At 41.2% G+C, this 48,395-nt stretch carries 59 protein-coding genes and 2 other annotated features; all 59 genes read right to left on the bottom strand.

Annotation, left to right across the window (positions count from 1 at the left end; translation table 11 throughout):
- Positions 1 to 210 precede the first annotated feature (210 nt).
- Entirely contained in the window at positions 211 to 600 is a 390-nt protein-coding gene (rpsK, locus tag JOC77_RS18450; protein WP_026693346.1) for a 30S ribosomal protein S11, read from the bottom strand.
- A gap of 22 nt (positions 601 to 622) precedes the next feature.
- Positions 623 to 988 (bottom strand): 30S ribosomal protein S13, encoded by a 366-nt coding sequence (rpsM, locus tag JOC77_RS18445; protein ID WP_101640233.1) that lies wholly within the window; start codon positions 986 to 988, stop codon positions 623 to 625.
- A 23-nt stretch (positions 989 to 1,011) separates the two neighbouring features.
- The gene (rpmJ, locus tag JOC77_RS18440; protein ID WP_003156543.1) at positions 1,012 to 1,125 is read right to left on the bottom strand and encodes a 50S ribosomal protein L36; all 114 of its coding nucleotides are present in this window, start codon (positions 1,123 to 1,125) and stop codon (positions 1,012 to 1,014) included.
- A 37-nt stretch (positions 1,126 to 1,162) separates the two neighbouring features.
- Positions 1,163 to 1,381, bottom strand: coding sequence for a translation initiation factor IF-1 (gene infA, locus JOC77_RS18435; RefSeq protein ID WP_026693344.1), 219 nt, complete (start codon positions 1,379 to 1,381; stop codon positions 1,163 to 1,165).
- Between the two features lie 100 nt (positions 1,382 to 1,481).
- Positions 1,482 to 2,228 (bottom strand): type I methionyl aminopeptidase, encoded by a 747-nt coding sequence (map, locus tag JOC77_RS18430; protein WP_204546647.1) that lies wholly within the window; start codon positions 2,226 to 2,228, stop codon positions 1,482 to 1,484.
- Positions 2,228 to 2,878, bottom strand: coding sequence for an adenylate kinase (locus JOC77_RS18425; RefSeq protein ID WP_204546644.1), 651 nt, complete (start codon positions 2,876 to 2,878; stop codon positions 2,228 to 2,230). Before JOC77_RS18425 ends, map begins: the two co-directional genes overlap by 1 nt.
- Positions 2,879 to 2,936: 58 nt before the next feature.
- A complete protein-coding gene (secY, locus tag JOC77_RS18420; protein ID WP_204546641.1) occupies positions 2,937 to 4,229 on the bottom strand; it encodes a preprotein translocase subunit SecY in 1,293 nt (430 codons plus the stop codon).
- Positions 4,229 to 4,669: a 50S ribosomal protein L15 gene (gene rplO, locus JOC77_RS18415; RefSeq protein WP_204546639.1), complete on the bottom strand. Its 441-nt coding sequence runs from the start codon at positions 4,667 to 4,669 to the stop codon at positions 4,229 to 4,231. Before rplO ends, secY begins: the two co-directional genes overlap by 1 nt.
- Before the next feature lie 33 nt (positions 4,670 to 4,702).
- The gene (gene rpmD, locus JOC77_RS18410) at positions 4,703 to 4,885 is read right to left on the bottom strand and encodes a 50S ribosomal protein L30 (protein ID WP_101640228.1); all 183 of its coding nucleotides are present in this window, start codon (positions 4,883 to 4,885) and stop codon (positions 4,703 to 4,705) included.
- A gap of 13 nt (positions 4,886 to 4,898) precedes the next feature.
- Positions 4,899 to 5,399 carry a 30S ribosomal protein S5 gene (gene rpsE, locus JOC77_RS18405; protein WP_204546636.1) on the bottom strand — a complete coding sequence of 167 codons (501 nt, stop codon included), beginning with the start codon at positions 5,397 to 5,399 and terminating at the stop codon, positions 4,899 to 4,901.
- Between the two features lie 23 nt (positions 5,400 to 5,422).
- The gene (rplR, locus tag JOC77_RS18400) at positions 5,423 to 5,785 is read right to left on the bottom strand and encodes a 50S ribosomal protein L18 (protein WP_204546628.1); all 363 of its coding nucleotides are present in this window, start codon (positions 5,783 to 5,785) and stop codon (positions 5,423 to 5,425) included.
- A 32-nt stretch (positions 5,786 to 5,817) separates the two neighbouring features.
- A complete protein-coding gene (gene rplF / locus JOC77_RS18395) occupies positions 5,818 to 6,357 on the bottom strand; it encodes a 50S ribosomal protein L6 (RefSeq protein ID WP_204546626.1) in 540 nt (179 codons plus the stop codon).
- Positions 6,358 to 6,387: 30 nt separating this feature from the next.
- Positions 6,388 to 6,786 (bottom strand): 30S ribosomal protein S8, encoded by a 399-nt coding sequence (rpsH, locus tag JOC77_RS18390; protein WP_101640224.1) that lies wholly within the window; start codon positions 6,784 to 6,786, stop codon positions 6,388 to 6,390.
- A 31-nt stretch (positions 6,787 to 6,817) separates the two neighbouring features.
- Positions 6,818 to 7,003, bottom strand: a complete 186-nt coding sequence (locus JOC77_RS18385; protein WP_026693334.1) for a type Z 30S ribosomal protein S14 — start codon at positions 7,001 to 7,003, stop codon at positions 6,818 to 6,820.
- Positions 7,004 to 7,032: 29 nt separating this feature from the next.
- Positions 7,033 to 7,572, bottom strand: coding sequence for a 50S ribosomal protein L5 (gene rplE, locus JOC77_RS18380; RefSeq protein ID WP_204546624.1), 540 nt, complete (start codon positions 7,570 to 7,572; stop codon positions 7,033 to 7,035).
- 26 nt (positions 7,573 to 7,598) lie between these two features.
- On the bottom strand, positions 7,599 to 7,910 hold the full coding sequence (rplX, locus tag JOC77_RS18375; protein WP_204546622.1) for a 50S ribosomal protein L24: 312 nt from the start codon (positions 7,908 to 7,910) through the stop codon (positions 7,599 to 7,601).
- Between the two features lie 40 nt (positions 7,911 to 7,950).
- Positions 7,951 to 8,319 carry a 50S ribosomal protein L14 gene (rplN, locus tag JOC77_RS18370; RefSeq protein ID WP_026693331.1) on the bottom strand — a complete coding sequence of 123 codons (369 nt, stop codon included), beginning with the start codon at positions 8,317 to 8,319 and terminating at the stop codon, positions 7,951 to 7,953.
- Between the two features lie 45 nt (positions 8,320 to 8,364).
- Positions 8,365 to 8,628, bottom strand: coding sequence for a 30S ribosomal protein S17 (gene rpsQ / locus JOC77_RS18365; RefSeq protein ID WP_204546620.1), 264 nt, complete (start codon positions 8,626 to 8,628; stop codon positions 8,365 to 8,367).
- Positions 8,629 to 8,649: 21 nt separating this feature from the next.
- A complete protein-coding gene (rpmC, locus tag JOC77_RS18360) occupies positions 8,650 to 8,850 on the bottom strand; it encodes a 50S ribosomal protein L29 (protein ID WP_101640219.1) in 201 nt (66 codons plus the stop codon).
- Positions 8,840 to 9,274 carry a 50S ribosomal protein L16 gene (rplP, locus tag JOC77_RS18355; protein WP_101640218.1) on the bottom strand — a complete coding sequence of 145 codons (435 nt, stop codon included), beginning with the start codon at positions 9,272 to 9,274 and terminating at the stop codon, positions 8,840 to 8,842. The genes rpmC and rplP overlap by 11 nt, the downstream gene beginning before the upstream one ends.
- 2 nt (positions 9,275 to 9,276) lie before the next feature.
- A complete protein-coding gene (gene rpsC, locus JOC77_RS18350) occupies positions 9,277 to 9,933 on the bottom strand; it encodes a 30S ribosomal protein S3 (protein ID WP_204546613.1) in 657 nt (218 codons plus the stop codon).
- 3 nt (positions 9,934 to 9,936) lie between these two features.
- Positions 9,937 to 10,278 (bottom strand): 50S ribosomal protein L22, encoded by a 342-nt coding sequence (gene rplV, locus JOC77_RS18345; protein WP_204546611.1) that lies wholly within the window; start codon positions 10,276 to 10,278, stop codon positions 9,937 to 9,939.
- Positions 10,279 to 10,295: 17 nt separating this feature from the next.
- Entirely contained in the window at positions 10,296 to 10,574 is a 279-nt protein-coding gene (gene rpsS, locus JOC77_RS18340; RefSeq protein ID WP_101640215.1) for a 30S ribosomal protein S19, read from the bottom strand.
- Positions 10,575 to 10,631: 57 nt separating this feature from the next.
- Entirely contained in the window at positions 10,632 to 11,462 is an 831-nt protein-coding gene (gene rplB / locus JOC77_RS18335) for a 50S ribosomal protein L2 (RefSeq protein ID WP_204546608.1), read from the bottom strand.
- A 25-nt stretch (positions 11,463 to 11,487) separates the two neighbouring features.
- Positions 11,488 to 11,772, bottom strand: a complete 285-nt coding sequence (rplW, locus tag JOC77_RS18330; RefSeq protein ID WP_204546606.1) for a 50S ribosomal protein L23 — start codon at positions 11,770 to 11,772, stop codon at positions 11,488 to 11,490.
- Positions 11,772 to 12,395: a 50S ribosomal protein L4 gene (rplD, locus tag JOC77_RS18325; RefSeq protein ID WP_204546605.1), complete on the bottom strand. Its 624-nt coding sequence runs from the start codon at positions 12,393 to 12,395 to the stop codon at positions 11,772 to 11,774. The genes rplW and rplD overlap by 1 nt, the downstream gene beginning before the upstream one ends.
- 26 nt (positions 12,396 to 12,421) lie before the next feature.
- Entirely contained in the window at positions 12,422 to 13,051 is a 630-nt protein-coding gene (gene rplC / locus JOC77_RS18320; RefSeq protein WP_204546602.1) for a 50S ribosomal protein L3, read from the bottom strand.
- Between the two features lie 34 nt (positions 13,052 to 13,085).
- On the bottom strand, positions 13,086 to 13,394 hold the full coding sequence (rpsJ, locus tag JOC77_RS18315; RefSeq protein WP_204546600.1) for a 30S ribosomal protein S10: 309 nt from the start codon (positions 13,392 to 13,394) through the stop codon (positions 13,086 to 13,088).
- Between the two features lie 683 nt (positions 13,395 to 14,077).
- Positions 14,078 to 15,265 (bottom strand): elongation factor Tu, encoded by a 1,188-nt coding sequence (gene tuf / locus JOC77_RS18310; RefSeq protein ID WP_204546598.1) that lies wholly within the window; start codon positions 15,263 to 15,265, stop codon positions 14,078 to 14,080.
- A gap of 118 nt (positions 15,266 to 15,383) precedes the next feature.
- Entirely contained in the window at positions 15,384 to 17,462 is a 2,079-nt protein-coding gene (gene fusA / locus JOC77_RS18305) for an elongation factor G (RefSeq protein WP_204546595.1), read from the bottom strand.
- Between the two features lie 45 nt (positions 17,463 to 17,507).
- Entirely contained in the window at positions 17,508 to 17,978 is a 471-nt protein-coding gene (rpsG, locus tag JOC77_RS18300) for a 30S ribosomal protein S7 (RefSeq protein ID WP_101640208.1), read from the bottom strand.
- Between the two features lie 47 nt (positions 17,979 to 18,025).
- A complete protein-coding gene (rpsL, locus tag JOC77_RS18295; protein ID WP_026693317.1) occupies positions 18,026 to 18,448 on the bottom strand; it encodes a 30S ribosomal protein S12 in 423 nt (140 codons plus the stop codon).
- Between the two features lie 102 nt (positions 18,449 to 18,550).
- On the bottom strand, positions 18,551 to 18,799 hold the full coding sequence (locus tag JOC77_RS18290; protein ID WP_204546593.1) for a 50S ribosomal protein L7ae-like protein: 249 nt from the start codon (positions 18,797 to 18,799) through the stop codon (positions 18,551 to 18,553).
- Positions 18,800 to 18,976: 177 nt separating this feature from the next.
- Complete coding sequence (rpoC, locus tag JOC77_RS18285) at positions 18,977 to 22,576, bottom strand: DNA-directed RNA polymerase subunit beta' (protein WP_204546590.1); 3,600 nt, start codon at positions 22,574 to 22,576, stop codon at positions 18,977 to 18,979.
- A 55-nt stretch (positions 22,577 to 22,631) separates the two neighbouring features.
- On the bottom strand, positions 22,632 to 26,195 hold the full coding sequence (rpoB, locus tag JOC77_RS18280; protein WP_204546587.1) for a DNA-directed RNA polymerase subunit beta: 3,564 nt from the start codon (positions 26,193 to 26,195) through the stop codon (positions 22,632 to 22,634).
- Between the two features lie 332 nt (positions 26,196 to 26,527).
- Positions 26,528 to 27,136: a class I SAM-dependent methyltransferase gene (locus tag JOC77_RS18275; protein WP_204546584.1), complete on the bottom strand. Its 609-nt coding sequence runs from the start codon at positions 27,134 to 27,136 to the stop codon at positions 26,528 to 26,530.
- Between the two features lie 233 nt (positions 27,137 to 27,369).
- Positions 27,370 to 27,735, bottom strand: coding sequence for a 50S ribosomal protein L7/L12 (rplL, locus tag JOC77_RS18270; protein WP_204546581.1), 366 nt, complete (start codon positions 27,733 to 27,735; stop codon positions 27,370 to 27,372).
- 68 nt (positions 27,736 to 27,803) lie between these two features.
- Complete coding sequence (gene rplJ, locus JOC77_RS18265) at positions 27,804 to 28,304, bottom strand: 50S ribosomal protein L10 (RefSeq protein WP_204546579.1); 501 nt, start codon at positions 28,302 to 28,304, stop codon at positions 27,804 to 27,806.
- Between the two features lie 39 nt (positions 28,305 to 28,343).
- Positions 28,344 to 28,485, bottom strand: a sequence feature (ribosomal protein L10 leader region).
- A 43-nt stretch (positions 28,486 to 28,528) separates the two neighbouring features.
- Positions 28,529 to 29,230 (bottom strand): 50S ribosomal protein L1, encoded by a 702-nt coding sequence (rplA, locus tag JOC77_RS18260; protein ID WP_204546577.1) that lies wholly within the window; start codon positions 29,228 to 29,230, stop codon positions 28,529 to 28,531.
- 117 nt (positions 29,231 to 29,347) lie between these two features.
- Entirely contained in the window at positions 29,348 to 29,773 is a 426-nt protein-coding gene (gene rplK, locus JOC77_RS18255; protein WP_142383695.1) for a 50S ribosomal protein L11, read from the bottom strand.
- 176 nt (positions 29,774 to 29,949) lie between these two features.
- On the bottom strand, positions 29,950 to 30,483 hold the full coding sequence (gene nusG / locus JOC77_RS18250; protein WP_204546574.1) for a transcription termination/antitermination protein NusG: 534 nt from the start codon (positions 30,481 to 30,483) through the stop codon (positions 29,950 to 29,952).
- A gap of 254 nt (positions 30,484 to 30,737) precedes the next feature.
- Positions 30,738 to 30,920: a preprotein translocase subunit SecE gene (gene secE / locus JOC77_RS18245; RefSeq protein WP_204546572.1), complete on the bottom strand. Its 183-nt coding sequence runs from the start codon at positions 30,918 to 30,920 to the stop codon at positions 30,738 to 30,740.
- Positions 30,921 to 30,974: 54 nt separating this feature from the next.
- On the bottom strand, positions 30,975 to 31,124 hold the full coding sequence (gene rpmG, locus JOC77_RS18240) for a 50S ribosomal protein L33 (protein WP_204546569.1): 150 nt from the start codon (positions 31,122 to 31,124) through the stop codon (positions 30,975 to 30,977).
- A gap of 595 nt (positions 31,125 to 31,719) precedes the next feature.
- Positions 31,720 to 32,370 (bottom strand): RNA polymerase sporulation sigma factor SigH, encoded by a 651-nt coding sequence (gene sigH, locus JOC77_RS18235; RefSeq protein WP_204546566.1) that lies wholly within the window; start codon positions 32,368 to 32,370, stop codon positions 31,720 to 31,722.
- 68 nt (positions 32,371 to 32,438) lie between these two features.
- On the bottom strand, positions 32,439 to 32,948 hold the full coding sequence (locus tag JOC77_RS18230; protein ID WP_204546563.1) for an NYN domain-containing protein: 510 nt from the start codon (positions 32,946 to 32,948) through the stop codon (positions 32,439 to 32,441).
- 4 nt (positions 32,949 to 32,952) lie between these two features.
- Positions 32,953 to 33,696, bottom strand: a complete 744-nt coding sequence (rlmB, locus tag JOC77_RS18225; RefSeq protein WP_204546560.1) for a 23S rRNA (guanosine(2251)-2'-O)-methyltransferase RlmB — start codon at positions 33,694 to 33,696, stop codon at positions 32,953 to 32,955.
- Positions 33,689 to 34,117 carry a Mini-ribonuclease 3 gene (locus JOC77_RS18220; RefSeq protein WP_204546649.1) on the bottom strand — a complete coding sequence of 143 codons (429 nt, stop codon included), beginning with the start codon at positions 34,115 to 34,117 and terminating at the stop codon, positions 33,689 to 33,691. Before JOC77_RS18220 ends, rlmB begins: the two co-directional genes overlap by 8 nt.
- 5 nt (positions 34,118 to 34,122) lie before the next feature.
- On the bottom strand, positions 34,123 to 35,520 hold the full coding sequence (gene cysS, locus JOC77_RS18215) for a cysteine--tRNA ligase (protein ID WP_204546558.1): 1,398 nt from the start codon (positions 35,518 to 35,520) through the stop codon (positions 34,123 to 34,125).
- The gene (cysE, locus tag JOC77_RS18210) at positions 35,501 to 36,169 is read right to left on the bottom strand and encodes a serine O-acetyltransferase (RefSeq protein ID WP_204546556.1); all 669 of its coding nucleotides are present in this window, start codon (positions 36,167 to 36,169) and stop codon (positions 35,501 to 35,503) included. Before cysE ends, cysS begins: the two co-directional genes overlap by 20 nt.
- A gap of 79 nt (positions 36,170 to 36,248) precedes the next feature.
- Positions 36,249 to 36,492: a binding site (T-box leader), on the bottom strand.
- A 41-nt stretch (positions 36,493 to 36,533) separates the two neighbouring features.
- Positions 36,534 to 37,991 (bottom strand): glutamate--tRNA ligase, encoded by a 1,458-nt coding sequence (gene gltX, locus JOC77_RS18205; protein ID WP_204546554.1) that lies wholly within the window; start codon positions 37,989 to 37,991, stop codon positions 36,534 to 36,536.
- Between the two features lie 36 nt (positions 37,992 to 38,027).
- A complete protein-coding gene (ispF, locus tag JOC77_RS18200; RefSeq protein ID WP_204546544.1) occupies positions 38,028 to 38,504 on the bottom strand; it encodes a 2-C-methyl-D-erythritol 2,4-cyclodiphosphate synthase in 477 nt (158 codons plus the stop codon).
- A 27-nt stretch (positions 38,505 to 38,531) separates the two neighbouring features.
- Positions 38,532 to 39,215 carry a 2-C-methyl-D-erythritol 4-phosphate cytidylyltransferase gene (gene ispD, locus JOC77_RS18195; RefSeq protein WP_204546541.1) on the bottom strand — a complete coding sequence of 228 codons (684 nt, stop codon included), beginning with the start codon at positions 39,213 to 39,215 and terminating at the stop codon, positions 38,532 to 38,534.
- 19 nt (positions 39,216 to 39,234) lie between these two features.
- Entirely contained in the window at positions 39,235 to 40,320 is a 1,086-nt protein-coding gene (locus JOC77_RS18190) for a PIN/TRAM domain-containing protein (RefSeq protein ID WP_204546539.1), read from the bottom strand.
- Between the two features lie 195 nt (positions 40,321 to 40,515).
- Positions 40,516 to 41,589 carry a DNA integrity scanning diadenylate cyclase DisA gene (gene disA, locus JOC77_RS18185; protein ID WP_204546537.1) on the bottom strand — a complete coding sequence of 358 codons (1,074 nt, stop codon included), beginning with the start codon at positions 41,587 to 41,589 and terminating at the stop codon, positions 40,516 to 40,518.
- 2 nt (positions 41,590 to 41,591) lie between these two features.
- The gene (radA, locus tag JOC77_RS18180) at positions 41,592 to 42,980 is read right to left on the bottom strand and encodes a DNA repair protein RadA (protein ID WP_204546526.1); all 1,389 of its coding nucleotides are present in this window, start codon (positions 42,978 to 42,980) and stop codon (positions 41,592 to 41,594) included.
- A 188-nt stretch (positions 42,981 to 43,168) separates the two neighbouring features.
- Positions 43,169 to 45,610, bottom strand: a complete 2,442-nt coding sequence (gene clpC / locus JOC77_RS18175) for an ATP-dependent protease ATP-binding subunit ClpC (RefSeq protein WP_204546510.1) — start codon at positions 45,608 to 45,610, stop codon at positions 43,169 to 43,171.
- A 17-nt stretch (positions 45,611 to 45,627) separates the two neighbouring features.
- Positions 45,628 to 46,701: a protein-arginine kinase McsB gene (locus JOC77_RS18170; protein WP_204546498.1), complete on the bottom strand. Its 1,074-nt coding sequence runs from the start codon at positions 46,699 to 46,701 to the stop codon at positions 45,628 to 45,630.
- The gene (locus JOC77_RS18165; protein WP_204546496.1) at positions 46,698 to 47,249 is read right to left on the bottom strand and encodes a protein-arginine kinase activator protein McsA; all 552 of its coding nucleotides are present in this window, start codon (positions 47,247 to 47,249) and stop codon (positions 46,698 to 46,700) included. The genes JOC77_RS18170 and JOC77_RS18165 overlap by 4 nt, the downstream gene beginning before the upstream one ends.
- 25 nt (positions 47,250 to 47,274) lie before the next feature.
- Entirely contained in the window at positions 47,275 to 47,736 is a 462-nt protein-coding gene (locus JOC77_RS18160; protein ID WP_204546494.1) for a CtsR family transcriptional regulator, read from the bottom strand.
- Positions 47,737 to 48,395 lie beyond the last annotated feature (659 nt).

The following is a 48,395-nucleotide window of genomic DNA, read 5'->3' as shown; positions in this document are numbered from 1 at the left end:
CAACCGTTTCGATTTTTGGTTTTTCTATTTCGATCATTTAAATAAACCCTCCTTCAAAACGTCGAAACCCCGGCTAGTTATAACGGCTAACCGAAATTCCCCATGTTAACATTCCCGATTGTGCGCAACAACTGAATTAATCTTCTGTATTAACGCAATGTTCCTATCATATCCCAGTATAGACAGGGATACAATTTCTATACAGAAAAATTAAACACGGCGACGTTTTGGTGGACGACATCCGTTATGAGGAACTGGAGTTACATCTTTAATTGCAGTAACTTCTAGACCAGCAGCTTGAAGTGCACGAATTGCAGCTTCACGACCTGCTCCAGGGCCTTTAACAGTTACTTCAAGAGTTTTCAAACCGTGTTCCATAGAAGTCTTAGCTGCAGTTTCAGCTGCCATTTGAGCCGCGAACGGAGTGGATTTACGGGATCCTTTGAACCCTAATGCACCCGCACTTGACCAAGAAATAGCGTTACCTTGGCTGTCAGTGATAGTTACGATTGTATTGTTAAAAGTTGAACGAATATGAGCAATACCAGTTTCAATATTCTTTTTTACACGACGTTTACGCGTATTCGTTTTACGTGCCATGAAATGTACCCTCCTTTACAGATTATTTTTTCTTGTTAGCTACAGTACGTTTAGGACCTTTACGTGTACGAGCATTATTTTTAGTGTTTTGTCCGCGAACAGGTAAGCCGCGACGGTGACGAAGACCACGGTAGCTGCCGATTTCCATTAAACGTTTAATGTTTAATGAGATTTCACGACGAAGATCTCCTTCTACTTTTAATCTGTCGATGATATCACGAATCTTGTTCAACTCATCTTCAGTTAAATCGCGTACACGAGTATCTTCAGAAACACCAGCTTCTGCAAGAATTTGTTGTGCTGTTGGTTTACCAATACCAAAAATATATGTTAATGAAATGACAATACGTTTGTCACGTGGAACATCTACTCCAGCAATACGTGCCATTGTATATGTGCACCTCCTTCAAATTAGCCTTGTTTTTGTTTATGCTTAGGGTTTTCGCAAATAACCATAACTTTACCTTTTCTGCGGATAACTTTACACTTTTCGCAGATCGGCTTTACAGATGGTCTGACTTTCATTGATTTAACCTCCTTATATAGATCGGAGAGAACCAGATTATTTGAATCGGTAAGTGATTCTGCCGCGAGTTAAATCATACGGTGAAAGCTCAACTGTTACTTTATCGCCTGGTAAAATGCGAATAAAGTGCATACGAATTTTACCGGAAACGTGAGCTAAAACAGTATGACCATTTTCTAATTCTACCTTAAACATAGCATTTGGCAAAGTTTCAGTTACTTTGCCCTCAATTTCAATTACATCATCTTTCGCCATTATAAATCTTCTCCCTTCATTTCAGCTATAGCCCGAATTTATGTGAACATTTATGCTTTGATTGGATCAGTCTGTCGTACCACCTGAGGGACCACGGACATTAAAGCTTGGTTAATACATCAAATCCTGTTTCTGTAATTGCGATCGTATGTTCAAAGTGAGCACACATCTTTTTATCCACCGTTACAACTGTCCAATCATCCGATTGGGTTTGAACATAACGGCTTCCTGCATTCACCATAGGTTCGATACATATAACCATACCAGGCTTTAAGCGAGGACCTTTATTTGGCGGACCATAATGGGGAATTTGCGGGTCCTCATGTAAGTCTTGACCGATTCCATGTCCAACATACTCTCGAACAATTGAGAATTTGTTTTCTTCAACATAGGTCTGAATAGCATGGGAGATGTTTGAAAGTCGCACGCCTGGCATTGCTTCTTTCAATCCTCTATATAATGACTCTTCGGTAACATCCAAGAGCCGCTGCGTTTCATCATCAATATTGCCTACTGGATAAGTCCAAGCTGAGTCGCCGTGATAGCCATTATATTTAGCACCAATATCAATGCTGATAATGTCGCCATCTTTAAGGACTCTATTTCCTGGTATACCATGAACCAGTTCTTCATTCACAGAAGCACATATACTTCCGCGAAAACCATTATAACCTTTAAATGAAGGAATTGCATCATGTTTGCGTATGAAATTTTCAGCTAGTTGATCCAATTCTTTCGTGGTGATACCTGGCTGAATGTGCGGTTTTAATTCTTGATGAGTTAAGGCAACGATCCTGCCAGCTTCGCGCATGATTTCCAGCTCGCGAGGGGTTTTACATATGATCATTATTGCAAACTCCCAAGCAGTACTTGGATATCTGCAAATACTTTGTCAATATCCTGCTGCCCGTTTATATTTCGAAGGTAGCCTTTGTCTTCATAGAAATTAAGAAGAGGCTCTGTCTGCTTCAAGTTAACTTCTAATCTAGTCTGAACAGTTTCTTGATTATCGTCAGCACGTTGGTAAAGCTCTCCGCCGCAGCGGTCGCATAAACCCTCTTTTGCAGGAGGATTAAATATTAAATGATACGTGGCTCCACAATCTTTACAGATCCGGCGGCCTGTTAAACGTTCCATTAATATATCTTTATCAACGTCAATATTGATAACAAAGTTGATTTGGCGGTCAAGCTCAGCAAGAATGTTTTCTAAAGCACTGGCCTGAGCAACAGTACGCGGAAAACCATCTAGTAGGAAACCTTTTGTGCAGTCATCTTTACTTAATCTTTCACGGACAATCCCGATGGTCACTTCATCTGGAACTAGTTCTCCTTTGTCCATGTACGATTTTGCTTGTAAACCAAGTTCCGTCTGGCCTTTAATAGCCGCGCGAAACATATCTCCTGTAGAAATATGAGGGATATCGTATTGTTCTACGATTCTTTCGGCTTGAGTACCTTTACCGGCGCCCGGAAGCCCCATTAATACTAGGTTCAACTTAGGTTCCCCCCTCAAAATCTATAATAGGTTTGGGGAACAGAGTTCCCAAAACCCTTTATTTAATAAAGCCTTTGTAATGACGTTTCACTAATTGGGCTTCCAGCTGTTTCATCGTTTCAAGGGCAACCCCGATCACGATTAGAAGACTGGTACCACCAATTTGTGCAGATTGCGGAAGATTGCCAATTGAGATAAAGATAACTGGCAAAATAGCAATTAAAGCTAAGAATATAGCACCAACGAAAGTTAGCCGGCCTAATACTCTTGATAGGTAGTCTTGAGTGTTCTGCCCTGGACGAATGCCAGGAACATATCCGCCTTGCTTTTTCAGATTATCTGCAACTTGTTCAGGGTTTACCTGAATAAACGCATAGAAATAAGCAAAAGCAACAATTAACCCCACATATACAGCTGCTCCGATAGGATGTGTATAAGTGAACGTCTTTTGGATCCAAAGAGTTGTATCATTTGTACCAAAAAACGATGCAATAGTAGGCGGTGTAATCAAAAATGATACGGCAAAGATTACAGGGATAACTCCCGCAGAATTCACCTTTAATGGTAAATGTGTTGATTGGCCGCCGATTGGGTTGCGTCCAGCCACACGTTTAGCATACTGAATTGGTATTTTACGCAATGCCTGCTGAATAAAAATAACTCCAACAATAATCGCGATCACAGCAAGCAGAATCAGAAGCACCGTAACAATTCGTAAGAACAGCTGGTCTCCCGCATTTTCTAGCTGCTGAGCATATATTTGGTTGACAGTTCCAGGAATTCCTGCAGCAATACCAGCAAAGATGATAATGGATATACCATTACCTACTCCTTTGGAAGTAATCAACTCTCCTAACCACAAAAGGAAAGCTGTACCTGCTGTTAAAACTGTGGCAATCAAAAGATATGTTCCAATGCCAGGATTTTGTATTAATAACCCGTTTGACATGTTGTTGAATCCGTATGACATTCCAATTGCCTGTATAAAACCCAGCACAATTGTTCCATAGCGGGTAAACTGAGCTAATTTACGTCTTCCAACTTCTCCTTGTTTAGACCATTCGGTAAACTTCGGAATAACATCCATCTGCAGCAGCTGAATGATGATGGAAGCCGTAATATAAGGCATAATCCCCATAGCAAAGATGGAAAATTGCTGCAGCGCACCACCGCCGAATGTGTTTAGAATTCCAAAAACATTCATTTGGTCCTGTGCTTTCAGAACATCTGCATTAACATTTGGAACTGGAATGAATGCCCCAATTCTAAAAACAATCAACATTAAAAGGGTGAAAAGGATTTTATTTCTTATGTCACCCACGCGCATAAAATTGGAGAATGTGCGGAACATTAAATCACCTCAGTTTTACCGCCAGCAGCTTCGATCGCTTCTTTAGCAGCAGAGGAGAATTTATGAGCTTTAACAGTAAGCTTTTTCTCAACGTTACCTTTTGCAAGAATTTTAATTCCTGCTTTTTCATTACTTACAACTCCTGTTTCGATAAGAAGTTCTGGAGTAACTTCAGTACCGTCTTCAAAGCGGTTTAATGTTTCAAGGTTTACTACTGCATAATCTTTTCGGTTAACGTTAGTGAATCCGCGTTTAGGCAGACGTCTGAAAAGTGGAGTTTGACCACCTTCAAAGCCTAGGCGAACACCACCACCTGAACGAGCGTTTTGACCTTTATGTCCTTTACCGGCTGTTTTACCGTTTCCAGAACCGATCCCGCGTCCTACGCGGTTGCGTTCTTTACGAGAACCTTCTGCAGGTTTTAACTCATGAAGTTTCATGTTGGCACCTCCTTGTTAAATGAGAAATATATTTTATTGTTCTTTTACAGTAACAAGATGAGCAACTTTGTTAATCATACCGCGAATCGCAGGGTTATCATCATGAACAACTGTTTGATGCATTTTGCGTAAGCCAAGCGTATTAACTGTTACGCGTTGATCTTCAGGGCGACCAATTAAGCTGCGAGTGAGGGTAATTGCTAATTTATTTGCCATTTGAATTCCCTCCTTATCCTAACAGTTCTTCTACTGATTTACCACGTAATTTAGCTACGTCTTCAGCACGTTTTAATTGCTTTAAGCCTTCCATAGTTGCACGCACCATGTTAATTGGTGTGTTAGATCCTAGGGATTTAGATAGAATATCACTGACACCAGCAAGTTCAAGTACAGCACGAACTGGTCCACCAGCGATAACACCAGTACCAGCAGAAGCTGGTTTTAAAAGAATATGGCCAGCACCGAAATGACCGTTAACTTGGTGTGGTACAGTAGTACCAACCATAGGTACAGTAATTAGGTTTTTCTTAGCATCTTCGATTGCTTTACGGATAGCATCTGGTACTTCTTGAGCTTTACCAGTTCCAAATCCAACATGTCCGTTTTTGTCACCAACCACTACTAAAGCAGTGAAGCGGAAACGACGACCACCTTTTACAACCTTCGCTACGCGGTTAACCGTAACAACGCGTTCTTCAAGTTCAAGTTTATTTGGATCAATGCGACGCATCTGATATGTCCCTCCTTTTTTGATTAAAATTCTAAGCCATTTTCACGAGCAGCATCAGCTAATGCTTTTACACGACCATGGAAAAGGTAACCCCCGCGGTCAAATACCACAGATTTAAAACCTTTTTCTACAGCACGTTTAGCAACTAATTCGCCAACTTTTTGAGCTGCTTCAAGGTTGCTTGTAGACTCTAGGCCTAAGTCTTTATCTAAAGTAGAAGCACTTGCAAGAGTTACGCCTGTTAGATCGTCAACTAATTGTGCATAAATATGTTTGTTTGAACGAAACACATTTAAACGAGGACGAGCTTCAGTACCAGAAAGCTTAGCACGTACACGTGCATGTCTTTTTCTGCGAGTTGCGTTTTTATCAAGCTTCGTAATCATTTAGGTCACTCCTTTCGTTTACCTATGCGGCATTACTTACCAGTTTTACCTTCTTTGCGGCGAACAAATTCACCTTCATAACGGATACCTTTACCTTTATAAGGCTCTGGTGGGCGTACATCACGGATGTTAGCTGCCAAAGCACCTACACGTTCTTTGCTAATACCTTTAACAGAAATCCTTGTATTAGCAGGAACTTCGATTTCGATTCCTTGTTCAGGTTCGAATTCAACTGGGTGAGAGTAACCAACGTTCAGCACAAGCTTATTGCCTTGTTTCTGAGCACGGTAACCTACCCCAATAAGTTCAAGGTTTTTTTCAAACCCTTTAGACACACCCTCAACCATGTTAGAGATAAGAGCTCGAGTTGTTCCGTGCAAAGCGCGGATCGTCTTTTCCTCTGAAGGTCGGGATACAGTTAGAACATTATCTTCTATATTAATTGTTAACTCTGGATTAAAAGCACGAGTTAATTCACCTTTTGGGCCTTTAACAGTTACATTGTTGCCTTCAGCAACTGTAATCGTTACGCCAGCAGGGATTTCAATTATTTTTTTACCTATGCGGGACATTTAGTGCACCTCCATTCGTGTAAAGATTTATTACCAAACGTATGCTAGAACTTCTCCGCCAATTTGCTTAGCGCGAGCATCTTTGTCAGTTATAACGCCTTGAGATGTAGAAACTAGAGCAATACCTAAACCATTAAGTACGCGTGGTACATCAGTTGATTTAGCATATACACGTAGACCAGGCTTGCTGATACGTTTTAATCCAGTGATTACACGCTCGTTGTTAGCACCGTATTTCAAGAAGATACGGATGATACCTTGTTTGTTGTCTTCAATAAATTCAACGTCACGTACGAAGCCTTCACGCTTTAAGATTTCAGCGATTTCTCTTTTAATCTTAGAAGCTGGAACTTCTAATTTCTCGTGACGAACCATATTCGCATTACGGATGCGAGTAAGCAAATCTGCAATTGGATCTGTCATGACCATTGTTTATTTACCTCCTTCCCAATATCAGGTATTACCAGCTAGCTTTTTTAACGCCAGGAATTTGTCCTTTATAAGCAAGTTCACGGAAACAAATACGGCATAGCTTAAATTTACGGTATACAGAGTGTGGACGCCCGCAGCGTTCGCAGCGAGTGTACTCTTGAACCTTGAATTTAGCGCCTGCTTTTTGCTTCAAGATCATTGATTTTTTAGCCACGTTTTCGCCTCCCTTATTTAGCGATTATCTTACTTTTGGAATGGCATTCCGAATTGAGTAAGTAGTTCACGAGCTTCTTCGTCCGTTTTGGCAGTCGTTACGATAACGATGTCCATTCCACGAACCTTGCTCACTTTATCATAGTCAATTTCAGGGAAGATTAATTGTTCTTTAACACCTAGAGTGTAGTTACCGCGGCCGTCGAATGCTTTCTTAGATACACCACGGAAGTCACGTACACGAGGTAAAGAAACAGAAATTAATTTGTCTAGGAATTCATACATACGCTCACCGCGAAGAGTTACTTTCGCACCGATCGGCATACCTTCACGAAGACGGAAGCCTGCGATGGATTTCTTAGCTTTAGTAACCAGTGGCTTTTGACCAGTGATTATTGCAAGCTCTTCTACAGCAGTGTCTAAAGATTTAGCGTTTGATACTGCATCACCAACACCCATGTTAATTACGATTTTGTCAATTTTTGGAGTTTCCATAACAGATTTATAGTTAAACTTGCTCACTAGAGCAGGAGTAATTTCTTGTTGGAATTTTTCCTTTAGGCGGTTCATTGATTGTACCTCCCTTCTTCTTTAACTTATTTATCTAAAGTTTCGCCAGATTTTTTAGCAACACGTACTTTTTTACCGTCAACTTCTTTTGTACCTACGCGAGTAGGTGTCCCTGTTTTAGGGTCAAGAAGCATGACATTTGATACGTGAATGGCAGCCTCTTGGTTAAAAATGCCGCCCTGAGGATTGGCTTGAGAAGGTTTTGAATGTTTTTTAACAATGTTCACACCTTCAACAAGCACACGGTCTTTCTTAGGAAAAGCTTCAAGGATCACACCTTGTTTCCCTTTGTCCTTGCCAGAGATGACTACGACTTTATCACCTTTTTTTACATGCATGAGATTCGCACCTCCTTGAAAGGCATTTTACGATTTATCATTATAGAACTTCTGGAGCAAGTGAAACGATCTTCATGAAATTGTTGTCGCGCAATTCGCGTGCAACAGGTCCAAAGATACGAGTACCACGTGGGCCTTTATCGTCACGGATAATTACACATGCGTTTTCATCAAAACGAATGTAAGAACCATCAGGACGACGCATACCGCTCTTAGTACGTACAACAACAGCTTTAACAACGTCACCTTTTTTAACAACGCCGCCTGGTGTTGCTTGTTTTACTGTACAAACGATAACATCACCGATATTAGCAGTCTTACGGCCAGAACCACCGAGGACTTTAATTGTAAGCACTTCACGTGCACCGGAGTTATCAGCAACTTTTAAACGTGATTCTTGTTGAATCATGTACGAAACCTCCCTTCGGAATTAACGTCGATCCGAACACATATATTATATAACAACAGCTTTTTCTACAACTTCTACAAGACGGAAGCGTTTAGTAGCAGAAAGTGGACGAGTTTCCATGATTCTTACGATATCGCCAGCTTTTGCTTCGTTTTGCTCATCATGAGCTTTAAACTTTTTAGAGTATTTCACGCGCTTGCCGTATAGAGAATGTTTTTTATAGGTTTCTACAAGAACAGTGACTGTTTTGTCCATTTTATCTGATACTACACGACCAGTATAGACTTTACGCTGATTGCGTTCACTCATTCCATAAACCTCCTCTCATTATCAATTGTTAGCAGAGATCTCTCTTTGACGTACAACGGTCTTCATACGAGCGATCGATTTGCGCACTTCACGGATGCGTGCAGGGTTTTCTAATTGGCCAGTTGCTAACTGGAAACGAAGGTTAAATAACTCTTCTTTTAAAGACTTTACTTTTTGTTCTATTTCGGCAGTGGTTAGGTCACGAATTTCATTAGCTTTCATTTGATTCACCACCAATTTCTTCTCGTTTTACAAACTTACATTTTACAGGAAGTTTGTGGGCTGCTAGACGAAGAGCTTCGCGCGCTACTTCTTCAGATACACCGGCAATTTCAAACATAACTTTACCAGGTTTCACAACAGCTACCCATCCTTCAGGAGCACCTTTACCGGAACCCATTCGGACTTCAAGAGGTTTAGCAGTGTAAGGCTTGCTTGGGAAAATCTTAATCCAAACTTTACCTCCACGTTTCATGTAACGAGTCATCGCAATACGAGCAGCTTCAATCTGGCGGTTTGTAATCCAAGAAGCATCTTGAGCTTGAAGACCAAATTCACCAAAATGAACTTCAGTACCGCCTTTTGCACGGCCTCTCATTTTACCGCGGTGTTCACGACGATATTTAACGCGTTTAGGCAATAACATGATTATTTTCCTCCTTCCTCGGATTTCTTCTTAGTAGGAAGAACCTCTCCACGATAGATCCATACTTTCACACCAAGCTTACCGTAAGTAGTGTCAGCTTCAGCAGCAGCATAGTCAATATCAGCACGAAGCGTGTGAAGTGGAACGGTACCTTCGCTATAGTGTTCAGAACGAGCGATATCAGCGCCGCCAAGACGACCGGATACCATCGTTTTGATACCTTGAGCGCCAGAACGCATTGTGCGTTGGATCGCTTGTTTTTGTGCACGACGGAAAGATACACGGTTTTCTAATTGACGAGCGATATTTTCAGCAACAAGCTTAGCATCAAGATCAGCTCTCTTGATTTCAATGATGTTGATGTGTACGCGCTTGCCAGTTAATTGGTTTAATGCTTTACGCAACGCTTCAACTTCAGTACCACCTTTACCAATAACCATACCAGGTTTAGCAGTGTGGACAGAAATGTTGACGCGGTTTGCAGCACGTTCGATTTCTACTTTTGATACAGAAGCATCATTTAAGCGATTCATGATATATTCACGAACTTTAATGTCTTCATGTAAAAGTTCTGCGTAGTCTTTATCAGCGTACCATTTTGATTCCCAATCACGGATAATCCCAATACGCAAACCGACTGGATTTACTTTTTGACCCACAGTTTATCCCTCCTTCTTTTCTGATAGAACGATAGTTATATGACTAGTACGTTTGTTGATTGCACTCGCACGACCCATTGCGCGAGGACGGAAACGTTTCAATGTTGGTCCTTCATTTACATATGCTTGTGAAATAACCAGATTATTAATGTCCATTTCGTAGTTATGTTCTGCATTTGCTACAGCAGATTTTAGAACTTTTTCTACGACAGGAGAAGCGGATTTTGGAGTGTGGCGAAGAATCGCTACCGCTTCACCGATTTGCTTGCCTCGGATTAAGTCGATTACTAAACGAACTTTACGAGGTGCAATACGGACTGTATTAGCAACAGCTTTAGCTTGCATGAGATGCCCTCCTCTCATTAACGTCTTGTTTTCTTATCATCATTACCATGGCCTTTATAGCTACGAGTTGGTGCGAATTCACCAAGCTTGTGGCCAACCATGTCTTCAGTTACATAGACCGGTACGTGTTTACGACCATCGTAAACCGCGATTGTGTGTCCAATGAATTGCGGGAAGATTGTTGAACGGCGAGACCAAGTTTTGATTACTTGCTTTTTCTCAGCGTCATTCATTTTTTCAACCTTGTTAATTAAATGATCATCAACAAAAGGTCCTTTTTTCAAACTGCGACCCATGTGTGTGCCTCCCTTCGTGATTGCACTACGGTCCGCATGAACCGTAGATCAATCCCGTTATTTTTTACGACGACGTACGATGAATTTATCAGTCTTGTTCTTTTTCTTACGAGTTTTAAGACCAAGAGCAGGTTTGCCCCAAGGAGTCATTGGTGATTTACGTCCGATTGGAGAACGTCCTTCACCACCACCGTGTGGGTGATCTACTGGGTTCATTACAGAACCACGAACAGTTGGGCGTTTGCCTAACCAGCGAGAACGGCCAGCTTTACCGATATTAATAAGTTCGTGCTGCTCATTTCCTACCTGACCAATAGAAGCACGGCAAGTAGCTAGAACTAAGCGGACTTCACCAGAATTCAAACGAACTAATACGTAACGGCCTTCTTTACCAAGAACCTGAGCAGAAGTACCAGCAGAACGTACTAATTGTCCACCTTTACCTGGTTTTAATTCGATATTGTGAATAACTGTACCAACTGGAATGTTGATTAATGGAAGAGAGTTACCAACTTTAATGTCAGCTTCAGCACCTGACATGATCTCCATACCTACTTGAAGGTTTTTTGGAGCTAGGATGTAACGTTTTTCTCCATCCACGTAGTTAATTAGTGCAATGTTTGCGGAACGGTTTGGATCATACTCGATAGTAGCAACGCGTCCTGGTATACCATCTTTATCACGTTTGAAATCGATGATACGGTACTGACGCTTATGGCCGCCACCTTGATGACGAACAGTTAACTTACCTTGGTTGTTACGGCCACCTTTTCTGTGTAAAGGTGCAAGCAATGATTTTTCCGGAGTGCTAGTTGTGATTTCAGCAAAATCAGAAGTAGTCATGCCGCGACGACCATTGGAGGTAGGTTTGTACTTTTTAATCGCCATAATTATTCCCTCCTTCTCTTATATATTAAGCTTCGAAAAATTCGATTTCTTTGCTGTCAGCAGTCAAAGTTACGATTGCTTTACGGCGTTTGTTTGTATAGCCGGCATAACGGCCCATACGCTTGAATTTACCTTTGTAGTTCATAATGTTCACTTTTTCAACTTTTACGTCAAAGATTTCTTGAACAGCATCTTTAACCTGAGTTTTGTTAGCTTTAACATCAACTTCAAAAGTGTATTTTTTATCAGCCATCATATCTGATGAAGCTTCAGTGATTACGGGGCGCTTAATGATATCACGAGCATCCATTATGCAAGCACCTCCTCTACTTTTTCAACAGCAGCTTTAGTTAGGATTAGTTTGTTGTGTCCTACAACGTCTAAAACGTTTAGGCCGTCAGCTTCTACAACTGTTACTCCAGGAATGTTACGAGCAGAAAGTGCTACGTTTTCGTTCAGGCTGTCTGTAACAATAAGAGCTTTCGTATCAACAGAAAGACCTTCAAGGACTGCTGTAAATTCTTTTGTTTTTGGTGCATCAAACGCTAGGTTTTCCAGCACTAAGATGTTCTCTTCTTGCAATTTAGCAGAAAGAGCAGATTTAATAGCTAAACGACGCATTTTCTTAGGCATTTTGTAGCTGTATGATCTTGGTGTTGGACCAAAAACAATACCACCACCACGCCATTGTGGAGAACGGATAGATCCTTGACGAGCACGTCCAGTACCTTTTTGTTTCCATGGTTTGCGTCCGCCGCCGCGTACTTCTGAACGACCTTTTACTTTATGATTTCCTTGGCGTAAGGAAGCTCTTTGCATAACAATCGCTTCAAATAATACAGCGTTATTTGGCTCAATACCAAATATAGATTCATTAAGCTCGATATCTCCAGCTTGAGATCCATCTTGTTTGTAAAGTGTTACTTTAGGCATTCCAATGCTCCTCCTTTCCTAAAAAATTACTTTGCTTTTACCGCACTTTTAATTTTTAATAGAGCTTTTCTAGCTCCAGGTACATTACCTTTAATTAATAGCAAGTTGCGATCAGCATCAACTCTTACGATTTGCAGGTTTTGAACAGTAATTTGCTCTCCACCCATACGTCCAGGCAATAACTTACCTTTGAATACGCGGTTTGGAGCAACAGGTCCCATTGAACCAGGGCGACGGTGATAACGAGATCCGTGAGCCATAGGTCCTCTTGATTGTCCGTGGCGTTTAATAGCACCTTGGAAACCTTTACCTTTTGAAATTCCTGTTACATCTACCATATCGCCTTCTGCGAAAATATTAACTTGGACTTCCTGACCAACCTCATATTCACCGAGGTTAACTTCGCGGAATTCGCGAACGAAGCGCTTAGGAGCAGTTTTCGCTTTTTCAGCATGTCCTTTTTCCGGCTTGTTAGAAAGTTTTTCACGTTTCGTTTCAAAACCTACTTGGATAGCTTCGTAGCCGTCAGCCTCAACTGATTTTACTTGAAGCACTACGTTTGGAGCAGCTTCAACTACAGTTACAGGGATAAGCTCACCGTTTTCAGCGAATACTTGCGTCATACCGATTTTTCTACCTAAGATTCCTTTGGTCATTAGTCACACCTCCTGTAAATTTATCATTTTATATTTAAAGTTTGATTTCAATATCAACGCCGGATGGCAGATCTAAACGCATCAATGAATCAACTGTTTGTGGAGTTGGATTAACGATGTCGATTAGACGTTTGTGTGTACGCATCTCGAATTGCTCACGAGAATCTTTGTACTTATGAACCGCACGAAGGATTGTATAAACAGATCTTTCGGTAGGTAATGGAATCGGACCAGATACAGCCGCACCAGAACGCTTTGCAGTTTCAACGATTTTTTCAGCAGATGAATCAAGGATTCTGTGATCATATGCTTTTAAACGGATACGAATTTTTTGTTTTGCCATTACTTTTCCCTCCTTTTCGCCTATTTTTAAAATAGACAGTTCTCAGTGAAAATTTCCCACACACTCGCCATGGCAAAGCGGCCGGGTGTGTCAGCAACCTCTCACATCATCGCGGTCAAAGACCAACATTGTCTATTATACATATAACCCAGTGAATAAGCAATACTTTTATAAAAAACTTTTTCTGTGGGTTGCACACTTTTTCTATTATACATAGATCATTATGCTTTTACAAGATGCTAGGAGAATTTTTATACATGTGTTTTATAAATATTTTATTAAATGATTAAAAGATTACCATTGGAAAGAAAAGGACTTGCTAGAATGATGGGTTTGAGAGTCAGTCAGCTAAATGGGGATCATGGAGTATGAGAGTTATTTGGTATTGACTCTTATTCCCTACGATCACGGATGAGTTGGTAAACTAATATGAAAAACTTTGTGATGCTGCACCAGCTTGCCAATCAGCGAAATGATACAATGAAAAAAATCCTCTAAGTATAATAGAAGGAGTTTTGTTATATTAAATTTTAAATGCATGGCTGACTATGTAATAACTGGATAATTCTTCGATTTTTTACATCGTTCTGATTTTAAAGCCTGGTGCATTAAACACAAAAAAGCAGAGGGCGTCCCCTCTGCTTTTTTGTTGGAAGGCGTCCCCTCCGGATATTTAACTAAAATTAAGCTTGGATTGTAGCAACTACGCCAGCGCCTACAGTACGTCCACCCTCACGGATAGAGAATTTAGTACCTTCTTCGATAGCAACTGAAGCGATAAGTTCAACAGTCATTTCGATGTTATCGCCAGGCATAACCATTTCTACACCTTCAGGAAGGTTACAGATACCAGTTACGTCAGTTGTACGGAAGTAGAACTGTGGACGGTAGTTAGTGAAGAATGGAGTATGACGTCCACCTTCTTCTTTAGAAAGAACATAAACTTCAGCTTTAAACTTTGTGTGTGGGTTGATAGTACCAGGCTTAGCTAATACTTGTCCACGTTGGATATCTTCACGAGCAACCCCACGTAGAAGTGCACCGATGTTGTCTCCAGCTTCAGCATAATCAAGAAGCTTACGGAACATTTCAACACCTGTTACAGTAGTTGATTTTGGTTCTTCAGCAAGACCAACGATCTCGATAACGTCACCAACTTTAACTTGTCCACGTTCTACACGTCCAGTTGCAACTGTTCCACGGCCAGTGATAGAGAATACATCCTCTACAGGCATCATGAATGGCTTTTCAGTGTCACGAGCTGGAGTTGGGATATACTCATCAACTGCAGCCATAAGTTCATTGATCTTTTCTTCCCATTCTGCTTCGCCTTCAAGAGCTTTAAGAGCAGAACCTTTGATTACAGGAATATCGTCACCAGGGAATTCGTATTCAGAAAGAAGATCACGAATTTCCATTTCAACTAATTCAAGAAGTTCTTCGTCGTCAACCATGTCACACTTGTTCATGAATACAACAAGGTAAGGTACACCTACTTGACGAGAAAGAAGGATGTGCTCACGAGTTTGTGGCATTGGGCCGTCAGCAGCAGAAACTACTAAGATACCGCCGTCCATTTGTGCAGCACCAGTGATCATGTTTTTAACATAGTCAGCGTGACCTGGGCAGTCAACGTGTGCATAGTGACGAGTTTCTGTTTCATACTCAACGTGTGCAGTAGAGATTGTGATACCACGTTCTCTTTCTTCTGGAGCACCGTCGATTTGATCGTATGCACGAGCTTCAGCTCCACCAACTTTTGCAAGTACAGAAGTGATAGCAGCTGTTAAAGTAGTTTTACCATGGTCAACGTGACCGATTGTACCGATGTTAACGTGTGGCTTAGAGCGATCGAATTTAGCTTTTCCCATTAGGATTTGCCTCCCTAAAATTATATTTTTTTTGATTAAGTATAGTGCTATGAAAGCAGGATTGTCCACTTTCATAGCTTACATAAGTAGTTATACTTTAATGAATGGTGAAAATCAATTATTCACCTTTATTTTTTTTGATAATTTCTTCAGAGATGGATTTTGGAACTTCTTCGTAGTGATCGAAGTGCATAGAGAATGTTCCACGACCTTGCGTATTAGAACGCAGGGAAGTAGCATATCCAAACATTTCAGAAAGTGGAACGAACGCTTTAACAACTTGTGCATTACCGCGAGCTTCCATACCTTCTACACGACCACGGCGAGATGTAACATCACCCATGATATCTCCAAGATACTCATCAGGAATAACAACTTCAACTTTCATAACTGGTTCAAGGATGACTGGCTTACACTTAGAAGCAGCATTTTTAAGAGCTAATGAAGCAGCTACTTTGAATGCCATTTCAGAGGAGTCAACATCATGGTAAGAACCATCAAAAAGTTTTGCTTTAACGTCAACCAGCGGGAAGCCAGCAAGTACACCTCTATCAAGAGAGTCTTCAAGACCAGCTTGAACAGCAGGGATGTATTCACGTGGAACTACTCCACCTACGATAGCATTTTCAAACTCAAATCCTTTTCCTTCTTCATTTGGAGAGAATTCAATCCAAACATGTCCGAATTGTCCGCGTCCACCTGATTGACGGGCGAATTTACCCTCAACTCTAGCTGATTCACGGAAAGTTTCACGATAAGCAACCTGTGGAGCACCAACATTAGCTTCCACTTTAAATTCACGGCGCATACGGTCAACAAGGATATCCAAGTGAAGCTCACCCATACCGGCAATGATGATCTGGCCAGTTTCCTGATCAGTGTGTGCACGGAATGTAGGATCTTCCTCTTGTAGTTTTTGAAGAGCTGTAGTCATTTTATCTTGGTCAGCTTTTGACTTAGGCTCAATAGATAGAGAGATAACCGGCTCAGGGAATACCATTGATTCCAAGATTACAAGGCTTTTCTCATCACAAAGAGTATCACCAGTAGTAGTATCTTTAAGACCTACAGCTGCCGCGATATCTCCAGCGTATACTTGAGAGATCTCTTCACGGGAGTTAGCATGCATCTGCAGGATACGTCCTACACGTTCACGCTTACCTTTAGTAGAGTTCTGTACATAAGAACCAGAGTTCAAAGTACCAGAGTACACACGGAAGAATGTTAATTTACCAACATAAGGGTCTGTCATAACTTTGAACGCAAGAGCAGAGAACGGCTCTTTGTCGTCAGAGTGTCGGATAACCTCTTCATCAGTATCAGGTAGTGTACCTTTGATAGCAGGTACATCAAGTGGTGATGGCAGGTAATCAATAACTGCATCAAGCATCAATTGAACACCTTTGTTTTTGAATGCAGATCCACAGATAACCGGATAGAATTCTACGTTAACAGTACCTTTACGGATAGCAGCTTTAAGCTCTTCTTTTGTAAGATCTTCTCCGCCAAGGTATTTCTCCATTAACTCTTCATCTAGTTCAGCAACAGCCTCAACTAGTTTTTCACGGTATTCTAGAGCTAGATCCATATGTTCTGCAGGAATTTCACGAACTTCGATATCAGTACCAAGGTCATTGCCGTAGAATACAGCATTCATTTCTACTAAATCGATGATCGCTTCGAATTCGTCCTCTGCACCAATTGGAATTTGAATTGGATGAGCATTAGCCTGCAGACGGTCATGAATTGTTTTTACAGAGTACAAGAAATCCGCACCGATTTTATCCATTTTATTAACGAATACAACACGGGGTACTCCGTAAGTTGTTGCCTGGCGCCAAACTGTTTCAGTTTGGGGCTCAACACCTGACTGAGCATCAAGAACCGCCACTGCACCATCAAGTACACGCAGGGAACGTTCAACTTCAACTGTGAAGTCTACGTGTCCTGGAGTATCGATGATATTTACACGGTGGCCTTTCCACTGAGCAGTTGTGGCAGCGGAAGTGATTGTAATTCCACGCTCCTGCTCTTGTTCCATCCAGTCCATTTGAGAAGCACCTTCATGTGTTTCACCAATCTTATGGATACGACCAGTGTAATAAAGGACACGCTCAGTTGTTGTTGTTTTACCAGCATCAATATGAGCCATGATACCGATATTACGAGTGTTTTCTAAGGAGAACTCTCTTGCCATTGGGTCTTTCTCCTTCCTATTTTGAATATAATGTTAGTATGAATCTTACCAGCGGTAGTGAGCGAATGCTTTATTAGCTTCTGCCATTTTATGTGTATCTTCACGTTTCTTAACAGATGCACCTGTGCTGTTAGCTGCATCAAGAATTTCGTTAGCTAAACGCTCTTCCATCGTTTTTTCTCCACGAAGACGAGCATAGTTTACTAACCAGCGAAGACCTAAAGTTGTACGGCGGTCTGGACGCACCTCAATTGGTACTTGGTAGTTTGCACCACCTACACGACGTGCTTTAACTTCTAATACTGGCATGATGTTTTTAAGAGCAGCTTCGAATACTTCCATTGGCTCTTTGCCAGAACGTTCTTGAATGATATTGAATGCAGAGTAAAGTATTGTTTGAGACTTACCTCTCTGTCCGTCAACCATCATTTTGTTAATCAAACGACTAACTAATTTTGAATTATACAGCGGATCAGGTAATACGTCTCTTTTTGATACAGGGCCTTTACGAGGCATCTTGTTTCCTCCTTTCGGTAAAATACATATTTAAAGTTATTTTTTTATTATTTCTTTGGAGCTTTTGGACGCTTAGTACCGTATTTAGAACGGCCTTGCATACGGTTGTTAACACCAGCAGTATCTAATGCGCCACGAACGATGTGATAACGTACCCCCGGTAAATCCTTTACACGTCCTCCACGGATTAATACAACACTGTGTTCTTGCAGGTTGTGTCCGATACCAGGAATGTAAGCAGTTACCTCGATACCATTAGTCAAACGCACACGAGCGTATTTACGCAAAGCGGAGTTTGGCTTTTTAGGTGTCATTGTACCAACACGAGTACACACACCGCGTTTTTGTGGAGATGATACGTTAGTTTGTGCTTTTTTAAAGCTGTTGTAGCCTTTATTTAACGCAGGGGATTTTGATTTTTCTTCCTTAGTTTCGCGTCCCTTACGTATTAATTGATTAATAGTAGGCATTTATTTTTTCCTCCCTTCACATATTCATTTCTAGACCCACACATCCAGGTGAGTCGTAAATGGGCAAAAACAAAGTTTTTGTAGTTTTCTACAAAAACAGTTTTACTTTTTAATTGCAACAGCTACCGCTCCGACTTCAATTCCGCATGCTCTTCCAAGCTTCAGCATAGAATCCACATGAGATACTGAAACGTTATTTTCCTTAGATGCTTCTAGCACTTTTGCCTTCACTTTTGGGTCTGCATCAGCTGCTACAACTACTTCGGAGACTATTCCGTTCTTTAGAGCTTTCACTGTTTGTTTTGTTCCTACAATGACTGTCAACGCCTGTTGAACTTTTTCATAAGACATAAATCATATCCTCCGAAGCTACAGGTATTATAGGAGCACCTTTGCTATAGTAACATCATTAGGCGTTCACTGTCAACTATACTTTTAAAAAATATCAAGGAATTCTAGCTTTATTAAATTTACCATCTATAACTTTCTTAAAAAGAGGCCGGCGAGATGATCACCGGCCATTTCATATTAATCAACAGAAACGGTTTCCTGGCTGGAATCTTCGGTCAATATCGGAGATGCTTTTCTGTAGCGAAGCATACCTGTTCCTGCAGGAACGAGCTTACCGATGATAACATTTTCTTTAAGACCCAGTAATTCGTCACGTTTCCCTTTGATTGCAGCATCTGTAAGAACTCTTGTGGTTTCTTGGAATGATGCAGCAGACAAGAATGAATCTGTTTCAAGGGAAGCTTTTGTAATACCAAGCAATACAGGGCGCCCAGTGGCAGGTGTTTTTCCTTCAAGCAACGCTTTTTGGTTAGCATCTGTAAACTGGTGGATATCAAGAAGTGTTCCTGGAAGCACCTCTGATTCACCCGCGTCAAGCACACGGATTTTACGAAGCATTTGGCGTACCATTACTTCAATATGCTTATCTCCAATTTCTACCCCTTGCATACGGTAAACTCTTTGAACCTCTTTTAGCAAGTACTCTTGCACTGACAATACATCCTTAATTTTCAGAAGCTCTTTAGGATCAATAGAACCTTCTGTCAATTCCTGTCCGCGGACAACCTTCGTGTCTACAGCCACTTTAAGACGTGCAGTGTATGGAGCAGTGTATGAACGAGATTCAACCTCACCTTGAATCGTGATTTCCTGCTGTTTGTCTTTGACTTCTTTTATGCCAGTTACTGTACCATCAATTTCAGAGATTACAGCTTGACCTTTTGGATGTCTAGCTTCAAACAATTCCTGGATACGAGGAAGACCTTGAGTGATATCATCCCCGGCAACTCCGCCAGTATGGAATGTACGCATTGTTAACTGCGTACCTGGTTCTCCAATAGATTGGGCTGCTATGATACCAACAGCTTCTCCCACTTCCACCTGTTCACCTGTTGCAAGGTTGCGTCCGTAACATTTTTTACATACACCATGACGTGTATTACATGTGAAGGCAGAACGGATCCAAACCTTTTCGACTCCCACATCTTCAACGTACTTAGCAAGATCTTCTGTGATCAATTGATTTTCAGCAACGATAACTTCCTTAGTCTCAGGATGCTTTATCGCTTTACGTGCATAACGGCCTATTAAACGCTCTTCCAGATGCTCAATAGTTTCTGTGCCGTCTTTAAGTGCACCAATCAGAAGTCCTCGGTCTGTGCCACAATCATCATCTCTGACAATAACATCTTGAGCAACGTCAACTAGACGGCGGGTAAGGTAACCAGAGTCAGCAGTTTTAAGAGCTGTATCTGCAAGACCTTTACGGGCACCATGCGTCGAAATGAAGTACTCTAGAACGGTTAACCCTTCACGGAACGAAGATTTGATCGGCAATTCAATGATACGTCCAGCCGGGTTGGCCATCAGTCCACGCATACCAGCAAGCTGGGTGAAGTTAGATGCGTTACCACGGGCACCGGAGTCACTCATCATAAAGATTGGATTGCGTTTATTCAGGGACTGCATAAGCTTAGCCTGAATCGCATCCTTAGCACCGCTCCAGATAGAGATAACTCTGTCGTAACGTTCTTCATCGGTGATAAGACCGCGTCTGAACTGCTTCAACACATTGTCTACTTTAGATTGCGCTTCTTCAATGATTTGCTTTTTCTCAGCAAGAACGACGATATCTGCTACACCAACAGTAATACCAGCTCTTGTCGAATGTCTGAACCCAAGATCTTTCATGCGGTCAAGCATTTTTGATGTTTCAGTAATTTTGAAACGTGTAAATACTTCCGCAATGATATTTCCTAAGAATTTCTTAACAAACGGATCTACGCCCGGCTGTGATTTAATGATCTCTCTTACATCCTGTCCTTTTTCAACAAAATACTTTTCAGGAGTTTTTTCCTCAAGATTTGATTTTGTTGGTTCATTCAAGTACGGGAATGTGTCAGGAAGTATTTCATTAAAAATCAATTTCCCTACTGTTGTAAGCAGAAGCTTATTGTTTTGTTCTTCTGTAAACGTTAGATTTTTAAGTGATCCAGCATGAACAGCCACACGGGTATGTAAATGTACATATCCGTTTTGGTAAGCAATAATCGCCTCGTTTGTATCTTTAAAGATCATACCTTCGCCGTTTGCGCCTTCACGTTCCATAGTTAAGTAATAGTTACCTAATACCATGTCTTGAGAAGGAGTAACAACAGGTTTTCCATCTTTAGGATTCAAAATGTTTTGTGCTGCAAGCATAAGAAGGCGTGCTTCAGCTTGAGCTTCCGATGAAAGCGGTACGTGAACAGCCATTTGGTCACCATCGAAGTCGGCATTATATGCAGTACATACAAGCGGGTGAAGTCTAATTGCACGGCCTTCAACTAACGTAGGCTCAAATGCCTGGATGCCAAGTCTATGCAGAGTTGGTGCACGGTTCAACAGAACCGGGTGCTCCTTAATAACGGATTCAAGAACATCCCAGACCTCAGGCTGTAAGCGTTCAATTTTACGCTTGGCAGACTTAATGTTATGGGCTAATCCTTTTCCGACTAACTCTTTCATAACAAACGGCTTAAATAACTCGATTGCCATTTCTTTCGGAAGTCCGCACTGATACATTTTAAGGTTTGGACCTACAACGATTACCGAACGTCCAGAATAATCAACACGTTTACCCAGTAGATTTTGACGGAAACGACCTTGCTTCCCTTTAAGCATATGAGAAAGGGATTTAAGCGGACGGTTACCAGGACCTGTAACAGGTCTGCCGCGTCGGCCATTGTCAATTAAAGCATCAACTGCTTCTTGAAGCATACGCTTTTCGTTCTGAACGATAATGCTTGGAGCTCCAAGATCTAATAAACGCTTTAAGCGGTTATTACGATTGATTACTCTTCGGTATAAGTCATTTAAATCAGATGTTGCAAAGCGTCCGCCATCTAATTGAACCATCGGGCGAAGCTCTGGCGGAATTACAGGCAGAACATCTAGAATCATCCATGAAGGTTCGTTTCCAGAATTACGGAACGCTTCAAGAACCTCAAGTCTCTTGATTGCACGAGTCCGTCGTTGTCCCTGCGCCGTTTTAAGCTCTTCTTTTAAGAAGTCAACTTCTTTATCTAAATCAATATCAAGAAGAAGTTTTTTGATCGCTTCAGCTCCCATGCCAGCTTGGAACTTATTACCGAATTTTTCACGGTAAGCGCGGTATTCTTTTTCAGAAAGAAGCTGTTTCTTGTCCAGTGCAGTATCACCAGTCTCTGTAACTACATACGACGCAAAATAAATAACTTCTTCTAAAGCGCGGGGGGACATGTCAAGGACAAGTCCCATCCGGCTAGGAATACCTTTAAAATACCAGATGTGAGAAACCGGAGCAGCCAGCTCAATATGGCCCATGCGCTCACGGCGGACCTTCGCACGAGTTACTTCAACTCCGCATCGGTCACATACTACACCTTTATAACGAACTCTTTTGTATTTTCCGCAATGACATTCCCAGTCTTTTGTAGGACCAAAAATTCTTTCGCAGAACAAACCGTCTTTTTCAGGTTTAAGAGTACGATAGTTTATGGTTTCTGGTTTTTTTACTTCCCCAAATGACCAAGAACGGATCTTGTCAGGCGAAGCTAAACCAATTTTCATATACTCAAAATTATTAACATCTATCAAGGGGCCTACCTCCCTCTTAATCTCCGGGTTTTACCCTAATTGCTTTTCAGCTGTATTACTCTTTAGAGCCTACGATCTCTGATTCAGGTTCTTTTGGATCGGGATCGATTGTAAGCGAGTCGGCTTGATTTAGTTCTTCTTCATCATCCAGGTCGCGCATCTCAATCTCTTTATCATCACTTGATAGAATCTTAACATCCATACCTAAACTTTGAAGTTCTTTGATTAAAACTTTGAAAGATTCAGGTACTCCTGGTTCAGGAACATTTTCACCTTTTACAATTGCTTCGTACGTTTTCACACGGCCAACGACATCATCGGACTTAACTGTGAGAATTTCTTGAAGAGTGTATGCAGCACCATAAGCTTCAAGTGCCCAAACCTCCATCTCCCCAAAACGCTGTCCGCCGAATTGAGCTTTACCGCCCAGAGGCTGCTGAGTAACGAGTGAGTAAGGTCCTGTTGAACGGGCATGGAGTTTATCATCTACCATGTGTGCCAGTTTAATCATGTACATGATTCCGACAGATACTCTATTATCAAATGGTTCTCCTGAACGGCCATCATATAAAACAGTTTTGGCATCGTTCGCCATACCTGCTTCAGCAATGGTGCCCCATACATCTTCCTCACGTGCACCGTCAAATACCGGTGATGCAACATGAATCCCAAGATATCTAGCTGCCATTCCCAGATGAAGCTCTAATACCTGCCCGATATTCATACGTGATGGAACCCCTAGAGGGTTAAGCATGATATCTACCGGTGTACCATCAGGAAGATAAGGCATATCTTCTTCCGGCAATATGCGGGAGATAACCCCTTTATTACCATGTCGTCCGGCCATCTTGTCGCCTTCAGATATTTTACGTTTTTGTACAATGTAAGCACGCACAAGCTGGTTAACACCAGGAGGCAGCTCATCACCGTCTTCACGGTTGAATACTTTCACATCAAGCACGATTCCGCCTCCGCCATGTGGTACACGTAAAGATGTATCACGGACTTCACGGGCTTTCTCGCCAAATATCGCATGGAGCAGACGTTCCTCAGCTGTAAGTTCAGTTACACCCTTAGGAGTTACTTTACCTACAAGAAGGTCTCCGTCTTTCACTTCCGCACCCACTCGGATTATTCCGCGCTCATCTAGGTTACGCAGAGCATCTTCACCGACATTCGGGATATCTCTTGTGATTTCTTCAGGCCCGAGTTTAGTATCACGGGATTCTGACTCATATTCTTCAATATGAATAGATGTATATACGTCGTCTTTAACTAGACGTTCGCTCATAATAATCGCATCTTCGTAGTTATAGCCATCCCATGTCATGAATGCAACCATAACATTTCGTCCAAGAGCTAATTCACCCTTTTCCATGGATGGTCCGTCTGCAAGGATTTCACCTTTAACAACACGGTCACCTACACTGACAATAGGACGCTGATTATAGCAGGTTCCTTGGTTGGAACGGATGAATTTAAGCATTCTGTATTTATCCAGATCACCCTTAACTTCTTGTCCGTCCACGTCTTTAACTCTTCTTACCCACACTTCTCTAGATTCAACATGCTCGACAATACCTTCGTGTTTACAGATAACTGCAGCACCTGAGTCTTTTGCAGATACGTATTCCATACCTGTTCCGACAATTGGCGCTTCAGGCTGCATAAGAGGCACAGCTTGACGCTGCATGTTTGCACCCATCAGTGCACGGTTTGAGTCATCATTTTCTAAGAAAGGAATACATGCTGTTGCAGCAGATACTACTTGCTTTGGCGAAACGTCCATATAATCGACACGGTCGCGTTTGACTACTGTATTCTCGCCCCGGAAACGAGCAATGATGTCTTCCTCGATGAAAGCACCGCTGTCATCAAGAAGCACATTTGCTTGCGCTACCACATAGTTATCTTCTTCATCAGCTGTCATATAATCTATTCTGCTCGTGATTTTTCCTGTTTCAGGATCCACACGGCGATATGGTGTTTCAATAAAACCAAATCGATTTACTTTTGCAAAACTTGACAGTGAGTTAATTAACCCGATGTTTGGTCCCTCTGGAGTTTCAATCGGACACATACGGCCATAGTGGGAATAATGAACGTCACGCACTTCAAATCCTGCACGTTCACGAGTTAAACCACCGGGCCCTAATGCTGATAGACGGCGTTTGTGTGTAAGCTCAGCAAGAGGATTCGTCTGATCCATGAACTGAGATAACTGTGAACTGCCGAAAAACTCTTTAATGGAAGCTATAACAGGGCGGATATTAATTAACTGCTGAGGTGTAATGGTATTCGTGTCTTGAATAGACATTCTTTCACGAACCACTCGCTCCATACGAGATAGACCGATTCTAAATTGGTTTTGAAGCAATTCACCTACAGAACGAAGGCGGCGGTTACCAAGATGGTCAATATCATCTGTATCTCCAACTGAGTGAAGCAAGTTAAAGAAATAACTGATAGACGAAATGATGTCAGCAGGTGTGATATTCTTCACCTGTTCTTCTACATAGGCATTTCCAATTACATTGATAACTTTTTCGCCTTCTGCATCGTTTGGTGCATAGATCTTAATAAGCTGCATCAGAATATCTTCTTCTACTACACCATTAGAAGGGTTATAAGTTTTAAATTCAATTCCTTTTTCTAAGAAAGGAATGATACGGTCAAGATTTCTTCGGTCCAGAAGAGTTCCAGACTCTGCAATTATTTCGCCAGTTTCAGGGTCTGCCAATGTTTGAGCCAGACGCTGGTTGAACAAGCGGTTTTTGATATGAAGCTTCTTGTTGATCTTGTAGCGTCCAACATTTGCTAGATCATATCTTTTTGGATCAAAGAATCTTGATACCAATAAACTCTTTGCATTTTCAACTGTTGGCGGTTCGCCTGGGCGAAGACGCTCATAAATTTCAAGCAAAGCTTTTTCCGTGCTTTCGGTATTATCTTTTTCTAGCGTGTTACGAATATATTCGTTATCGCCAATAAGATCGATGATTTCTTGATCAGAGCCAAACCCTAGTGCACGCAATAGAACAGTAACCGGCAATTTTCTTGTGCGGTCAATTCTTACGTAAACTACATCCTTAGCATCTGTTTCATATTCAAGCCAAGCCCCGCGGTTTGGAATGACAGTAGCGCTATAGCCTCTTTTGCCATTCTTGTCTACCTTTCCGCTATAGTAAACACTTGGTGAACGCACTAACTGAGATACAATAACGCGTTCAGCACCATTGATAACAAAAGTGCCTGTCTCAGTCATTAGCGGGAAGTCACCCATGAACACATCCTGGTCCTTAACTTCACCTGTTTCCTTGTTTACTAGGCGTACTTTCACACGAAGCGGAGCAGAATAAGTAACGTCGCGCTCTTTTGATTCTTCGACGGAGTACTTAGGTTCTCCCAAGCTGTAATCAATAAATTCAAGCGATAGGTTACCTGTAAAGTCCTCGATAGGAGAAATATCCTGGAACATCTCTCTTAAGCCCTCATCAAGAAACCATTGGTAAGAAGAGGTTTGAATCTCGATAAGATTCGGTAATTCTAAAACCTCGCTAATTCTTGCATAAGTTCTGCGCTGGCGGTGTCGTCCATACTGAACTAGTTGACCTGTCAACTGATTCACCCCTCAAATCAAGCATAATAAGGTTATATCTTGTAAATCTACGCATTAAAGCGAAGATTTACCTGGGTAAATCCCGCAAGTATGCGAGAATATACCTGCCTATGTAGCTGTAAACTCACAGACAAAAAAAGAAAAAGGGTTTTCATCTTAAAAACCGCATTTTTCAAAAAAACAAACTATTATCAATATATTTTTCCCCACTGATGCGTTTTTTATACTATAATAATAAAGAGACTCTGCATAATAAGGGGAATTATATATATGCATTAAATAATATTATCATAGCCCTATTTACGAGTCAAATCTTTTGGGTGATTTTTTTATTATAATTTCTTTTTAGAGCACAGGATATAATAACCTTTTTTTCTCTCTATCAGTTCAACATCTCCAAACAGCTCTTCCATCTTTTCCATTGCCGATGGCGCCCCCTGCTTCTTCTGGATCACAACCCACAGCTCTCCTCCGTCAGCCAATTTAGCAAAACTTTGTTCAAAGATTTCATGAACCACTTGTTTGCCTGCACGAATTGGCGGATTAGTCAGTACGGATGCAAAACCGGACTCTTCGACTCCCGTAAGTTTATCGCTCTCATAGATCTTAACATTCTCAATATGGTTAATCTGTGCATTTTCTTTAGCAAGCTCTATCGCTCTAGCGTTCACATCCACCATATGAACAAGAATATCTTTCCTCTCGGACGCCAGCGAAAGACCAATAGGACCATACCCGCATCCTACATCTAAAAGATTCCCCTCGACTTCACTATTGGGTTTAAAGGTTTCAATAAGAAGCCTGGAGCCAAAATCCACTTCTTTCTTTGAAAAAACACCATTATCTGTTTTAAAACGAAACTCCCTGTTTCTTAACGTAAAAGACCAATGCTTCGGACTGCTTTCCGCATTTGGAGTCTTGGAATAATAATGATCACTCATGAATACCTCATCCTTTACTAAAGGGTCTTTTCTAAAAGTATGAACTTTAAATCTAGTACATAGTTTACTTTTTAGTCATGGTCCGCTTTGAATATCAAAAACCGTGAAAATCAAACCATGCCTGCCTGATCCGACGAGGATGCCATTCCGGCTTCACAATCTCAAATCTGTATTCAGTAAAAATATAGTCAAAAAAAGCCCGCTTTAAAAGCGAGCTTTCTTATTATGCAATATTACTTAACTTCAACGCCAGCTCCAACTTCTTCAAGCTTAGCTTTAACTTCTTCAGCTTCTTCTTTAGAAACGCCTTCTTTGATTGCTTTTGGAGTGTTGTCAACAAGTTCTTTTGCTTCTTTAAGACCAAGACCTGTGATTTCACGTACTGCTTTGATAACTTTGATTTTTTGGTCGCCAGCGCTAGCTAGAACAACGTCAAATTCAGTTTGTTCAGCAGCAGCTTCTCCACCAGCAGCTCCGCCGCCCATTGCTACAGGAGCAGCAGCAGTTACGCCGAATTCTTCTTCAATTGCTTTTACAAGATCGTTAAGTTCTAAAACAGTCATAGATTTAACTGCTTCAATGATTTGTTCTTTAGTCATTATTAGTTCCTCCTAGAATAGTTTTAATTTATATAGATCGAGCATGAATAGCTAATTGGAATATTAGCTTACGCGCCTTGTTCTTCTTTTTGTTCTGCAACAGCTTTTGCAGCAAGAGCAAGGTTGCGGATTGGCGCTTGAAGTACGCTAAGCAACATAGAAAGCAGTCCTTCTCGAGATGGAAGTTCAGCAAGAGCTTTAACTTCTTCAACTGTTGCAAGATTTCCTTCAATAACACCAGCTTTAATTTCAAGTGCATCGTGTTTTTTCGCGAAATCATTAAGAATTTTTGCAGGTGCAACAACATCTTCGTTACTGAACGCGATAGCGTTTGGACCAGTAAGAGATTCGTTTAAGCCAGCAAGTTCAACTGATTCAGCAGCACGGCGAGTTAAAGAGTTTTTGTAAACCTTGAACTCGATGCCAGCTTCACGCAGCTGCTTACGAAGTTCTGTGACTTCTGCAACTGTCAGGCCGCGGTAGTCAACAACGATAGTAGATTTGCTTGCTTGGAATTTACCAGCAATGTCGTCTACGATTAGTTTCTTTTGATCAATAGCACTGCTCATCTAGACACCTCCTGTAAGATTTGTTAAACACAATATATACCGGTCATGAAAAAGCCTCCAAATCTATGCAGACATGGAGGCAGTAAGTTCGTATAGTCAAAGACTAATATATCGAATTTACCTAGGCAGGAAATTAAGCCTTAAAAGCACCTGCTGTCTACGGTACAAATGTATTTTATTTTCAACAAGAAATATCATATTACATATTTCTTGGTTTGTCAACATTATTTTATAGCAGAGAAAGTAGAAGCATCAACTTTCACACCAGGACCCATTGTAGAAGTTACAGAAATATTTTTCATGTAAGTTCCTTTTGCAGCCGCAGGCTTAACTTTTAGTAAAGTATCAAAGATTGTTGTAAAGTTTTCAAGAAGCTTTGCATCTTCAAAAGAAACTTTTCCGATTGGCACGTGAATGTTACTTTGTCTGTCGACACGGTATTCAACTTTACCAGCTTTGATTTCTTTAACCGCTCTGTCTACATCAAATGTTACTGTACCAGTTTTAGGGTTTGGCATTAAACCTTTTGGCCCTAACACACGGCCAAGTTTACCAACTTCACCCATCATGTCTGGAGTAGCTACGATTACGTCAAAGTCAAACCAGCCCTGCTGAATTTTAGCGATGTAATCAGTATCTCCTACAAAGTCAGCTCCAGCAGCTTCTGCTTCTTTCGCTTTTTCACCTTTTGCAAATACTAAAACACGCTGAGTTTTACCAGTTCCGTTTGGAAGTACAACTGCTCCACGGATTTGCTGATCAGCTTTCTTAGGATCTACGCCTAGACGGAAAGCAACTTCAACAGTCGCATCAAATTTAGCTGTGCTTGTTTTTTTAACTAACTCAATAGCTTCAGCTACAGAATATGCTTTAGAACGATCTACAAGCTTCACAGCTTCTAGATACTTCTTGCCTTTTTTAGCCATTTTTATTTCCTCCTAATATGTGGTTTTAGCGGAATAACCTCCCACGAATAAAGGTTGCGAGCATTTTTAACAATACCGCAACCCCCAGAAAAACACGTTAACATTTACACACGGGAATTAGTCTTCAATAACGATACCCATGCTGCGAGCAGTACCTTCAACCATGCGCATTGCAGTTTCAACACTAGCAGCGTTTAGGTCAGGCATTTTAGATTCAGCAATCTCACGCACTGTATCACGCTTGACTGTTGCAACCTTTTTACGATTTGGTTCACCAGAACCAGACTCAATACCAGCTGCTTTTTTAAGAAGAACTGCAGCAGGCGGAGTTTTCGTAATAAATGTAAAGGAACGGTCTTCAAATACCGTAATCTCAACAGGGATGATCAGACCAGCTTGATCTGCTGTACGAGCGTTAAACTCTTTACAGAAACCCATGATGTTAACACCGGCTTGACCAAGAGCAGGACCAACTGGTGGTGCTGGGTTAGCTTTACCTGCAGGAATTTGCAGCTTTACTAATTTAATTACTTTTTTAGCCACGAGACACACCTCCTTATCGTCCGTGATGTGGTATTTGGGTATAAAACCCTCCCACTCATCTGGATTCTTTATATTATAAATAAAGAATTATCTAAATAGTTCAGGTCTCATGAATGAGACATACTGACCTTTGAAATATTACCACTTTTTTAAAATGATTTCAAGTTTATTTTAGTTTATATTTTTTCAACCTGGTCAAAATCCAGTTCTACCGGAGTATCACGGCCGAACATATTCACCAGAACCTTGATTTTTGATTTATCTTTATCGATCTCTTCAATAGAACCAACAAAGGTTGCAAAAGGTCCTTCTTTAACCTGTACTTTCTCTCCAAGAGTAAAGTCCACGTCCACTCTTTTCTCTTCCATCCCCATATGCTTAAGAATGTTCACTACTTCTTCCGGCAGAAGTGCAGTAGGCTTTGAACCAGAGCCTGCTGAACCGACAAATCCGGTTACTCCAGGTGTATTTCTCACTACATACCATGAATCATCTGTCATAATAATTTCAACTAGTACATATCCTGGAAAGACCTTTTTCTTAACGGTTTTTTTCTTGCCGTCCTTGATACTGGTTTCCTCTTCTTCAGGAACCACCACACGAAATATCTTGTCTTGCATTGCCATTGTCTCTACACGCTTCTCGAGATTAGCTTTTACTTTATTTTCATAGCCCGAATATGTGTGGACTACATACCAATTCTTTTCCATTGTTTAGGACGTTATGTCCTTCCCTCCCTACAGGAAATAATTTCGCATTTATGCAGGCGGCCAAAAGCAGCTCTTGATCCGCCTCGGGAAATGATAAGATCTAATGATTAAGGCCGGCCTGCTAAGAGCAGGAGATAACAATCATAGTTACCCGGAGCATTATGCTTAAAAAAAAACCAAATTAAAAAACCCGTTTCCGGGCTTTTTTTCAAAGACTATTAATTTATCACCATTATACCATTATTTGCGTTTAATTATTCAAGTATTAAACGAATTAACTTTGAAATGCCTAAGTCTACTACTGCAAAGAAAACGGCCATGAATACAATTGTAGTTAAAACTGTGATTGTATATGAAGTAAGCTCTTTTCTCTTTGGCCAGCTTACTTTTTTCATTTCACGAACAACGCCGCGAAAAAACTCAGTTATGCGCTGCATAAATGTAACCTCCACCCCGGGTAAAATGACTGGTGTCTATGTCTGTGAATACTTTTACTTGGTCTCTTTGTGTAGAGCATGCTTATTGCAGGTGCTGCAAAACTTATTAACCTCTAATCGTTCTTCATTGGAATTTTTATTACTTTCTGTGGCATAGTTTCTAGAGCCGCATTCAGTACAGGATAAAACCACTTTTTTTCTCATGAATAAGTACATCCTTTATAATTATACACTCTAAAAACTGTATCACGGCTCCCTTTTTATGTCAATACCATTCTAAAGCGGAAGAGCCTTGAACAGCCCCGATAAAGAAGGCTTGCTGATTGGCGAGCGACAGCGAAGACAGAAGCTTAGCCGCCCTTATGCGCAAGCCAAGCATAAGACGAGCCAGCCGTGAGAAGCGCCCTTCTTCACAAGGACTGATTGACTTATGATCCGAGGGACTAGGCTCTGCAGCTAGCAGAACACCTTATTAAAGCGGAAGAGCCTCGATCAAAGGATGAACGGCTAAAGGCGCCACGTCCTGTGGCAACGCCGTCCTGACCCACATCCTGGGGGCCTCCGATAAAGAAGGCTTGCTGATTGGCGAGCGACAGCGAAGACAGAAGCTTAGCCGCCCTTATGCGCAAGCCAAGATTAAGGCGAGCAGGCCATGAGAAGCAGTCTTTCTTCTCATGGACTGATTAGGCCTTACAGAGCTAGGCACTGCAGGTTAGATAAGGATGGTAAATTAGGAAAGTCCGAAGAATAAGAGGATAATGGATTATAAATTTAAAATAGAATATAGAGCACTGGGGGATCACAGAATAACTTCCCTGATTTCTAAATAACGCTCGAGCTTTCTTTTCACACGCTGAAGAGCATTGTCAATCAATTTAACATGCCGGTTAAGCTCTTCTGAAATTTCCTGGTAGGACTGCCCATCCAAATAAAGGGCTAATACGCGTCTTTCCAGATCACTTAGAAGTTCCGCCATTTTCGTTTCGATATCGTCGTATTCTTCCTGATTAATAATTAATTCTTCCGGATCCATGACCTTTGCACCCGAAATAACATCCATAAGGGTGCGGTCAGATTCCTCATCGTATATTGGCTTATCCAGCGATACATACGAGTTTAATGGAATGTGCTTTTGCCGGGTTGCAGTCTTGATCGCAGTTATGATTTGTCTTGTGATGCATAGTTCAGCGAATGCCTTAAATGAAGTCAGCTTGTCTTCTTTGAAATCACGTATAGCTTTAAAGAGGCCAATCATTCCTTCTTGAACAATATCTTCTTTATCCGCACCAATTAAAAAGTAGGTTCTAGCTTTAGCTCGTACAAAATTTCGATACTTATGGATAATATAATCCAGGGCTTCACTATCGCCTTTATGTACAAGCTCTACTAATAACTCATCTTCCATTTGCACAAAATCATGAATTTGCTTTACTTCGAAGTTGGCAATCACTTAAATCCCCCCGATCGCACACGTAGATAAAACCATTATACAGGAGGAAATTTTTGGACGTCAATAACTCAGAAGCTGCCTCTGCGCCATTTTTCAAAAATTTCTGCCACTTCACTGCTCAGCTGAATTTTTGAAGCTGGTTTTTTTCCGGATGTTTTAACTATCTTCTTTTCTATTTCTTTGTCAATGTGCTCTAATTCATTAAACAATTCCCTGGCTGATATTCTTAGCGCGCCTTGTCCAAAAATAGCCCATTGTTCTGTGGCATCGGAAGTTGCGACATGAATTTGCGTTTTTATGTTATTCAGTTCAATGGCTAGTTTTTCAATCCGTTCATCTGCGGTCTCATTTTCCCTGGTAAAGATCACTTCTACTTTATAATCTTTATACTTCTTCTCAGTTCCCTGCACGAAATGAGCATCAAAAACTACAATCACACGGAAGCCGCTGAAAGCCTGATACTCTGCCATTTTTTGTACCAGGCTGTCTCTTGCGGCGGGAAGGTCATGATTCCGTAATGACCGCAGCTGGGGCCAGGCACCAATCATGTTGTAGCCATCAACCAGAAGAATGTCCATAGCTTCAGTCTCCTAATGGCTGCCGCTTACGGTATACCTCATACATCAATAATCCGGCAGCTACAGAAGCGTTCAACGAAGTTACTTTTCCTGCCATCGGCAAATGGAAAAGAAAATCACATTTTTCCTTTATCAGCCGGCCCATTCCTTTTCCTTCGCTTCCAATAACAATGGCTAAAGGCATCTTTCCATCTATTTTGCGGTAGTCCTGATTTGCTTTTGCATCCGTTCCAGCAATCCAGACTCCCCGTTCCTTTAGCTCTTCTATGGCTCTGGACAGATTAGTTACCCGGACTACCGGAATGTATTCTATGGCTCCAGTGGACGCTTTGGCAACTGTTGCGGTAAGCCCGACTGCCCTCCGTTTTGGAATAATAATCCCATGAACCCCAGATGAATCAGCAGTTCTCATAATAGATCCTAAATTATGCGGGTCTTCTATTTCATCTAATATCAAGAAGAAGGGATCTTCATTCCTCTCCTCCGCTTTCTTAAATAAATCATCGATTTCTGCATAATCATAGGCAGCGACCTGAGCGATCACTCCTTGATGATTTCCATCAGACATCTGGTCAATTTTTTTCCTTGGTACAATTTGAAGCATGATATTAGCTTCCTTAGCCATGGCAATGATTGGCTGCATAGACCCTTTCTGAGCTCCTTCTGCAATCCAGATCTTATTAATTTCTCTATTGGAACGCAGCGCCTCCTGAACTGGATTTCTGCCGATAATGTACTCCTCACTCATTGACTTTTCCTCCTTTCTCAGATTCTAAATAAGAAATAGTTTGTCCAATAATTTCTTCCATTCTTGTTATTTCGTCATTTAAAAACAAGTAACCGATCAGGGCTTCAAAAGCTGTACTATACCTATAAGTCTGTACGTCTGTGTTTTTAGGTATTGTTCCAGACTTTGCATTTCTGCCTCTTTTAACTACGGATATTTCCTCTTGGGTTAATAACCCGCTCTCCATAAAATGATGAATGGCTTTGCTTTGAGCTTTTGCCGATACAAAACTGGTGGATTCTCTATGAAGCAGGTTCGGCCGGATCCCCCCCTTTTGAAGCAGATGATGCCGTATATAAGTTTCAAATACGGCATCACCCATATAAGCAAGAGCTAAGCTATTAAGCAAATTGACTTTTATATTATGTTCGTACTGCGGCATCATGTTTATCCTCGTTTCCATCGTGTTCCTTGTGCGGTGTCTTCTAGAATGATGTTCATTTCTTTCAGGCGGTCCCTTATTTGATCGGATAGAGCAAAATTCCGATCCTTACGAGCCTGGATACGCTCTTGAATTAACTCCTCTATCTCTTGATCTAACAGCTCTTGTTCTTCGAGAGCCAGACCAAGGATGCCAAATAGAGTTTTAAATTCCTGAATAAACGCTTCAATTACAGGAATGTCTGTATTTTTTTCAAGCAAGTAATAGTTCGCTTGTTTGGATAGCTCGAACAGTATAGAAATAGCATTTGCTGTATTAAAATCATCATCCATTTCTTTTTCAAAATCTTGATGGATAGAAGATATTTTTTGGAGCCATTCTTCACTGTTTTCTGTTAACCCGCTGCTAGAATCTAAGCGGTGTTTTAAATTTTGGTAAGAGGTTTTGAGGCGGTTCAGTCCCGCTTGTAAATTTTCTAACAGTTCTTCACTATAATTAATTGGATGGCGGTAATGGACAGAAAGCATAAAAAATCTGATCAGCCCGGGATCATGGTTCTTTAGGATATCATGAACCGTAATAAAATTACCCAAGGATTTAGACATTTTTTCATTATCAATATTGATATACCCATTATGCATCCAGTATTTTGAAAAGGTTTTCCCTGTTAATGCTTCAGATTGGGCAATTTCGTTTTCATGATGAGGAAATGCTAAATCCTGGCCTCCCGCATGAATGTCAATCGTTTCACCCAAATATTTTTTTGCCATCGCAGAGCATTCAATATGCCAGCCAGGCCTTCCTTTTCCCCATGGGCTTTCCCAATAAATTTCTCCTTCTTTGGCAGCTTTCCAAAGGGCAAAATCCAGGGAATCCTGCTTCTTCTCTCCCACTTCAATTCTGCTTCCAAGCCTCAGTTCATCTATAGATTGATGAGAAAGTTTGCCGTATCCTTCAAATTTTCGGGTTCTGTAATATACATCCCCTTCAGATTCATATGCAAACCCTTTGTTGATTAAAGCTTGTATAAATTCAATAATGATGTCCATATTTTCCATAACACGCGGGTGAACATCAGCCTTTTTGCAGCCGAGTGCCTCTACATCTTCAAAGTAAGCTTCAATAAATCGGTCAGCTATAACGGGCACTTCTTCACCCAGCTCATTTGCTGCTTTAATCAGCTTATCATCCACATCGGTAAAATTTGAAACAAAATTCACTTCGTAGCCGCGGTATTCAAGGTAGCGCCTCACCGCATCGAACACGATGGCAGGACGAGCGTTTCCAATATGAATGTAATTATATACGGTAGGTCCGCATACATACATTTTCACTTTTCCTTCTTCTAACGGTATAAATTCCTCTTTTTGTCTAGAGAGAGTATTATAAATTTGAATGCTCATGGATTAGACTCCTTTCATTATCCATTTTCTTTAGTTCTTCCTTAAGAAACTGGATCTCTTCTTCAAGTGTTTTTAATCGGTCATTAATAGGGTCTGGAAGGTTGCAGTGATCCAAGTCCTTTTTTACTCTCACACCGTTTTGAACGACGACTCTTCCGGGTATACCGACTACCGTTGAGTTTGCTGGAACATCTCGCAGCACAACCGATCCTCCCCCTACCTTTGAATTCTGGCCTATTACAATGGAACCTAACACTTTGGCACCGGTAGATATCAGGACATTATCTTGGATGGTTGGATGGCGCTTTCCTTTTTCCTTGCCTGTACCTCCAAGTGTAACTCCCTGAAATATGGTAACATTATCGCCAATTTCACAAGTTTCCCCGATTACGACACCCATACCATGATCAATAAAAAATCTCCGGCCTATTTTTGCTCCAGGATGAATTTCAATTCCGGTAAAAAAACGGCTTATTTGAGAGATGGCCCTTGCTATAAAAAACCACTTTCTTTTATAAAATGCGTGAGCTGCCCTATGCGCCCAAATAGCATGCAAGCCGGAATAAGTTAAAATAACCTCCACGTAGCTGCGAGCAGCTGGATCCTGATCAAACACAACCTCAATATCTTCTTTCAACTTTTTAAACATGCCGCACCGCCTCCTGTTCCCGGGTTTTATCCTTTTAGCAGCCAATCTTTTTTTATAAAAAAAACGCCTCTGTCATAATGACAGAGACGCTGTTTTTTCGCGCGGTTCCACTCTGCTTGAAAAGGCATTATACTATTGCCTCTTCCTGCTTTAAGCCTTGTAACGGCAGGCTTGCCGCCTTGCATACTAAACGCCTTAGCGTGTTTTCAGCGAAGGGCTCGAGGGTGCATTTCAAAAAACCGAGAGGCTTAAACCACTTTCAGCCGGTGATGGTTCTCTCTAATAAGCTTCGTTTTTTTACTTCTCCCTGTCTACGCACTTTAAATATAATTACTTACTACTATATTACAAAATACTCAAAATGTTAATTCAAAATATCTTGAAGTCGCTGCTTTATTTTTTCTTTCCCTAATAATTCTATGGCCTGAGGGAGGTCTGGGCCATGTGTTTGTCCAGTTACAGCCGCCCGGATAGGCATAAATAGCTTCTTCCCTTTATGTCCAGTAGCTTTTTGAACAGCTTTCATAGCAGCTTTGATTTCGTCTGCAGTGAAATTCTCCAGCGCTTCTACCTCATGAAGAAACGCGCTAAGAACCTCGGGAACCTGCTCTTCTTGCAGTACAGCCTGTCCTTCGCTGTCAAACTCCACATGATTGACGAAGAATATTTGTGATAATTCCACAATTTCAGCTCCATAGCTCATTTTTTCCAGAAATAAGCTAATTAATCCATGAAGCCACACTTTTCCTTCGTCACTTAAGTGTTCCGGCAGACGCCCGGTTTTAACTAGGTGAGGGAAACAGAGCTCTACAGCCTGTGTTAAATCCAGCTTCTTCATATACTGGTTGTTCATCCACAACAGCTTCTGCTTATCAAATAGAGCAGGAGATTTGGAAAGTCTGTTTTCATCAAAAGCTTCGATAAATTCATCCTTCGATAGAATTTCTTCCTCTCCAACTGGTGACCAGCCTAAAAGAGCAATAAAGTTAAATAAAGCTTCAGGCAGGTATCCCAGTTCCTCATACTGCTCAATAAATTGAATAATCGTCTCATCCCTCTTGCTCAGCTTCTTCCGGCTTTCATTTACGATTAGGGTCATATGGCCAAAAATCGGCGGTTCCCAGCCTAAAGCTTCATAAATCATCAGCTGCTTTGGCGTATTTGAAATATGGTCATCTCCCCTTAAAACATGGGAGATCTTCATCAAATAATCATCAACTGTAACAGCAAAATTGTAGGTTGGAGTGCCATCTTTTTTTACAATAACTTGATCGCTCATTCCTTCTGATTCAAAGGATACATCACCTTTTACCATGTCATTGAACTTGAACACTTTACCTGCTGGCACAGCAAACCGGATGCTTGGCTCACGGCCTTCCGCTTCTAGTTTAGCTTGGTCCTCTTCCGATAAATGACGGCATTTTCCGGAATAAACCGGCGTTTCATTTCTAGCCATCTGCTCTTCCCGTTCAACAGCAAGCTCATCTTCTGTACAATAACATTTATAGGCAAAGCCCTTATCGAGCAATTCTGTATAATACTTTCTATAAATATCATTTCTTTCGGATTGTCGGTATGGTCCATACTCTCCACCCACATCTACACTTTCGTCCCAGTCCATCCCAAGCCATTTTAAATACTTTAACTGGCTTTGTTCTCCGCCTTCGATATTTCTTTTCTTATCCGTATCTTCTATACGGATGATAAATTTGCCGCCTTTATTTCTTGCGAACAGATAGTTAAAAAGGGCAGTACGCGCGTTACCTATATGTAAATTACCCGTAGGGCTTGGTGCATAACGAACTCGAATTTCTTGATTCATAGCTGTTCCTCCCATGCATATTGATTCTCATATTGATTATTTTTTTACCAAGAGTACTGCTGCCTGAGATGCAATGCCCTCACCGCGACCAGGGAATCCCAATTTTTCAGTCGTAGTAGCTTTAACATTAACCTGGCTGGCGTCCCCTTCAAGTAGCTCAGCAATTATTGTCCTCATATCACTGATATAGGGAGCCATTTTGGGTACTTGGGCGATTATCGTACAATCTAAATTCCCTAAAGAATAACCCTTCTGTTTGACAAGATCCCAGGTCTGCTTTAATAAAACAGCAGAATCCATATCTTTAAATTCAGCAGATGTATCCGGAAAGTGCCTGCCAATATCACCTTCGCCAATTGCGCCAAGGCAGGCATCTGCTATTGTATGCAGCAAAACATCTGCATCCGAGTGACCCAGCAGGCCTTTTTCATAGGGGATGGTGATCCCGCCTATAATCAGCGGCCTTCCTTCAACAAGCTGGTGCACATCAAAACCTTGTCCCACACGAAACATCTTATTGACTCCTTTATAGTATATTTACTATTTATTTTTTCGTAATATAGCTTCAGCAAAGAATATATCTTCCGGGGTTGTGATTTTTATATTATCATAATTTCCTTCAATCACCGATACCTCTAACCCCATATTTTCAATAAGGCTTGCCTCATCTGTACCGAGCAGGCCTTTTTTACGGGCTTCGGCGTGGGCCTTTTTTAATAATGAAATACGAAAAGCTTGTGGGGTCTGCACTGCCCACAAGCTGGATCGTTCCACGGTTTCCAATACCGTGTTATCCCTGACCTTTTTAATCGTATCTTTTACCGGTACAGCCAGAATGGCACTGCCGCTCTTTGAAGCTGCCTTTACAAGCGCAGCAATCTGAACGAGCTGTATGAAAGGTCGTGCCCCATCATGGACCAGAACAAAACCTTCCTCTTCGTTTACAGCCTGAAGCCCATTATATACACTATCCTGCCGCTCTGCCCCGCCTTGTATAAGCTTAATTGGTTTCTGAAAGGAATACTCTGCAATAATCCTGTCAAACTCAGCCTTCTCATCCATGTTGATAGGAAGAATGATCCGCCTGCATGCAGGATCCTGTTCAAAAACCCTTAAGGTATAAACGATAAGCGGAATATCAAAAAGTGTCAGAAAAAGCTTGTTCTTACCTGCCTTCATTCTCGTTCCCTTACCAGCAGCGGGTATAATTACTTCATAAAACATAACAATAATCTCCTCTGGGTTACAGCGCCTTCTCAAGCATCTTTGGTTTGGCAAAGATCATTCTTCCCGCTGAAGTCTGAAGAACACTTGTAACCATTACATCGATGCGTTTACCTATATAATTCCGTCCATCTTCCACAACAATCATGGTACCGTCATCTAAATAGGCAACTCCCTGATTTTGTTCTTTCCCATCCTTGATTACCTGGATATTCATTTCTTCCCCAGGAAGAACCACAGGTTTAACAGCGTTTGCTAAATCATTAATATTTAATACAGATACTTTCTGCAGTTCACACACTTTATTCAAATTAAAATCATTCGTAACCACTACACCGTTTGTCAGCTTGGCCAATTTCACAAGCTTGCTGTCTACTTCCTGGATCTCTTCGAAGTCACCCTCATAGATTTCTACTTTAATCGCCAGTTCCTTTTGAATTCTATTTAAGATATCCAGGCCCCGCCGCCCCCGATTCCTTTTAAGGGCATCAGAGGAGTCAGCGATATGCTGAAGCTCTTCAAGTACAAACTGAGGGATGACTATAGTTCCTTCAAGGAAACCAGTCTGGCAGATATCTGCTATTCTGCCGTCAATGATCACGCTCGTATCAAGGATTTTAAGCTGGTTTTTCCCGTTTTCAGCCTCCTCCTCCATATCGGAGCTCTTTTTCTTATTGGCTTTAAATAACCCAGATAGCTCATCACGCTTCTTAAAGCCTACCTGGAAACCCAGGTATCCGAACAATAATGTTAATAAGATAGGGGCAACCGTATTAATAATCGGCACTTCAATAGCGTTTAATGCAAATCCTATTAAAAAGGCAAGCAAGAGCCCGACAAGCAGTCCTAAGCTTCCAAAAATAATATCAGTTATCGGAGCTTTAACGAGCGATTCTTCAAACCATTTAATAAAATTCACCACATGATCAATGGCCTTAAAAGTAATAAAATAAAATATAATTGCACCTATAATTGCAGTAACATAAGGGTTGTTAACAAACGTGATGTCCGAAGCATTCAAAACCGCCATTAATTCAGGAATCAAGAAAATCCCTAAAGTGCCGCCTGTTATTAGGAAACAAGCTTGAACTATTCTTTTTAACATCCCTTCACCTCCCTTACTCATTATAATCAAATATCACAAAACAAAACCTATGCAGGCATATTTAATCGATTTTTTCCTTTAAAAGGAGAAGGCACAGCAGGTCCATCTTCCATAATTCTTAGGTTAGCACCCGCTATTTCATGTGTCAAATAATAAAAGTCTATTATTTTAGCATAGTTGAGCTCATGATTCAAACTAGATTTTTCTTTCGGAAAAATGTTGTTCCTTTATAGACCTAAGACCTTCTTTGATCTTTTTGGCTCTTACTTCCCCTATTCCTTCTACATCATCAAGATCGGCTACCGAAGCATTAATAATGTTAGCTAATGTCTTAAACTGGATAACCAGGTTTTCAATAATCAGCAGAGGCAGTCGTGGTATTTTATGCAGGAGGCGGTAGCCCCTGGGATAAATACTCTCTTCTATAGGAGTATAGCCGACATAGCCAAGCAGCTTCATGATCATCCCGTCTTCTACTATTTCCAGATTAGAGAACTCCTGAAGTCGTACAAGAATTTCCTTTGACGATGCACTTTTATCGTATATGTAGTCCTGAATAATTAGGAACGCTTCATTTTCGAGATCTGTCAGCAGTTCATTCATCTGCAGCCTGATCAAGCGCCCTTCTGTACCCAGTTCATTTAAATACGAAATCAGCTCGCTCTTAATTCGAAGCACCATGATAAACCGGTGCATTACCTGTAATACATCCCCATAGGTAACCGATTCTTCAAATTCTAACAAACCTAAGTGTGTTATGCTTTGCCTTAGTACCGCTTTATATTTCTCTAATGTCTGGATGGCCTGGTTTGCTTTTGTTAATATGACAGCCATATCCTTTAAAGCGTAGCGAAAGTTTCCCTGATATAAGGTAATTACGTTCCGCCGCTGAGAGATGGCGATTACTAATGCCTTTGTTTCTTTGGCCACCCTTTCAGCCGTACGGTGGCGCATGCCAGTTTCACTTGAAGGGATGGATGAGTCGGGAGCAAGCTGTGCATTAGCTAATATGATCCGGTCAGCCTTTTCATTTAAAATGATGGCTCCATCCATTTTTGCCAATTCATAAAGATAGCTTGAAGAAAAGGGGCATTCAATATGAAACCCCCCATCTACAATCGTTCTGACCTTCTCATTGTAGCCGACAACAATTAACCCACCTGTATTTGCCCTGAGGACATTATCAATTCCTTCTCGTAAGGGCGCACCAGGGGCTACCATACGCAAAATTTCCGTTTTCGTTTTATCAAGGGACTTTTTTTCGCTCATATTTACCCTCCTAATGCGTATTGAAGTGCTTCAGCTACGGTTGAAACACCCACTAACTCAATTCCCTTCGGAACACTCCAGCCTCCTAAATTGTTTGCAGGAAGAATGATCCTTTCAAAACCCAGTTTCGCCGCTTCCTGGACTCTCTGTTCAATCCGGGAAACACGACGCACTTCCCCTGTCAGCCCCACTTCACCAATTAAACAGTCTGTCTGCCTGGTTGGTTTGTCTCTGAAGCTCGAAGCAATGCTTACCGCGATAGCCAAATCTATTGCTGGTTCATCTAATTTAATTCCTCCAGCCACTTTTAAATAAGCATCCTGATTTTGTAAAAGCATTCCTACTCTTTTTTCTAATACAGCCATAAGAAGGGATATACGATTATGATCCGTCCCTGTTGCCATTCTGCGGGGAGTTCCAAAGCTTGTCGGAGAGATAAGCGCCTGGATTTCAACCAAAACGGGTCTTGTACCTTCCATCGAGGCTACTACAGTCGAACCAGATGCTCCCTGTGAGCGCTCTTCAAGAAATAATTCCGATGGATTCTCAACCTCTTCCAGGCCATTTTCTTTCATTTCAAAAATTCCCATTTCATTTGTAGAACCAAATCTGTTCTTTACAGCCCTTACGATTCGATAGGTGTGATGCCTTTCCCCTTCGAAATACAATACCGTATCGACCATATGCTCAAGCAGTCTCGGCCCCGCAATTGAGCCCTCCTTGGTTACATGTCCAACAATAAAGATAGCAATTCCGTTTGTTTTAGCTATACGCATTAATTCAGCCGTACACTCCCGAACCTGTGACACACTTCCGGGAGCAGACGTGACCTCCGACTGAAATACCGTCTGGATCGAATCTATGATAACAAGGTCAGGTGCAACATCCTTAATGGCCTGGCCGATATAATCCATATCAGTCTCTGAATAGACAAATAGATTATCTGAAGTAACTCCCAGCCGCTCAGAACGCAGCTTTGTCTGTTTAACAGATTCCTCTCCTGAGATATACAGTACCTTTTTCTGTTTATTGGCCAGCTGTGAAGAAACCTGTAATAGCAGCGTCGACTTTCCAATCCCAGGGTCGCCGCCAATCAGTACAAGTGAACCCTGCACAATTCCTCCGCCGAGTACACGGTTAAGTTCGACTAAATCTGTTGCTATTCTCGGTTCTTGTATAGTGGCAATAGATGTAATGGGAGCAGCCTTTGGTCGTTCGCCTGAAAAATGAACGGCTTCCGTATTGGCAAATGCTCCCCTTCTTCCAGGCTTTACAATCTCCACTTCTTCCACCATTTTATTCCAATCTCCGCAGCCTGGACATTTTCCCATCCATTTAGCAGATTCATAGCCGCAGGATCCACAAATAAATTTTGTTTTTTTCTTTGCCATACCGTTTCCTCTCAAATCTATTTCTAAAATCTTTAATTTAAAGTGAAAATTTATTCTCTACTTATAAACATATTAACCTTCTTATAAGTTTAATCCTTCTTTAATTTGCAATCAAATTTTGACATTATATGAACGTGGTCAGTCATGACATAACAAAACGGGTACACGAATTGTGTACCCGCGGTTTTTTATTTATTTACTGGAGTTTTATCAACTGGTCTGGCAACAAGCTCGCCATCTTGTACATCAATTAGTACATGCTGGCCTTTTTCAACATTCCCTTTTAACAGCTCTTCAGAAAGATGATCTTCAATATGCTTCTGAATCGCTCTGCGAAGCGGCCTTGCTCCATATTCAGGGTCATATCCCTCTTGTGTGATCTTATCTTTTGCAGCATCAGACAGTTCAAGGTGAATATCCTGCTCTTTTAACCGTTTGACTAATGCATCTGACATAAGGGTCACAATTTCTTTTAAATGTGCCTTTTCTAGAGCATGGAAGACAATGATTTCATCAATTCGGTTTAGGAATTCAGGGCGGAAGGCTTTTTTCAGCTCTTCCATCACTTTGCCTTTCATGTCTTTGTAGTCCTGCATTTCATCTTGTATATTAAAGCCGACGAATTTATTACGTTTAAGCGTGTCGGCACCCACATTAGAGGTCATGATCAAAATGGTATTCCGGAAGTCAACCGTACGTCCTTTTGAATCAGTCAGTCTTCCGTCCTCAAGCACTTGAAGAAGAATGTTGAACACATCTGGGTGTGCCTTTTCAATTTCATCAAGAAGGACTACAGAGTAAGGCTTGCGGCGTACCTTTTCTGTGAGCTGTCCGCCTTCCTCATATCCTACGTACCCTGGAGGAGATCCTACAAGACGGGAAGTAGAATGCTTTTCCATGTATTCAGACATGTCAATACGGATCATAGCATCCTCATCACCAAAAATAGATTCAGCTAATGCTCGGGCAAGCTCGGTTTTACCAACACCTGTAGGGCCGAGGAAAATAAAGGATCCAATAGGGCGTTTAGGATCTTTAAGTCCTGCACGGGCTCTGCGGACCGCTTTAGCTACTGCAATAACGGCTTCCTCCTGGCCAATCACACGGGAGTGTAATAACTGCTCCATATTAAGAAGCTTATCAGACTCAGTCTGTGCCAGTCTTGTGACAGGAACTCCAGTCCAGCTGGATACAACATGTGCTATATCATCAACTGTAACTTCTGAATTCTCTTTACCCTGCTTTTCTTTCCAGGTTTTCTTTGTATCTTCCAGCTGTTCTCTAATTCTCTGCTCTGTATCTCTTAGGGAAGCTGCTTTCTCAAATTCCTGGCTTTGTACGGCAGCATCTTTTTCTTTACGAACTTCATCTAGTTTAACTTCAAGTTCTTTCAGATTTGGAGGTGTAGTATAAGAGCGAAGCCTTACTTTTGAACCAGCCTCATCTATTAAGTCAATGGCTTTATCCGGCAGGAACCGGTCAGATATATAGCGGTCTGACAATTTAACAGCTGCCTCAATCGCTTCATCCGTAATAGAAACACGATGGTGCGCCTCATAACGGTCACGGAGACCATGTAAAATCTGAATAGATTCCGCAGCTGTCGGCTCATCCACCTGGATTGGCTGGAAACGGCGCTCTAATGCTGCATCTTTTTCGATATATTTTCTATACTCATCTAGTGTTGTTGCACCAATACACTGCAGCTCACCGCGTGCAAGTGAAGGCTTTAGGATATTTGAAGCATCAATAGCACCCTCTGCACCGCCTGCGCCAATCAATGTATGAAGCTCATCAATAAACAGAATGATGTTTCCTGCCTGGCGAATCTCATCCATAACTTTCTTCAAACGGTCTTCAAATTCACCTCTGTACTTGGTTCCTGCTACCACAGTTCCCATATCAAGAGTCATTACACGCTTATCCCTCAAAATTTCGGGTACTTCATTGTTCACAATCTGCTGTGCTAATCCCTCAGCAATAGCTGTTTTACCCACCCCAGGCTCACCAATAAGAACTGGGTTATTCTTCGTCCTGCGGCTCAGGACCTCAATTACACGGGTAATTTCCTTGCTTCTTCCAATCACAGGATCCAGCGTTCCTTCACGGGCTATGGAAGTAAGGTCACGAGCCAGGCTGTCTAGAGTTGGAGTACTAGCAGCACTCGATGAACCTCCCTGATGCCCTCCGCTTTCATTGCTTCCTAGAAGCTGGAGAACTTGCTGGCGGGCTTTATTCAAGCTTACACCTAAATTATTTAATACTCTGGCTGCTACTCCTTCGCCTTCACGGATTAATCCAAGCAGTACATGTTCAGTTCCTACATAGGAATGGCCCAGTTTACGTGCCTCATCCATTGACAATTCAATAACTTTTTTAGCTCTAGGAGTATAATGGATGGACTGTGCTGTATCCTGCCCTCTCCCTATTAGGTTTTCAACCTCTTTCTGGATTTTATCAGCACCTAGTCCAAGAGCGTAAAGGGCTTTTGCAGCGATCCCTTCACCTTCTCTAATCAACCCAAGTAAAATATGCTCAGTTCCGATATTATTATGACCTAAACGAATGGCTTCTTCCTGTGCTAAAGCTAATACTTTCTGGGCCCTCTCTGTAAATCGTCCAAACATCATGGCACATTTCCTCCTAGCTATTCTCTATTTTCTTCTAAAATCAGTCTTTCTCGAATTAATGCAGCTCTTCTAATATCTCTCTCATCAGGATTTAATGGACCTCCTGCATACTGCTGAAGAAATCCAGGCTGAGTGAGTATCATTAATTCATTTAAAATGGTTTTGGAAATATTTTTTATATAACCAAGATCTATCCCAAGCCTTAAATCAGATAGACACTTGGCTGCTTCCTTCGTTTCAATAACTCTGGCATTTGAAAGAATCCCATAAGATCTAAATACCCTATCTTCTAATTGTATGTCAGAGGTTTTGACTAATGCTTCTCTTGCTGACCTTTCTCGGTCAATAATCTGCTCCACTACACTCAGCAAATCTTCCACAATATCTTCCTCAGACTTCCCAAGGGTGATTTGATTCGATATCTGAAAGATATTACCGAGAGCTTCGCTGCCTTCCCCATAGATTCCTCGTACAACGAGGCCTAATTGGTTGATAGCTGGGATAATGCGATTAATCTGGCGAGTCAGTACCAAGCCAGGCAGATGCATCATCACTGATGCCCGAAGCCCTGTTCCTACATTGGTAGGGCAGCTGGTTAAGTATCCTCTTTCCTCATCAAAAGCATATACGCCTTTTTCCTCTATCCAGTCATCAATCTTCCCTGCCATAATCAGCGCTTCCTTGAGCTGAAGGCCCGGATATAAGCATTGAATGCGAATATGGTCCTCTTCGTTAATCATTACACTAATTTCTTCATTATCTGAAAGAAGCACAGCACCATATGGAGCATTTTCAGCAAGATTGGGGCTGACTAAATGTTTCTCCACCAATACCCTTTTTTCAATGGGCTTCAAGTCATTCATGGTTAACAGTTCAAAGCTGCACGTATCTGAGAAGGACTCGCTTCCTAAACCGTTTCTTGCCCAATTAATAATTTCAACCGCTTCATCCCTTGAAAAGATAATGGGGAATTTATACTCCTTCAAATTCCTCGCCAGGCGGATCCTCGAGCTCAAAACAATATCTGAATCAGGCCCTTCCTCGCTCATCCAGGAACTCACAGCATTTTTTAAAAAGCGCTCGAGGCTCATGATTGTCCGCCTCCCTCTTGACCATTGTTCACTTCTTTTTCAAGGGCTCGAACTTCATCACGAATATTGGCTGCCCTCTCAAATTCTTCCTGCTCAATTGACTGCTTTAAATCCTGCTTCAATTCTTCAATCCGTTTTTTCAATGAAATATTGCCTCCGGCTTTTTTGGGTATCTTTCCGGTATGGACAATATTGCCGCTGTGAAGCCTTTTTAACACGGGAACTAAATGGTTTTTGAAGGTTTTATAGCATTCTGAGCAGCCAAACCTTCCTATTTCCACGAATTGCTGATATATCATATGACATTTAGGGCATCTCAGCTCTTCTCTATGAGTTACCGCATTATGAGATGAATGGTGAAAGGTACCTCCATTCAGCAGACCGCCTAATAAATCATTAATAGAAAAGCCTGCATTTCCATTAAATAAAGACATTTGGCCTTTTTCCTGAGCGCAAGTGTCACAAAGATGAACTTCTGATTTCTCTCCGTTCACTACTTTTGTAAAATGAAGAGTTGCAGGCCTCTCATTGCATTGCTCACAAATCATTCACACATCTCCCTTTTTAGCCCTTTTAGTTATACATTAATGTTTTAAGGACTGCCCGGAGCATACGTGCTCTTAATTCGTCACGTTCCGGCAGATCAATATATAAAACCGAACGATCCAGGACGCTTAATATAATTTTAGCTTCCCTTACTGTTATAATCTCTTCTTCTGCAAGCCTTCCAATAATATGCTCTGCATTTGCCTGTGTAACCCTGTCTTTTATTATCGAAATCAGCTGGTCTATGAGATCTGCTGTGTCTCTAAGCTGTACCTTCATAATGCGGATATAGCCTCCGCCGCCTCTCTTGCTTTCCACAATATAACCACGTTCTACAGTAAAACGTGTATTAATAACATAATTTATCTGAGAAGGAACACATTGAAATCTATCCGCAATCTCGCTGCGCTTAATTTCTACAATATCTCTTTCACTTAAATGCAGAACCTCTTTTAAATAATTTTCAATAATGTCTGAGATATTTTTCATAAAACCCCCTCCATCTGACTTTGACTATATTTGACTTTAATTATACATAGATTCCCCTTTTTTCTCAACTTTTTAATCCATCATCTCGGCTGCGTACTATTTTAGTTTATACGACCATTTTAGCCATAGTTTTATGTATTTAATATCGTTCCTGTTACTTTTTTTCTATAAAGAATTCTTACCCATTCCTGGATGGGTAAAAACATATGAATAGGATTGGAATGTTTTTAATGTAGAATCTTCAAGGGCGGTATTATAGTGGGCTTTTAATATTCAACTGTACCGGGTATACTGCCATAAAGTCTCTAGAGCCTTCTGCTGTGCCATAAGCCCAGGGTACCTGTTGAAAATTTACCGGTAGAGCTCCCTATTTTATTTATATGAACGGTATTGACCATTTGCCGAATCTTCATAAATGTTAAAAATTCCTCTTATATCTCAAAATCCCACTTTAATTCTGTAAAGCCCCCTTACATTCTGATTTACCCCTCTTAAAGTTCAGAACTGATGATGAAGAGGCAATAGAAATCACGATGTAAATGTCCAAAATAAAAAACCCTCAGGTTTCAGAGTGTAGACAAAATCAATTTCAAACAAACTTTGTCGCGAAAAATGAGGTTTGTCAATTTATTTCTTGCATATATGGTGGCTTTTCTTAA

This window comes from Peribacillus deserti (assembly GCF_016909175.1).
In the GTDB taxonomy this organism is placed as follows: Bacteria; Bacillota; Bacilli; order Bacillales; family DSM-1321; genus Paraperibacillus; species Paraperibacillus deserti.
The sequence above is the reverse complement of the archived record's forward strand: the minus strand, read 5'-3'. Positions and strand labels throughout refer to the sequence as shown.

Bases quoted from the DNA above. Each gene is read 5' to 3' on its own strand.
- rplE (WP_204546624.1), bottom strand. From the start codon at position 7,572: ATGAACCGCCTAAAGGAAAAATTCCAACAAGAAATTACTCCTGCTCTA.
- infA (WP_026693344.1), bottom strand. From the start codon at position 1,381: ATGGCGAAAGATGATGTAATTGAAATTGAGGGCAAAGTAACTGAAACT.
- radA (WP_204546526.1), bottom strand. From the start codon at position 42,980: ATGGCAAAGAAAAAAACAAAATTTATTTGTGGATCCTGCGGCTATGAA.
- JOC77_RS18165 (WP_204546496.1), bottom strand. From the start codon at position 47,249: ATGATTTGTGAGCAATGCAATGAGAGGCCTGCAACTCTTCATTTTACA.
- disA (WP_204546537.1), bottom strand. From the start codon at position 41,589: ATGAGCGAAAAAAAGTCCCTTGATAAAACGAAAACGGAAATTTTGCGT.
- rpmD (WP_101640228.1), bottom strand. From the start codon at position 4,885: ATGGCAAATAAATTAGCAATTACCCTCACTCGCAGCTTAATTGGTCGC.
- rplN (WP_026693331.1), bottom strand. From the start codon at position 8,319: ATGATTCAACAAGAATCACGTTTAAAAGTTGCTGATAACTCCGGTGCA.
- rpsG (WP_101640208.1), bottom strand. From the start codon at position 17,978: ATGCCTCGTAAAGGCCCTGTATCAAAAAGAGACGTATTACCTGATCCG.
- rplC (WP_204546602.1), bottom strand. From the start codon at position 13,051: ATGACCAAAGGAATCTTAGGTAGAAAAATCGGTATGACGCAAGTATTC.
- cysE (WP_204546556.1), bottom strand. From the start codon at position 36,169: ATGTTTAAAAAGTTGAAAGAAGATATTGAGGTTGTGTTTGATCAGGAT.
- nusG (WP_204546574.1), bottom strand. From the start codon at position 30,483: ATGGAAAAGAATTGGTATGTAGTCCACACATATTCGGGCTATGAAAAT.
- rpsE (WP_204546636.1), bottom strand. From the start codon at position 5,399: ATGCGTCGCATTGATCCAAATAAACTTGAACTTGAAGAACGCGTTGTT.
- rplA (WP_204546577.1), bottom strand. From the start codon at position 29,230: ATGGCTAAAAAAGGCAAGAAGTATCTAGAAGCTGTGAAGCTTGTAGAT.
- rpsH (WP_101640224.1), bottom strand. From the start codon at position 6,786: ATGGTCATGACAGATCCAATTGCAGATTTGCTTACTCGCATCCGTAAT.
- rplP (WP_101640218.1), bottom strand. From the start codon at position 9,274: ATGTTATTGCCTAAACGCGTTAAATATCGTCGTGAACACCGCGGTAAA.
- secY (WP_204546641.1), bottom strand. From the start codon at position 4,229: ATGTTCCGCACATTCTCCAATTTTATGCGCGTGGGTGACATAAGAAAT.
- rpsJ (WP_204546600.1), bottom strand. From the start codon at position 13,394: ATGGCAAAACAAAAAATTCGTATCCGTTTAAAAGCATATGATCACAGA.
- clpC (WP_204546510.1), bottom strand. From the start codon at position 45,610: ATGATGTTTGGACGATTTACAGAGAGGGCCCAGAAAGTATTAGCTTTA.
- map (WP_204546647.1), bottom strand. From the start codon at position 2,228: ATGATCATATGTAAAACCCCTCGCGAGCTGGAAATCATGCGCGAAGCT.
- rplJ (WP_204546579.1), bottom strand. From the start codon at position 28,304: ATGAGCAGTGCTATTGATCAAAAGAAACTAATCGTAGACGACATTGCT.
- rpmG (WP_204546569.1), bottom strand. From the start codon at position 31,124: ATGAGAAAAAAAGTGGTTTTATCCTGTACTGAATGCGGCTCTAGAAAC.
- JOC77_RS18170 (WP_204546498.1), bottom strand. From the start codon at position 46,701: ATGAGCCTCGAGCGCTTTTTAAAAAATGCTGTGAGTTCCTGGATGAGC.
- tuf (WP_204546598.1), bottom strand. From the start codon at position 15,265: ATGGGAAAAGCTAAATTCGATCGCTCTAAGCCACACGTTAACATCGGT.
- rpmJ (WP_003156543.1), bottom strand. From the start codon at position 1,125: ATGAAAGTCAGACCATCTGTAAAGCCGATCTGCGAAAAGTGTAAAGTT.
- rpmC (WP_101640219.1), bottom strand. From the start codon at position 8,850: ATGAAAGCTAATGAAATTCGTGACCTAACCACTGCCGAAATAGAACAA.
- rlmB (WP_204546560.1), bottom strand. From the start codon at position 33,696: ATGAGTGAGGAGTACATTATCGGCAGAAATCCAGTTCAGGAGGCGCTG.
- rplF (WP_204546626.1), bottom strand. From the start codon at position 6,357: ATGTCCCGCATAGGTAAAAAAATAATTGAAATCCCTGCTGGCGTAACG.
- rplL (WP_204546581.1), bottom strand. From the start codon at position 27,735: ATGACTAAAGAACAAATCATTGAAGCAGTTAAATCTATGACTGTTTTA.
- rplR (WP_204546628.1), bottom strand. From the start codon at position 5,785: ATGATTACGAAGCTTGATAAAAACGCAACTCGCAGAAAAAGACATGCA.
- rpsL (WP_026693317.1), bottom strand. From the start codon at position 18,448: ATGCCTACTATTAATCAATTAATACGTAAGGGACGCGAAACTAAGGAA.
- rplB (WP_204546608.1), bottom strand. From the start codon at position 11,462: ATGGCGATTAAAAAGTACAAACCTACCTCCAATGGTCGTCGCGGCATG.
- JOC77_RS18230 (WP_204546563.1), bottom strand. From the start codon at position 32,948: ATGGACATTCTTCTGGTTGATGGCTACAACATGATTGGTGCCTGGCCC.
- JOC77_RS18190 (WP_204546539.1), bottom strand. From the start codon at position 40,320: ATGTTAAAAAGAATAGTTCAAGCTTGTTTCCTAATAACAGGCGGCACT.
- fusA (WP_204546595.1), bottom strand. From the start codon at position 17,462: ATGGCAAGAGAGTTCTCCTTAGAAAACACTCGTAATATCGGTATCATG.
- rplO (WP_204546639.1), bottom strand. From the start codon at position 4,669: ATGAAACTTCATGAGTTAAAACCTGCAGAAGGTTCTCGTAAAGAACGC.
- ispF (WP_204546544.1), bottom strand. From the start codon at position 38,504: ATGTTTCGTGTGGGACAAGGTTTTGATGTGCACCAGCTTGTTGAAGGA.
- gltX (WP_204546554.1), bottom strand. From the start codon at position 37,991: ATGAATCAAGAAATTCGAGTTCGTTATGCACCAAGCCCTACGGGTAAT.
- rplD (WP_204546605.1), bottom strand. From the start codon at position 12,395: ATGCCTAAAGTAACACTTTACAAACAAGATGGATCTCAAGCTGGAGAT.
- JOC77_RS18220 (WP_204546649.1), bottom strand. From the start codon at position 34,117: ATGCCGCAGTACGAACATAATATAAAAGTCAATTTGCTTAATAGCTTA.
- ispD (WP_204546541.1), bottom strand. From the start codon at position 39,215: ATGTTTTATGAAGTAATTATACCCGCTGCTGGTAAGGGAACGAGAATG.
- JOC77_RS18275 (WP_204546584.1), bottom strand. From the start codon at position 27,136: ATGAGTGATCATTATTATTCCAAGACTCCAAATGCGGAAAGCAGTCCG.
- rplV (WP_204546611.1), bottom strand. From the start codon at position 10,278: ATGCAAGCTAAAGCTGTTGCTAATACAGTCCGTATTGCACCTCGTAAA.
- rpsS (WP_101640215.1), bottom strand. From the start codon at position 10,574: ATGGGTCGCAGTTTGAAAAAAGGACCTTTTGTTGATGATCATTTAATT.
- rpsK (WP_026693346.1), bottom strand. From the start codon at position 600: ATGGCACGTAAAACGAATACGCGTAAACGTCGTGTAAAAAAGAATATT.
- rpsM (WP_101640233.1), bottom strand. From the start codon at position 988: ATGGCACGTATTGCTGGAGTAGATGTTCCACGTGACAAACGTATTGTC.
- secE (WP_204546572.1), bottom strand. From the start codon at position 30,920: ATGCAGCGCATAACTGAGTTTTTTCGCGGCGTTGTTCGTGAAATGAAA.
- rpsQ (WP_204546620.1), bottom strand. From the start codon at position 8,628: ATGAGTGAACGCAATCAGCGTAAAGTCTATACTGGTCGTGTAGTATCA.
- rplX (WP_204546622.1), bottom strand. From the start codon at position 7,910: ATGCATGTAAAAAAAGGTGATAAAGTCGTAGTCATCTCTGGCAAGGAC.
- rplW (WP_204546606.1), bottom strand. From the start codon at position 11,772: ATGGATGCTCGTGATATCATTAAGCGCCCCGTAATCACTGAAGCTTCA.
- JOC77_RS18160 (WP_204546494.1), bottom strand. From the start codon at position 47,736: ATGAAAAATATCTCAGACATTATTGAAAATTATTTAAAAGAGGTTCTG.
- cysS (WP_204546558.1), bottom strand. From the start codon at position 35,520: ATGAGCATTCAAATTTATAATACTCTCTCTAGACAAAAAGAGGAATTT.
- JOC77_RS18290 (WP_204546593.1), bottom strand. From the start codon at position 18,799: ATGTCTTATGAAAAAGTTCAACAGGCGTTGACAGTCATTGTAGGAACA.